Genomic DNA, 45,510 nt, shown 5'->3' on the forward strand with positions numbered 1-45,510 from the left:
CGCCGCCGAGCACCTCGAGGGCGCGCTCTCGTCCGAGCTCGCCGCCGAGGTCAAGCTGCACGCCTCGGAGACCGAGGGGCTGGTGGTCGATGCCTGCCTGCAGCTGCACGGGGGTGCCGGCTTCATGGAGGAGGTCGAGATCGCCCGGATGTTCACCGCGGCCCGGGTCAGCCGGATCTACGCCGGATCGTCGGAGATCATGAAGGAGATCATCGGCCGCGGGCTCGGGCTCGACGACCGGCCGAAGCGCGACGCCGCGCAGGGGGAGGACCGCGCATGAAGCACCCGTCGCACTTCGCCAGGGTCACGCCCGACAAGGTCGCCTACCGCATGGCGCGCTCGGGCGAGGTCATGACCTATGCCGAGCTCGATGCCCGATCGAACCGCAACGCCCATGCGCTACGGGCGCTGGGCGTCGGCCAGGGCGGCACCGTCGCGCTCCTGTTCGAGAACCGCCTGGACTTCCTCGCCCTGGCCTGGGCCTGCCAGCGCAGCGGCATCTTCTACACGGCGATCAATACCAACCTGACGGCGGCGGAGACCGCCTACATCGTCGGCGACTGCGAGGCCACTGTGGCGATCGTCTCGGACACGTTCGCCCCCTGCCTGGACGCGCTCGCCGCGGCCTGCCCCGGGGCGCGCTTCTTCGTCTGCGGCGGGGCTGCCCCGCTCGCGCGCGACTGGAACGCCCTGGCGGCGGCGCAGCCGGCGACGCCGGTCGCCGACGAGGCGGCCGGCGCCGACCTCCTGTACTCCTCGGGCACCACCGGGCGCCCGAAGGGCATCGTCCGCCGCTTCGCGCGCCAGCCCATCGACACCGTGATCCCGGCCCTGATGACGAGCCTGTGCGAGACGATGGGGCGGATGGGACCCGACACCGTGCTGGTCTCCCCGGCCCCGCTCTACCACGCCGCGCCGCTGCGCTTCACCATGATGACGGCCATGCTCGGCGGCACGGCCCTGGTCACGGAGAAATTCGACGCCGAGGAGGTGCTGCAGCAGATCGAGACCTGGGGCGTCACCCACGGCCAGTTCGTGCCGACGCATTTCGTGCGCATGCTCAAGCTGCCCGAGAAGACCCGGGCCCGCTACGGGCACGACAGCTTGCGGGTCGTCTACCACGCCGCCGCCCCCTGCCCGCGCGACGTCAAGGCCGCGATGATCGCCTGGTGGGGGCCGATCCTGCTGGAATACTACGCCAGCTCCGAGGCGAACGGCGTCACGCTCAGCACCTCGCAGGAGTGGCAGCGCTTCCCCGGGACGGTCGGACGCTCCCTGACCGGGCCGATCGTGATCGCCGACGAGGCCGGCAACGAGCTGCCTCGCGGCGAGATCGGCGCCGTCTACTTCGACAGCGGCGTGCAGTTCGAGTACCGAAACGATCCGGAGAAGACCGCCGCCGCCTATCTCAGGCCCGGCTGCGCGACCTTCGGCGATATCGGCCACGTGAACGACGAGGGCTTCCTCTTCCTGGCCGACCGCAAGTCGTACATGATCATCTCCGGCGGGGTGAACATCTACCCGCAGGAGACCGAGGACCTTCTCGTCTCGCATCCCGATGTCGAGGACGTGGCCGTGTTCGGCGTGCCGAACGAGGAGATGGGCGAGGAGGTCAAGGCCGTGGTCCAGCTGCGCCCAGGGGTCGAGGGCACGCCGGAGACAGCGCAGGAGATCATCGCCTGGTGCCGCGCGCGCCTGTCCCACTACAAGGTGCCGCGCAGCGTCGACTTCCGCAGCGAGCTGCCGCGCACGCCGACGGGGAAGCTTCTCAAGCGTCTCCTGCGTGAGCCGTACTGGGCCGGGCCTTCTTCCTGAGGCGCGCAGTGATCCGATCTGCGCCTTCGCAGGACAAGAATCGTCGCGAGCGTTCTTCGGCGATGCCCCGGGGATCGCACGAATCCGAGCCGCGACGCGGCATCGCCCTGCGTTCGGCTCGCCCCCCGCTATCCTCCCCGAGCCTGCCCGACGGCACCGGGATTCATACCCTCGCACCTTCGCATCGCCGTGTCGATGCGAAGGCGACCGGCGCATCGGCGCCGGCGCCCGTTCGGGCTTGCCTGGCACCTTCGAACGCGTCCGTTCGAAGGCGCGGCGGTATCAGCCGGGCTTCGGTGCGAGTGCCTGCAGGTAGCGCTCCGCCTCGTCCCACCTCGCGGCCGACAAGCCGACGTAGCCGTCCGGCCGGACGATGACGAGGAACCGGCCATCCGGCGGCCTGCGCGGATCGGGCTCCAGCAGCGTGGGGAACCGGGCCGCAAGCGCGGCTCCGCGGGTCATGTCGGCGGCGTAGAGCACGAAGCGCGGCGCAGGCCCGCTACCCGGCGGCGGGCCTGCATCGGCGTGCGGATCCCACCGCTCGCCGGCCTCCGGGCCCCGGGAGAGCGGGCTGCCGGCATAGGCGATCTCGATCTCGCTCATCGTCGTCGCCATCCGGTCGCGCACGGCGTGGAGGCCGAGCAGGAAGCGGAGCGCGAGGTTGCGCGCGGCCTGCGCGGCCGGGTTCGACAGCGTCGCCATGTCGGTGAGCCGGCCGGCATTGCGCAGCACCAGGTCCCCGACCGCGCTCCGCTCCGGGCTGTAGCTGTCGAGCAGGGGCGCGCCGGCCTCGCCCCGGACCACCATCGCCAGCTTCCAGGCGAGGTTCACCGCGTCCTGCATGCCGGTATTCATGCCCTGGCCGCCGGCGGGGCTGTGGATGTGCGCCGCGTCGCCGGCGAGAAAGACGCGCCCGCGCCGGTACTCGGCGACCTTGCGCTCGTTGATGCGGAAATGCGTCAGCCAGACCGGATCGGACACGCGGAACCCGCCGCCGGCACGCCGGTCGACGAGGGCCTGCACGTCGTCGAGGGTGGGATCGGGCCGCTCGTGCATCGCATCCGTCCTGCCGACCGTGGCGACGACGCGGGCGCGCCGGCCCGGGATCGGGAAGATCACGAAGGGACCGTCGCGGTGCAGGTAGGTCGCGATCTCGTCCGGCGGCGGCGTCCCCGCACCGTCGAGGCGCACATCGGCGAGGAGCCAGTCGTCGCCCTGGGCCGACCCCTCGAAGGCGAGCCCGAGCCCGTGCCGCACCGCGCTGTGGGCCCCGTCGCAGCCGATCAGCCACGGCGTCCGCACGATCTCCTCGCGTCCGTCGACGTGCCTCAGCCGCGCCGCGATGCCGTCCGCCGCCTCGGTGAATCCGATCAGCTCCACCTGCCTCTCGACCGCGACGCCGAAGGATCGCAGATGCGCGGCGAGGAGGCGCTCGGTGTCCCGCTGCGGGATCATCAGGGCGAAGTTGTAGGCGCTCGCGATGTCCGCGAAGCGCGGAGCGCCGAGAACCTGTCCGCCGCTGCGAATCGAGGCGCCGGGGGCACGCAGCCCGGCATCCAGGAAGGCCTGGGTGCAGCCCATGCGGTCCATGAGTTCGAGCGTGCGCGACCAGACGACGAGCGCCTTCGAGGTCTCGGTGGCGTGCGGGGAGCGGTCGATCAGGCGGACCGCGACCCCGTAGCGGGCGAGCTCGGCGGCCATCGTCAGGCCGACCGGCCCGGCGCCGACGATGAGAATCTCCGTCATGTGGCCTCCTCTCGCGCTGCGCGGGTGTTGCATGTCGGGTGCCCGGGAGCTTCGTCCGGGCTCGGCTGGCCGACCGATCGTCCGCCTCCGCGGAAGGCGCCTCAGGCGGCCGGGAACAACCTCCGGAGATGATCTTGAAGGCCGGCCTCCCGCCAGGAGCGGCCACGCCAGCCGAGATGACCGTCGGGTCGGACGAGGTAACTCATCTCCCGTCGTCCATAGGCCTCGGCGAACGACCCCGCTCTGTCTTCGAGAAGCTCCGCTCCCGGAAGTGCATGGCCGGCCACGTCGCTCGCGACGACGACGACGCGCAAATGGCCACACAGCAGATGCGGCCGGCGCTGCATCCAGCGCGAGAGGTCCTGCACCGTCTCGCGCTCCAGAGCTCGGGTCAGGTGGACGATCAGGACGTGCTCCGTGCCGCGCAGGACGTCGAAAAGGCGCAGCGGGAAGCCGAGACCCTGCCGCACGAGACCGTTCGCGTCCGGCGCGCGGTCCCCGGCCGCGGGGCCGGCACCGCCCGCCGCGTCGTCGACGAAGCCCGTCCCTCGATAGGAGATCGTGACCTGCGCATCGGCGGCCCGGTCGGGTGCACCGCCCCGCTCGCGGCCGTAGCTCTCGCTCGCCTTGCGGGTCCGCGCGACCACGTCGGCCCCGACCGGGCGGCGCTCCGCCTCGTAGCTGTCGAGAAGGCTCGCGGGGCTCACGCCGCGCAGGACAAGCGCGAGCTTCCAGGCCAGGTTGTAGGCATCCTGGATGCCAGTATTCATGCCCTGCCCGCCGGTCGGCGGGTGGATGTGGGCGGCGTCGCCCGCGATGAAGCAGCGGCCCTCGCGGTAGGAGGCGGCCAGGCGCATGCTGATGCGGTAGACGGAGGACCAGCGCAGCTCCGACAGCGGCGCCCTCGCCGGCAGCAGATCGTCGGCTACCGCCTGGAGATCGGCGAGCGAGGGCCCCTGGATCTCGGCCTGGATGCCATGATCGGTACCGGACCAAGCCGCCAGACGAGCCGGGGCGAGCATCGAGACGCGGTAGCGGCCCGGCTCCGGCAGCGGGATGGCGATGAACATGTCGGGCGGGCCGCCGTCCACCATCCGCAGGGCGCGCAACGCACGGCCATAGGGCAGGTCCCAGTCGATCCGGACGTCGCCGAGCATGAACGGCCAGGGATAGGCCTCTCCCTCGAAGGCGATCCCGAGGAGCCGCCGGACTGCGCTGTGCGCCCCGTCGCAGCCGACCACGTAGGCCAGGCGGACCTCCTCCGCGGATCCATCGGCGCGCGCGATGCGTGCAGTGACGCCCGCAGCGTCTTCCTCGGCATCCTGGCGCAGGGCGGAGAGGACCGCGCCCCGCTCGATCGCGATGCCGAAGCGGGCGAGATGCCGGGTGAGGACACGCTCCGTCTCGTCTTGCGGCAGGCCGAGCGACGCGTAGGGCAGGCCCATGTCGGGCGGGCTCATGTCGGGCAGGCCCTTGTCGGATTCTGGTGCGTCGACCGTCGGCCGACCGTGGACGATGGAGCGCAGGCCCGTGAGCCACAGGCCGGCGTCGATCATCTCCCGGGCGACGCCCATGTCGTCCCAGATCTCCAGTGTCCGCGGCGTGACGCCGATGGCGCGGCACGTGGTCGAGGCCTGCGGCGCGCGGTCGATGATCCGGCAGCGCACCCCGTGCCGGGCCAGCTCGCAGGCAACCGTCAGACCGACCGGGCCGGCTCCGACGATCAGGACTTCCGCCATCGGCTCCTCCTCGAGATCAGGGGTCCAGGCGCGGGCACGACGGGCAGCGCCTGGGCGAGCGCGGGGAACAGCGTGGAGACGACGAGACCGGTCGACGGGGCTGCGATTGCGCCCCTCATGCCGCCTCCGGAACGCATCGAGATGAAGCACCGAACTGTCAGGTTTGGCAATCAGTGTCCCGCCCCGGCCCGGCGGAGGCCCAGCCGGTGACGAGGCCGAGGAGCGCGAGCAGGCCGGCGCCGAGGCGGACCGCGGCGGCGATCCAGGGATGGAACAGCGCGCAGACGGCGACGTAGACCGGCATCCAGGGCAGATCGAAGAGGGTCGGGACGGCCGGCCCGGCGAGAAAGCCCTGCCGGATCAGGCACGTGCCGAGCCGCTCGGCGGTCAGGCGGCCGAACCGGGCCAGGATGCGGGCCCGCAGGAGCTCGAGCACCGCCTGGATCACGAACAGGGTCAAGGCGCTCCCGGCGAGCCCGATCAGGGTGACGATGCTGCGGCTCGGCAGGACCCGGTTGTAGACCTGCAGCATGAACAGGGGGTGCCGTCAGCATCAGGAGGTTGATGAGGGTGCGGACGGCGATCGTGGCAGGGCGTCAGTCAAATCGGATTGCCCGAAGCCAAGTTTCAACCGGAGGGCGAGTCATGTGGCTGAGTTTCACATCTATCGGCGGGTTTATCGTCTGAGATTGACAAATTTTTAGTTTAAAATTCGCAATAAAAATCCATATAACTCATGAAAATCGTCATCTATATGTCGAGACAGCTATGTGGCAAATTTTGTCGGCTAGTTTTATCGCCTGTTTCATGGATTTGCCGTGAAATATGTAGACTCGTGATGAGTTTTTTACTCTATAACACATGTTTCCATAGATCACCCTGCCAGTTCCCGGGAGCCATTACGGCGGCATAAGAGCTCCAAAACTATTTACTAACTGCGCCATCCAGATACATGAAGCTGCACTTAAGCGATAAATCAAACACAGGTTGTTATCAAGGTGCAACCTGGAGGCGTAGATGCAGAACTTCCGCGTCAGCCGGGTTCCGGTCGTTTGGTGTGATCCGGATCGTCCCGAAGATGGCGTGCAACGAATCGAGTCCGTCATCGACGCCTATGATGACATGCACAGAAATATAGCATTGCAGAAGTGCCGCCTTTCGGCTCCGGATCTGTGGGTTCGGGCGGAGCACCTGATCGATCTCGCGCTCATCAACCGACATCGGAGAACATCGAGGCGGCCGAGCAGGCCTTGACCGCCCTCGTCAAGCGCACGGCACCGATCCCCCCGCCGTGAGACGGCAGGTCGCCCCCGAGACTTGCGGTGAGCCGCTATCCCTCGTTCGATCCGCGCTGCGCCTGAGCTGGCCGAGACGGATCGTCGACGAAGTCTTCCGCTCGAGCAGCCGGACGGTGCCGTGATCGCCCCCGCTCTCGGTCGGCGACCGGACGGGCATGGGGCAGCAGACGTCGAGATGCTCGGTCCAGGATCGCGACGGTGTGGGTCGTGAGCCGCGTCCGAGGCGTCAGCGCTCGGGCGCCGCGATGCCGTACACCCGCCGCGCCGTGCCGATGAAGAACGCCTCCTGCTCCGAAGGACCCAGAGGTGCGACGATGGTCTTGAAGCCGTCGATCATCGGGGCGAGGTCCGCGCACAGGCTGTCGACCGGAAAGTTCGAGCCGAACATCACCCGGTCCGCCCCGAACAGGTCGACCAGGGTCCGCACCACTGGCCCGTTCAGCTCCGGCGCCCAGGCCTGGCCCGGCTGGCCGAGGCCCGAGGCCTTGACGGCGACGTTCGGGCAAGCTGCGAAGCGGGCCATCGCACCGCGCCAGAGCTCGAGGCTGTCGGGATCGCGGCGCGAGGGCAGGCCGGCGTGGTTGAGGATGATCGTGGTGTCGGGGAAGTCGAGAGCGAGATCGACGGCCTCGTCGAGGTTCCACCACGGCGTCTGCAGGTCGAAGCGCAGGCCGTGACCGCGCAGGAGCGCGTAGCCGGCCCGCCAGCGCTCGTCCGACATCAGGGTCCGGCACCGCCCGACCTCGTCGGGCGATCCCGGCTCGCCCGGCTTGTGGCGCACGCTGCGCACCAGCGGGCAGGCCGCCTGCCCCGCCAGCACCGCCGCGACGTCGTCGCGGTCGAGCCAGGCCTGCGCCACGATCGCGTTGGGCAGGCCCCACTCGACTGCGAGCCCCGCGGCGTAGGCGGTCTCGCCGAGCGGGTCGCCCGGGTTCCACTCGGTCTCCACGTAGACGCTGGCGACGATGTCGTGCGGGCCGGCGTCGCGGCGGTAATCGTCCGGCAGATAGCGCCGCTTGATCGCCTCGTAGTCCCCGTAGCGGAACGGGATCCGCACGCCGGGCGCGAGCCAGGGATGCGGGTTGCGGTCGGGCTCCCAGAAATGCTGGTGGGCGTCGAGGATCGGGCCGTCGTAGCGGGACATCGGCGCCTCCTTCAGACCCGTGACGCCGGGTAGGCGATCAGCATCGTGCCGGCGACGTAGACGAGGGCGCAGACCGCGAAGAACATCAGCACCGCGAGGTAGGCGCCGGTGGCCTGCAGGATCAGCCCCGTCAAGATCGGCACCGCGATGCCGCTGGCCGAGCCCGCGAAGTTCATGATTCCGCCGACGAGCCCGACCTTGTCCTTGGGGGCCAGGAGCGGCGGCAGGCTCCAGTAGAGGCTGCCCCAGTAGAGGAAGAACAGGGTCACGGAGAGCAGGGCTACCGCGCCGACGGGGTTCGCGACCTGCGGCAGGGCCACGAAGGTCGCGAAGATGGCGATGCCTGAGAAGCCCAGCATGCCGCGATAGACCGTCGCCCGCGACCAGCCGCGGGAGAACAGGGCATCGGCGGTGAAGCCGGCGAACAGCGAGCCGGTCATGCCGGCGAGGAAGATCACGAAGGTCGCCGAGCCCATCTGCTTCAGGTCGAAGCCGCGGGCCTGGGCGAGGTAGCTCGGGCCCCAGGTCAGCAGGCCGAAATTGATCATCGCCCAGGCCATCCGGCCGAGCATCAGGCCAGCGAGCGAGCGGGCCGCGATCCGGGGCGGCGCCTCGGCAGCGTCGCGCTGGCCATCCGGAACGGCCCGGATGGCGGCGAGCTCGGCGGCGTTGACCTGCGGGTGCGTCGCGGGATCGTCGCGCAGGGTGCGCCAGGCGAGCGCCCCGAGCGCGATGGTGCCGAGGCCGGCGGCCAGGAAGGCGAGGCGCCACGAATCGAGGGCGAGGATCAGGAACGAGATGATGACGCCGCCGAAGGCAGCCCCGAGCGGCGAGCCCGAATCCATCAGCACCGCGCCCCGGCCCCGCTCCTGCGGCGACAGCCAGATCGCGTTCAGCTTGGCGCCAGCGGGAAACAGCGGGGCTTCCGCCGCGCCGAGGCCGAGCCGGGTCAGGAGGAGCGAGAGCCCGCCCGTCGCGAAGGCCGCGAGGGACTGGAACAGCCCCCAGGCGATGGTAGCCCCCGCCATCAGGCGGCGCGGGCCGTAGCGGTCGATGAGCCACCCGCCCGGCACCTGCAGCAGCGCGTAGGTCCAGAAGAAGGACGAGAGGATCACACCCTGCATCGTCGGCGAGAGGTCGAATTCGCGGGCGATGGTCGGCATCGCGATCGACAGGGCGGTCCGGTCGATGAGGTTGATGACGACGAGCGCGAACACGACCGCGAAGATGCGCCAGCGCACCCGTGTGGCTGCGGCGGTCGCGAGCGCGCCGGGTCTGGCGATGGTGGCGTCCATGGCATTCTCCTCCGATGGGTCGCCCGGGGCTCTCACGGCCCCTGGGCGGACGAGGTGGCGCGGCGCCGGCCCGGCCTTTCGAAGCCGGAGCGGGCGACGACTCTCAGCGGTTCACCAGCCGGGCCGGGATGGGGCGCGGCACGATGCGCGCCGTCGCCTTCCTGCAGGCCGAGGCCCGGACGGGGAGGCCGGCGCTCACGGCCCGGGAATGGCGACGGAGCGTGCGAAGGCTGTCGAGAGCGCCGGTCGGGCGGTCACGCCGCCTGCCGCAGCGTCCCCCTCCCCGCCATCCGGGCCGCGAGCAGGAGAGCCGCTCGGCTGGCGCCCGGATTGGCGATGCCCTGGCCGGCGATGTCGTAGGCCGAGCCGTGGGCGGGGGTGCAGATCGGGAAGGGGAAGCCGCCGAGCAGGGTCACGCCGCGGTCGAAGCCGATGAGCTTCATGGCGATCTGGCCCTGGTCGTGGTACATCGTCAGCACTGCGTCGAAGGCGCCCTTGGTGGCGCGCAGGAAGACGGTGTCGGGCGGGAACGGCCCCTGCGCGTCGATGCCCTCCTGCCGGCCGGCCTCGACGGCGGGGGCGATGATCGCGTCGTCCTCGTGGCCGAAATTGCCCCCGTCGCCGGCATGCGGGTTGAGACCCGCCACCGCGATGCGCGGCGCGGCGAATCCGCTGTCCTGCAGCGAGCGGTGCGTGAGCCGCAGGCCCTCCAGCACCGCGTCGTAGGTGATGAGCGAAGCCACCGCCGAGAGCGGCACGTGCGAGGTGATGCGGGCGTTCCACAGCCCGTCGAGGATGTTGAACTCCTTGGCCGGCACGTCGGTCAGGCCCAGCACCTCGGCGGTGTAGCCGATCTCGTCGTCGTAGGGCGGGTGGGCTAGGCGCATCGCCGCCTTGTTGAACGGCGTGAAGCAGACCGCGCCCGCCACGCCGGCGGCGGCGAGGCCGATCGCCTCGCGGAAATTGCGCAGCGCGAAGGCGCCGCCCTCCCGCTGCACCGCGCCGAGGGTGATCGCGTCGGGGTCGAGATGGCCGAGATCGAGCAGCACCGGGCGCTCGCCGGGCGTGAGGTCGGCCCCCTCGCGCCGCACCTCGACGTCGAGGGACAGGCCGGCCTGCTCCGCGCCGCGCTCCAGCACCCGGGCATCGCCGACGATCACCAGGCGCGCGGCAGAGCGGATCTCCGGATCGGCCGCGACCTTGGCGGCGAGCTCGGGCCCGATCCCCGCCGGATCGCCGATGGCAACGGCGAGCACGGGACGCAGCGGGTCGGCGGGCATGTCGGACATGGGAGACACCTGGCGCTTCCTCGGATTGCGCCTCCTATAGACCCGGGATGCCCTACACGCAAGAATGCTGTATGCAGGATGATAGGATCCCACAATGCGACGGTGGCTTTGTTCCCTGGCCGGTCGCGAGTGGCAGGGAGACGAGCCCCCATGCTAGGAGAGCTGGCGGTTGAGAGGCGGGGGATGGACGTGAGCAACGAGGGGGCGTCGACCCTCGACCAGGTGGTGCCGGTCAGCCGGCGGACGCTCCACGACGAGCTCGTCGGGCGCATTCGCGATCTCATCATCGAGGGCCATCTGGCGCCGGAGAGCCGCATCCACGAGGGTCAGCTCGGGCAGGCCCTCGGGGTCTCGCGCACCCCGTTGCGCGAGGCGCTGAAGTTCCTGGCGAGCGAGGGCCTGATCGAGCTGGTGCCCGGGCGCGGCGCGGTGGTGCGCCGCCTCACGCCCCGCGACGTGCGCGACATGCTGGACGTGCTGGCCGCCCTGGAGACGACCGCGGCCCGCCTCGCCTGCCAGCGGGCGAGCGACGCGGAGATCGCGTCCTTACGCCGGCTGCACGACGAGATGATGGGCTACTACGCGGTCCGCGCCCGGCTCGAATACTTCAAGCGCAACCAGGCCTTCCATGCCGGCTTGGCGACCCTGTCGGGCAACGCGTTCCTCGCCGCCACCCACGAGGGGATCCAGTCGCGGCTGCGCCGGATCCGCTTCGTCGGCAGCGATGCGCCGGCGAAATGGGCCGGCGCCGTGGCCGAGCACGAGGAGATGGTGCTGGCCCTCGAGGCCCGCGACGCCGAGCGGCTCGCCGCGGTGATCGCGCGACACCTCGAAGCGACCTGGGTGCGGGTGCAGGACGTGATCTGAGCCGGCTTCGGGTCGGGCGCGCGACCCGAACCGTCGACCGCTCGCCCGTGCCGAGGCAGGGCGGATGCGCGATCGGGGCGAGGCTCAGGCGCAGCCCTCTGCGGCGTCCGACCCCTCGAATCCGGCGGCCTCCCGCAACCAATGCGCCGCGATGGCGTCGCGGCGGGCGAACCACGTACCCTCGCGGGCGGCCGCGTGGGCGAGAAAGCGCTCGAGCCCGCCGATGCGGCCGGGCCGGCCGATGATGCGCAGGTGCAGGCCCACCGACAGCATCCGCGGCGCGTTCCCCCCCTCAGCGTAGAGACGGTCGAAGGCGTCGATGCAGTAGCGGGCGAAGTCGTCGCCGAACACGAAGCCGCCGCCGCGCTGGAAACGCATGTCGTTGGTGTCGAAGGCGTAGGGCAGCACGACGTGGGGGCGGTCCCCACGCCCCGGGACGAGGTAGGGCAGGTCGTCATTGTAGGCGTTCGAGTCGTACAGGAAGCCGCCCTGGTCCAGGAGCAGCCGGCGGGTGTTGACCGAGGTCGCCGAGCGGGTGTGCCAGCCGACCGGTGCGCGCCCGGTCGCGTCGCGGATCGCCGCGACCGCCCGGGCGATCGTGTCCCGCTCCTCGGTCTCGCCCATCCCGGCATGGCGTTCCCAGCGCCAGCCATGGGCCGCGACCTCGTGCCCGTCGGCAGCCGCCTCCCGGGCCAGCCACGGCGAGAGCGCGACGGCGCGGCCATTGGCGTTGAGAGTCGCGGAGACGCCGTAGGCCGACAGCAAGGCCCGGATGCGCGGCCAGCCGGCCCGGGTGCCGTACTCGAAATGCGATTCCATGCAGAGGTCGCGGGACCCGACGACCTCCTCCACCACCTCGTAGACGGATTCGTTGCGCTCGTCGCCCATCCCGAGGGAGAGCTCCGCTCCCTCCTCGACGTTGACGACGACCGAGACGGCGAGGCGGGCGCCGCGGGGCCAGGCGATGGCCGGCGGGTGGCCACCATAGCCGCGGAAATCGCGATCGTGCTCCATCGCTTAAACCTCCGCCAGGCGGCGCAAGCCGACGAGGCGGTCGCCGAGGATCAGCACCGCGACGGCGAGCAGGATCAGCAGCGTCGAGACCGCCGCGACGGTGGGATCGGGACGCTCCTCGACGAGTTGCAGCATCTGGATCGGCAAGGTCTTGGTCCAGGCGTCGGTGAAGAAGATCGAGATCGGGTAATTGTCCATCGAGGCGAGGAACGCGAACAGGCCGGAGGTCAGGAAGGCCGGCGCCAGGCCCGGCACCAGCACCCGCAGGACGGCCGCCGGGTAGGACAGGCCGAGGGTGCGGGCGGCGTCGATCAGCGTGAAGTCGAACAGCGACAGCGCCGCCACGACGGTGCGCACGACATAGGGTAGCGTGATCACCCCGTGGGCGATGAGCAGGCTCAATCCCACGTCGCGCAGGCCCGCGGCGCGAAAACCCTGCAGCATGGCGATGCCGACCACGAGCCCGGGGAGCATCAGGGGCGAGATCAGGAAGGTGACGAGGGCCTCGCGCCCGGGGAAGCGGCCGCGTACCACCGCGATGGCGCAGAGCGTGCCGAGGACGAGCGCCAGGGCGGTCGCCAGGACCGCTACGCGCAGCGAGGTCCAGACGGCCGGCCAGAGGTCGCGCGAGGTCCAGAGCCGCTCGTACCAGCGCGTCGACCAGGAGGGCGGCGGCAGGGTGAAGACCGCGCTCGATCCGAAGGAGACCGCCACCGTCACCACGAGCGGCGCCATCAGGAAGAGGGCGGAGGCCGCCGCCAGAATCCAGACCAGGGCGAGGGCCGTGCGCTCGGTCGCGGTCATGACTGTCCTCCTCCACCGAGCCGGCGGGCGAGCGCCGTCGATCCCACCACGACCGCGACCGCGACGGCCAGCAGAAGCACCGCGGTGGTCGAGCCGAGCTGCTCGTCGCGCATGAACAGGAAGGCGCGGCCGGTGAGGGTCGCGAGGGTCTGGAAGCGGTCGCCGATGACGAGGCTCGGCACGACGTACATCGACACGGCGAGGGAGAACACGAAGGCGATGCCGGAGACGATCCCCGGCAGGGTCAGCGGCAGGGTCACGCCGAGGAAGCGGCGCAAGGGGCTCGCCCCCAGGGTCGCGGCGGCCTCAGCGAGGCGCGGATCGATCTGGCGGATCACCGCGTAGATCGGCAGGATCATGAACGGCAGGAAGACGTTGGCGGCGCCGATGACGAGCCCGGTCTCGGTGAACAGCAGCCGCTGCGGCGCGTCCCAGATGCCGAGGCCGACGAGGAGCCCCGACACCACCCCGTCCCGGCGCAGCACGATCTGCCACGCATAGGCCTTGACCACGACCCCGACCGAGAGCGGCAGGATGACGGACAGGAGCAGGAGCCCCTGCACCGCGCCGCGGGCCCGCGCCAGGGCGACCGCCGCCGGGTAACCGGCGAGGAGGCAGACCAGGGTGACGAGAAGCGCGGTCCGCACCGTGTTGCCGATGACCCGCCAGCTGAACGGATCGGACAGGAACTGCGCGAGCGGCGTCAGGCTGATCCCCTGCGGGCCCGAGAGGCTGCGCCCGAGCAGGACCAGCAGCGGCCAGCCATAGGCCGCCGCGAGGTAGGCGAAGGCCGGGAGCGCCAGCAGCGCCACAGGATCCGGCCGGACGGAGAGCGACCGGCGGGCCGGGACCCGGCCGGTGAGGGGGGCGGCCGGTGCGCTCATGCGGCGTCCCGCTGCGCGGGCTCGGCCGGAAAGACCAGCGTGTCCTCGATCGCCCACGACAGGCGCAGGCGCGCCCCGGGCCTGGCGCCCGCCGGGATCTCGGGGGCCTCCGCCAGCAGGGCTCGCTCCCCGTCCGGGCCGGCGAAGAACAGGTGGGCGCGGGCGCCCTGGAACGCGACCTCGACGAGGGTGGCCTCGATCGCGTTCGGCCCGTCCGCTCCGATCCGGATCCGCTCCGGCCGCACCCCGAGGAGCACCGGGCTGCCCGGCCGGAACCGGCCCGGCGCCCGCACCGTCCCGAGCGCCGTCTCGACCCGGAGCACCCCGTCGCCCTCCTCCCGCACGGTGCCGTGAAGCCGGCTCGACAGGCCGACGAAACCGAGCGCGAAGGCGGTGGCGGGCCGGCGGTAGAGCGTCACTGGATCGGCGAGCTGCTCGATCGCGCCGCGGTTCATCACGGCGATCCGGTCGGACATGGTCAGGGCCTCGTCCTGGTCGTGGGTGACGAACAGGGCGGTGATGCCGAGCTCGCGCAGCAGGCGCTTGAGGTCGATCTGCATCGCCTCCCGGAGCTTGCGGTCGAGGGCCGAGAACGGCTCGTCGAGGAGCAGGAGCTTCGGCCGCACGGCGAGCGCCCGGGCCACCGCCACCCGCTGCTGCTGCCCGCCCGAGAGCGCCTGCGCCCGGCGGTCGGCGAAGGGCGCCATCTGGACGAGGTCGAGGAAGCGCGCCACCACGGCCGGGATCTCGGCGCGGGGATGCCCCTTGGCCTTGAGCCCGAACGCCACGTTCTCGGCGACCGTGAGATGGGGGAACAGGGCGTAGTTCTGAAACACCACTCCGACGTCGCGCCGGTGCGGCGGGGTGCGGGTGACGTCGCGGCCGTCGAGGACGACCCGGCCGCGATCCGCCGCGACGAGGCCGGCGACGATGCGCAGGAGCGTCGTCTTCCCGCAGCCGGAGGGGCCGAGCAGCGAGACGAACTCGCCGCCTGCGACCGCGAGATCGACGCCGCCGAGCACCGTGCTCGCGCCGAAGCGCTTCTCGGCCCCCACGATGGTGAGGAAGCCGGGATCGGATGGGGCGGAGGCAGGCGGGGTTGGGGCAGACGGGGTTGGGGCAGGCATGGCGCGGCTCAGATCGCCATCTCGCGGTCCCAGCGCTTGATCCAGCCGTCGCGCTCGCGGGCGACGTTGGCCCAGTCGATCTGATGCACGACCAGGTCGGCGGGCAGGCCCGCCGGACGCGGAACCGCGCGGTTGGTGGGTAGCGAGAAGGTCGGGCCGACGAGGCGCTGCTGCAATTCCGCTCCGAGCAGCATGTCGACATAGGCGAAGGCAAGGTCGGGAAGCGGACAACCCTTCACCACCGCGATGCCCGACGGCATCGCGAACACGCCCTCCTTCGGGGCCGCGAGGGCGATCGGGGCGCCGGCGGCCTTGCGCTCGAGGGCGTAGGACGACATCGCGGACGAGATCATCCAGGCCTCGCCCTGCTCCAGCAGGTTATAGGCCTGGGGCTGCTGCGTGTAGACCGTGAGCAGGTTCGGCTTGAGCGCGGCGAGCTTGCGAAAGCCCGGTTCGGCGTCACCCTGCGCCGCATCGAGGGACTTGCCGGTCTCGAGGGCGGCGGCCGCGAAGATGTTGGGCAGACCTTCGGTGTTCTGCAGCGAGGGGACGATGATCCGGCCCTTGTACCTGGGGTCGTAAGGGTCGGCCCAGGAGGTCGGGGCTTGGCGCATCGCCTCGGTGTTGTAGGCGATGCCAAGCCAGGGCTGCAGGTAGTTCGCCCACATCCCGTCCATATGGACGGTGCCGGGGACGAGGGCGCCGAGATTCGGCACGCGCGCGGGGGTCAGCGGATCGAGGAGCCCTTCCTTCACCGCCAGGATCATCACCGGATCGTCCATCTGGACCACCGACAGGTAGGGCCGGTCCCGGTTCTTCTGCATCTTCTCGAGGTTCACGAGCGAGCGCGTGCCCTCGAAGATCACCTTCGCGCCATGCTTCCGCTCGAAGGCCGGGACCACGATCTCCTCGACCCAGGCCTTGTGGCCGGCGGCCCCGCCGACGACGAGCTCGCGGGCCTGCGCCCGCAGGATGCCGGGCGCCGCCACGAGGGCGCCGAGAGCCGCAGCCCCGCGCAGCACCGAACGACGATCGGGAGAGGTGGACGGCATGGCGGGAAACCCTCCGGACGGAGCGGATGACACCGAAGGGATACGTCTGCCCGCCCCGTCAATGAAGCACAAAGTCATCGCAATTGTGCACAATCTTGGAGCGACAGGCGGTGCGAACGGGCTTGGGCGGCGGACCGTCCGGGCTTATCTCGGGGCGGGCCGATGCGGACCGGGAGGGACATGATGGACCGGAAGGCCGTGCGTGCCGTCCCGTCGGACGGCGAGACGGCGCAGACCGGCATGCTCGACGAGACGGCGGTCCACGCCGGCATGCTCGACGAGACGGCGGTCCACGCCGTCCTGGCGCGGGTGCTGCTCGACGGGCGGGTTCCGGCCGGGACGAAGCTCGGCGAGCACTTCCTCGCCGAGATCTTCGGGGTGAGCCGCGAGCGCGTGCGCAAGGTGCTGCACCGGCTCGGCCACGAGCGGCTGATCACCGTCGAGAAGAACCGCGGCGCCTTCGCGATCGCGCCGGATCTCGGCGAGGCGCGCACGGTCTACGAGGCGCGGCGCATCCTCGAGGGCGGCATCGTCGGGCACCTCGCGACGGCGCTCGACGAGGCCGGCGAAGCGCGGCTCGCCGCCCACGTGGCGGCGGAGGATGCCGCGATGGCGGCGGGCGACCGCTTCACCTCGATCCGCCTCTCGGCGGAGTTCCATACCATCCTGGCCGATCTCACCGGCAACGTGCTGATCCGGCGCCAGATGCAGGAACTCGTCGCCCGCACGATGATGCTGGTGGCGTTCTTCGAGCCCGACTCGTCGGTCGCCTGCCAGTGCGCCGAGCACCGGGCGGTGTTCCGGGCGCTCAGCGGGCGCGCCCGGGCGCAGGCGGTGCGGGCGATGACCACCCACCTGTCCCTGGTGGAGACGCGGCTGCGCCCGCGGGTCTGCGAGGCGGTCCCCCCTCCCCTCGAGGAGGTGCTGCGCGACGCGCTCGCCAGACGGCAGACCGCGAAGGGGCTGAACGATAACAGGTAGGCCGGATCGGCGAGGCGCCTGCCGGCATCGTCGTCGTCCGGCTCAGGTCCGAGGCCGGGCAGCGCCTCGGACCTGCGCGTCATCGCGTGGTGCGGGCGCGCTATCGCACCGGCAGCGCACGGCGCAAGACTCCATGCGCCGCCATGCCGGCGAGCATTGCGGCGACGAACACGACGACCGGCAATGCCCCGCCGGAGAGGGCCGCCACCGCCGGCCCGGGGCAGAAGCCCGACAGGCCCCAGCCGATGCCGAACAGGACGGCACCGAGGATCAGGGGCGGATCGATCCGGGTCCGGGTCGGCCAGTCGAACCGCTCCGCCAGGACGGGCCGGTGCAGGCGGCGCGCCAGCGCCGTGCCGAGGCCCGACGCGGTGACGGCGCCGGCGAGGACGAAGGCGAGGGTCGGGTCCCAGGCGCCGGTCACGTCGAGGAAGCCGCGCACCCGGGCTGGGTCGAGCATGCCGGACAGCGCGAGCCCGCCCCCGAACAGCAGGCCGGACAGGACAGCGGCGGCGAGGCGCAAGGCCGGCATCACGGCAGTACCCGCCCGGCGGCGACCGTCAGCATCCCGCTCGCCAGGAACGCGACGACCGCCACCGCCGAGCGCGGCGACAGGCGGGCGAGGCCGCAGACCCCGTGGCCGGAGGTGCAGCCCGAGCCGAGCCGCGTGCCGAAGCCGACGAGCAGCCCGGCCAGCGCCAGCACCGGCAGGCTCGCCTCGATCCGCATCGCCGGCCAGCCGCCCGCGAGGAGCGCGAAGACCGGCGGCCCGAGGACGAGCCCGGCGAGGAAGGCGGCGCCGATGCGCCAGGCCGGCCCGGCCGGACGGGCGAGACCGGCGACGAGGCCGCTGATCCCGGCGATGCGGCCGTCGAGGAGGAGGAACAGGGCGGCCGAGAGGCCGATCAGGAGGCCGCCGGCGAAGGCGCTGGGCAGGGTAGTCATGACGATCCCGGGACGCGAGGGCGCCACCGGTCGGCCGGCGACGCGACCCGCTGCGTACCGAAAGGGAAAGCGCGGAACAAGGCTTGCGGCGCGCGGTTGTTTCGTAGATTATCGAGCAAGTACAACAGATTAGCGAAGCAAATGCTCTCGTCCGCCCAACTCGCGACTACACCCTTCTCCCCTCACGCCGGAATCGAGGGAAGTTCTTCCCGCCCGCAGGGTCGGGTCGCCAGGCGGGGACACCCGCGGGAGCATCTGGAGAATGATGTCATGGCTTCAGCGACGATGACGCGCGGCGACGAGGTCGTGTTCGACCGGCTCGACCTCGCGGACGCCTTGGGGATCTGGCGCAACGCCAAGGGGAGGATCGTCGGCATCCATGGCCAGGGCAGCCGCACTCCCACCGTCGACGTCAAGTTCGACGGTCACGAGACCCTGCAGCGCTACCTGCCGGACCTCTTCCGGCGCGTGCAGTAACGCCCGTGAGAGATGCCATCGGATTGGACCTGGTCAGCATGGATCTGGCATCCCCGGCCGCACCGGCGACGGTTCTTCGCGTGAGCACCGCCGCCCTGCGTCAGCCTCCCTTACGCGCGACGAGCCACAGCACGGCAGAGGCCGATGTCTGGGCGGAGCTGCGCGCCGAGGCGGAGGCGGCGCTGATCGAGGAGCCGCTCTATGCCGGGATCATCCAGGCGACGATCCTCGACCAGCGCAGCCTGGCCCAGGCCCTCGCCTACCGCCTCGCGCACCGGCTCGGCGACGGCGACCTCGCCCGGCTATCGATGCGCGACCTCTGCCTCGCCGCCTTCGAGGCGGATCCCCATGCCGGCGCCCACGCGGTGCGCGACCTGATCGCCATCCGCGAGCGCGACCCGACCTGCCGGCGCTACCTCGATCCTTTCCTGTTCTACAAGGGACTGGCCGCCCTCGAGGGCTACCGGGTCGCCCACTGGCTCTGGCACCAGGGCCGGATGACGCTGGCCCTCCACGTGCAGAGCCGGATCTCGGAGGTGTTCGGCTGCGACATCCACCCGGCGGCACGGATCGGCTCGGGGGTGTTCATCGACCACGCCACCGGCGTCGTGATCGGTGAGACCACGGTGGTCGCCGACGACGTGTCGATCCTGCAATCCGTGACGCTGGGCGGCAACGGCAAGGACAGCGGCGACCGCCACCCCAAGATCGAGCGCGGGGTGCTGCTGAGCGTCGGGGCCAAGGTGCTCGGCAACATCCGGGTCGGCGAGGGCGCGAAGGTCGCCGCCGCCGCGGTGGTGCTGCACGACGTGCCGCCCCACACCACCGTGGCGGGCGTGCCGGCCCGGGTGGTCTCGCGCATCCCGCGCTCGGAGGAACCAGCCCTGACCATGGACCAGTTCTTCGGCGAGGGCATCTGACGGCAGCCGAAAAATCTCTTTCGGAGATGGTTCATCGCAGGATCGCGGTACGATCGCGATCTTGTAGGAAATTTTTTTATGAAAACCGTAATAATTAGACATTTTTTGTACGCATCGGCTCGAAGAAAGAAAATTCTAGACGTAACGGGCCGATAAACGAAAAAACATTCTATTGACCCTTGCCGCCGATCGCCGGTATCGCTGCGGCAGCGGGAGGCAGGACGGTCAGTATTGTGAAATGACCGCCACCCTCGCGGATATCGAGACGCCAGGACAGCCAAGATGATCGGCTCGGGATCATCCGCCATGACTTGTCGTTCCGCGTGAACGGTGAGGGCTCCTGGCGTCGGACACGCAGAATGCCGGGCCGAGACCGGCCTGCAACGGCTACACGGAGACGAACCTCGATGAGCGGACCGGGTTTGAGCGTCAGCGCTTCAGCCGCACGCAACCTCGCCACCGCGACCGTCACCTCGGTCCAGAACGCGGCCAACACGCCGCGCTTCCTCTTGCGGCTCCTGCCCTTCGTCGACGTGCCGGGCGGCGTCTACCGGGTCAACCGCCGCGCCGTCGTGCTGGCCAAGCCCGGCCGCATCGACCTCGCGGCCGAGGGCGAGGGCCGCACGGTCCGCGCCGGCTCCTTGCGCGCCGTGCCGCTGTTCAGCCGCCTCGGCGACGCCGAGCTGGCGGCACTGGCGGGCAAGTTCACCGAGAGCCGGCACCAGGCCGGCGAGGTCATCGCCGAGGAGGGCTCGACCGGGCGTAGCCTCGTGGTGGTCGCCGACGGCACCGTCGAGCTGACCCTGTCGGGCCCCTATAAGGGCCGCCTGCGCCAGGGCCTGGCCACCCGCGGCGACTATTTCGGCGCCGGCGACCTCGTCGGCGAGGCAGGCCCCGCCCCGGCCGTCAAGGCGCTCTCGGCAGTAACGCTGCTCACCCTCGACCCCGCCGCGATCGAGGACGAGGCCATCGCCTCCCGCATCGCCCAGCACCGCGAGGAGCGCGACCGGCTCAAGGGCCACACCAATTCCCACGGCGAGCAGGGCATCGAGCTGCTGGCGGTCCATGCCGGGGAGCCGCGCCTGCCGACCACCTTCGTCGATTACGAGATCGATCCGCGCGAGTACCACCTCTCGACGATCCAGACGATCCTCAACACCCATACCCGCGTTACCGACCTCTACTCCAACGAGATCGACCAGCTGCGCGAGCAGATCCGCCTCACGGTCGATGCCGTGAAGGAGCGCGAGGAGTGGGAACTCCTCAACAACTCCCAGTTCGGCCTCCTCAACGAGGTGGCACCGCGCCAGCGCATCCCGACCCGCGGCGGTCCGCCGACCCCGGACGATCTCGACGAGCTCCTGACCCTGGTGTGGAAGAAGCCCGCCTTCTTCGTCGCCCACCCACGCGCCATCGCGGCCTTCGGCCGGGAGGCGACCCGCCGCGGCGTGCCGCCGGTGGTGGTGCACCTGTTCGGGGCGCCGTTCATCACCTGGCGCGGCGTGCCGCTCGTCCCCAGCGACAAGCTGCCGATCGACATCGACCCGGTGACCGGCGCCCAGACCACCTCGATCCTGCTCCTGCGCGTCGGCGAGGGCGAGCAGGGCGTGGTCGGCCTGCACAAGTCGGGCGTGACGGGCGAGATCGAGCCCGGCCTGTCGGTGCGCTACATGGGCACCAACGACCACTCGATCGCCTCGCACCTCGTGACCCGCTACTTCTCGGCGGCGGTGCTGGTCGAGGACGCGATCGCCCGCCTCGATAACGTGCTGCTCGGCAACTACCATGACTACGCCTGAGGTCGGCCTCCCCTCCGGGACGCCGGCCGAGCTCGCCCACGCGGATCTCGTCGGGCGCCTCGCCCGCGAGATCTACGGGCAGGGCCAGGCTGCGAGCGCCCCCTTCGCCCCGACGCTGCCGGCGGGCCCTCAGGCTTCGCAGGCACTCGACGTGGTCCCCCCGGCTCCGGCCGGGGTCACCCCCTCGGGGGTCGAGCCCGGCCTCGCCGCGCTCGGCGCCCGGTCCTTCGGTGCACCGCCGGTCGGCCTGCCGGGACTGACCGGGCCCTCGGCCACCAAGCCGCTCGGTGCCAACCCGGCGCCGGGAAGCGCGACCATCCTCGATCTCGGCGCGATCGCCCCGGTGCATCCGCTCGCGGACCCGCTCGGAGGGCAGCGACTGCCCGAGTTCTTCGTGCCGAGCCTCCCCGAGGTGGCGGCCGGCCTGCCCGGCGGCACGGACCTCGACCGGCAGATCGCCGCGGACCATCCGCGCGCCCACGCCTTCGCGCAGGCGGTGGCGTCGGCGCTCGCCCCGGCGGTTCCCTCCCGCCACGGCGGGGACGTGGCGCAGGAGCACGTCCGACGCACCGGCCGCCTGTCCGAGCAGCCTTCCGGGCCCTCGGCCGAGGCCAACTACTACTTCCTGAACCCGTCACCTACCCCGGCCCGCCGCGGTGGCCGTCCGGCGGCCCGGCCGCGGGTCGAGCCAGCCCGCCATGACGGCCCGGCCCCTCGGGCCCTCGCCCTCGGTGCGAGCCCGGCCGCGGCGCCCTTCGACGTCGAGCGCGTGCGCCGGGACTTCCCGGCCCTGCTTCAGAGCGTCAACGGCCACCGGCTGGTCTGGCTCGACAACGCCGCCACCACCCACAAGCCGCAGAGCGTCATCGACGCGACGAGCGACTTCTACGGCCGTCACAACTCGAACATCCACCGGGCCGCGCATACCCTGGCGGCGCGCGCGACCGACCTGTTCGAGGGCGGCCGCGAGAAGACACGCCGCTTCCTCAACGCGCCGAGCAAGGACGACATCGTCTTCCTGCGCGGCACGACGGAGGCGATCAACCTCGTCGCCAATTCCTACGGCCGCGCCCATATCGGCCCGGGCGACGAGATCATCGTCTCGACCATCGAGCACCACGCCAACATCGTGCCCTGGCAGCTCCTGGCCCAGGCCACCGGCGCGACGATCCGGGTGATCCCGGTCAACGACCGCGGCGAGATCATCTTCGAGCAATACGCCGCCCTGCTGTCGGGCCGCACCAAGATCGTCTCGGTGACCCATGTCGCCAACGCGCTCGGCACGGTGAACCCGATCGGTGAGATCATCGCGCTCGCCCACGCCTACGGCGTGCCGGTGCTGGTCGATGCCGCCCAGTCGACCCCGCACATCCCCATCGACGTGCAGGCGCTCGACGCCGACTTCCTGGTCTTCTCCGGCCACAAGGTATTCGGGCCGACCGGGATCGGTGCGCTCTACGGCAAGAGCCACCTGCTCGAGGCGATGCCGCCCTGGCAGGGCGGCGGCCACATGATCGAGGACGTCACCTTCGCGCGGACCGTCTACAAGGGCGTGCCGGAGAAGTTCGAGGCCGGCACCCCGGACATCGCGGGTGCGGTGGGGCTCGGGGCTGCCCTCGACTACCTGGAGGGCGTCGGCCTTCCCGGCATCGCCGCCTACGAGCACGACCTGCTCGACTACGCGCAGGCCGGGCTTGCCGAGGTGAAGGGCCTGCGGTTGATCGGGACGGCGCGCGAGAAGGCGAGCGTGATGTCGTTCGTGATCGACGGTTACGAGAACGAGACGGTCGCCCACCACCTCGACCGGCACGGCATCGCGGTGCGCTCGGGCCATCACTGCGCCCTGCCGGCCCTGCGCCGCTTCGGCGTCGACCAATCGATCCGCGCCTCGCTCGCCTTCTACAACACCCGCGAGGACGTCGACGTGTTCCTCAAGGCGCTGCACACCCTGCCGCGGCGCTGATCCCCGCGAGGCCGTCCGGTCGCCGTCCGGTCGGTGCCCGAGTGGCGCCGACCGGACCATTCCGGCGAGGGACGCCGCTTCAGGATCCCGCCACCGCGACGAGCCAGGCGCAGAACGCGCGCACGGCCGGGTCCTCGGCGCGCGTCTCGGGGACGAAGGCATGATAGCTGCGTGCCGGCAGCGACGGACCGGCGAAGGGCAGCGCGAGGCGGCCGGCCGCCACGTCGTCGGCGATCAGCCGCGCCGGGCCCATCGCCACGCCGAGGCCGTCGAGGGCGGCCTGGAGCGTCAGGTAGAAATGCTCGAGCGTCACCGAGGCCTGCGGCTGCAGGTCCGGCACGCCGGCGGCGCGCAGCCATTGCGGCCAGACCTGCGGCAGCGTCGCGGAATGCAGCAAGGTGTGGTGGCGCAGCTCTGCCGGCTCGGAAAGGGGAAGGCGCCGCAGCAGGCCCGGGCTGCAGACCGGGATGCGTGTCTCGGGCAGGAAAAGCTGCCCGGCATGGCCCGGTCGCGCATCCGGTCCGCCCCGGATGGCGACGTCGAACGGCTCGGCGATCTGCGCGAGGGGAACGTTCGAGGTCGTCAGCCGGACTTCGACCGCGGGATTGGCGAGCTGAAAGGCGGAGAGGCGCGGGATCAGCCAGCGTAAGGAGAAGGTCGCGAGCGCGTTCACCCGCAGCAGGCGGGGTCGCCCGCGCTCCACCTCGCGCGCGGTCGCGAGCGCGACGCGGTCGAGGGCGGCGCCGATCTCCGTCAGGTAGCGACGTCCGACCTCGGTGAGGACCACGCGACGGTTGTGCCGCTCGAACAGGGGTACCTGCAGCCACGCTTCGAGGGCCTGCACCTGCCGGCTCACCGCGCCGTGAGTGACGCCGAGCTCGGAGGCGGCGAGCGTGAAGCTCGCGTGGCGGCCGGCGGCCTCGAAGGCGCGCAGAGCGTTCAGGGGCGGCAGGCGCCGGTGCATTCGGGTCAGGTTTCCTCACGCGAGCGTCAGGATAAGACGTTTGTCAGGGCTGCGCGAGGACGCGATCCTGCGGGGGAAACGACAGCGAACAACCCGATGTCCCTCGCCCCCGATCTCGCCTCGCCCTCGCTTACCGTGCCGGACCGCGATCCGCGGCGGACCTTGGTGGCCGCCGGCCTCAACCACGCCCTGCACGACGGCTACACCGATCTGATCTACGTGCTGCTGCCGGTCTGGCAGGCGGAGTTCGGCCTCGGCTACGCCGCCCTCGCGCTGCTGCGCACTCTCTGCACCGGGACGCTCGCGGCTCTCCAGATCCCGTCGAGCCATCTGGCGCGGCGATGGGGGGCGCGCACCGTGCTGGTGCTCGGCACGCTGCTGAGCGCGGGCGGCTACGCCCTCGCGGGCCTGTCCGGTGGTCTCGTCGGCCTCTGCGCCGCCCTGGTCCTCGTCGGCGCCGGCTGCAGCACGCAGCACCCGCTCGCCTCGGCAGTGATCGCCCGGGCCTATGGCCGCGCGGCCCGCGGACCGCTCGGGACCTATAACTTCGCGGGCGACCTGGGGAAGGCCGCCGTGCCGCCCGTCGTGAGCCTGCTGATGACCCTCGCGGACTGGCGCGCGGCGCTCTGGCTGGCGGCGGGCGCCGGCGCCGCGGTCGCGCTTGCCATCGGCCTGCTTCTGCCCCGCGATCCGGTCGCGCCGGATGCGGAGCCGGATGAATCGCCGCCGGCCGCTCGCCGGGGCGACGCCGGCGCCGGTCGGGCCGGGTTCGGACTCCTCGTCGGGATCGGCATGCTCGACAACGCCGCGCGCCCGGCCTTCCTGCTCTACCTGCCGTTCCTGCTCGGACAGAAGGGGGCGGGGCTGACCCTCGTGGGTCTCGCGCTCTCCGGGGTGTTCGTCGGTGGCGCGCTCGGCAAGGCGATCTGCGGGCGCCTCGGGCAACGGCTCGGCGTCACCCGGACCGTGATCCTCACCGAGGCGGGCACCGCGGTGGCGATCCTGGCGGTGATCGGATTGCCGCTCTGGCCCGCCCTCGCCGTGCTGCCGGTGCTGGGCCTGCTCCTGAACGGCACCTCGTCGGTCTTGTACGGCACGGTGCCGGAGCTCGCGCCGGGGGGGCGGGTCGAGCAGGCCTTCGCGGTGTTCTACACCTGCACCCTCGGGGGCAGCGCGCTCGCGGCGCCCCTCGTCTACGGGCGCCTCGGCGACCTCGCCGGCCCGCGCTGGGCGGCCGTGGCGGCGGCCGCGACCGCGCTCGCGGTCGTACCGCTCATGCTCGCCCTCTCGCGCCATCTCGGTGGCACCGCGCCGGGCCCGGCCCCTCGTCATCGATGAGCCCGGGACACCCGCGGCTCCGGTACGGCGAGGCTCAGGCCACCAGGGCCGTCAGGGCATAGGCGCCGGCGCCGATCAGGGCCGCGGCCGGCAGGGTCAGCACCCAGGCGACCACGATGTCGCTCGCCACGCCCCAGCGCACCGCCGAGGTGCGCCGCGCCGCGCCCACCCCGACGATCGCCCCGGTGATGGTGTGCGTGGTCGAGACCGGCACCCCGAGCCAGGTCGCCCCGAACAGGGTGAGCGCCCCGCCGGTCTCGGCGCAGAAGCCCTGCATCGGCGTGAGCCGGGTGATGCGCGAGCCCATCGTGTGCACGATCCGCCAGCCGCCGAGCAGCGTGCCCGCCGCCATCGCCGCCTGGCACGACAGCACGACCCAGAGCGGCACGTGGAACGCGGGTCCGAGATGGCCCTGGCTGAACAGCAGGACCGCGATGATGCCCATCGTCTTCTGCGCGTCGTTACCGCCATGGCCGAGGGAGTAGAGCGAGGCCGAGACGAATTGCAGGAAGCGGAAGCGGCGGTCGACCGCGAAGGGCGTGGAGCGCACGCAGAGCCACGAGACGACCAGGACGAGGAGCAGGGCGAGGACGAAGCCGAGCAGCGGCGAGAGCACGATGGCCGCCGCGGTCTTGCCGAGCCCGCCCCAGACCACCGCCTGCCAGCCGGCCTTGGCAAGGCCCGCTCCGACGAGGCCGCCGACCAGCGCGTGCGAGCTGCTCGACGGGATGCCGAGCACCCAGGTCAGGACGTTCCAGGCGATGGCGCCCGCGAGCGCGCCAAAGATCACCCGCGCGTCGACCAGGCTCGCCTCGACGATACCGGTGCCGAGCGTCTGGGCGACGTGCAGCCCGAAGAACAGGAAGGCGATGAAGTTGAAGAACGCGGCCCAGATCACCGCGTATTGCGGCCGGAGCACCCGCGTCGAGACGATGGTGGCGATCGAGTTGGCCGCATCGTGCAGGCCGTTGAGGAAGTCGAACAGCAGCGCGACGGCGATCAGACCGGCGAGCACCGGCAGCGAGAGGGCGGCCTCCACAGCGGGCTCCTACACGTTCTCGATGACGATGGCGCTGATCTCGTTGGCGACGTCCTCGAAGCGGTCGACCACGTCTTCCAGGTGGCCGAGGATCTCGCTGCCGATGATGTAGGCCATGGGGTCGCTGCGCCCATGCGCGTGGTAGAGGGCCTTGAGACCCTGCTCGTGCAAAGCGTCGGAGCGTCCCTCGACCCTGATCACCCGCTCGGTGAGTTCGGACAGACGGCCGGACTGCTTGCCGACGGCGTTGAGGAGCGGCACCGCCTCGGCGGTGAGCCGGGCGGCCTCCAGGACCGTGCCGCCCATCTCCCGCATGACCGGGTCGAAGGTCCTGACCTCGAACAGCGTGATGGTCTTGGCGGTGCGGTTCATCTGGTCGATGGCGTCGTCCATCGACTGGATCAGATCCTTGATGTCGCCGCGGTCGAAGGGCGTGATGAAGCTGCGGCGCACCGCCTCCAGCACCTCGCGGGCGATGTCGTCGGCCTCCTGCTCGCGCTCGGCGATGAGCCTGCACCAGCGCGGCACCTCATCGCCGCCTTGAAGCAGCGCCTCCAGCGCCTCGGCGCCGGCGACCAGCGTGCGGGCATGCCGCTCGAACAGGTCGAAGAAGCGATCTTCCCGCGGCATCAACGCCCGGAACCAGCCCAGCATGCCCGATCGCCCCACTCGTCGCGACTGTATGCGGGGATCTGGAAGCCGGCTAAGTTCCTGCAAGGGGGTCGCGGCGCCAATCTCGTCCGCGCGGACGAAGGCGGGCGGATCTGCCGGTGTCTGGTAGCGGAACGCTGGTGGGATGCGGCACGAGCGGGCACACCGCTTCTCCTCCCGGAGGACGCGCTGATGCATGCGATCCAGCGCAATGCCCGCGCCGTGGTCAGCCCGCCCCGGATTTCCCGTCGAAGTCGCCGCCGCTCAGCATCCCGGCCGTCGCGAAGCCGACGATCTCGTCCAGCAGCTCGGCCGAGTCGGTCTCGATGCCGGGTTCGATCTCATCGAGGCGATGGGTATCCGAGAAGGCGTAGAGATAGGCGCCGATGACCAGCGTCAGCCGCCAGGAGATCGTCTTGCGCGACAGGTGCGGCATCGCGCGCGCGAGGGCGTCGGCATAGGCCCGGGTCGAGGCGTCGTAGGCGTGGCGCCGCAACGGGTAGGAGATCTCCGGCGGCTCGGTGTGGAGGCGCGCCTGCAGCCGCAGGAACATCCGGCCGCCGGGCGTCGCGCGCATCTCCAGCGTCGGCGCGAGGAAGGCCGCGATGATCTGCCGGACGGTCGGCGCCGCGGCGCCGGCCGACAGCGCCTCCAGCCGGGTGCTGCGCTCGTCCGAGATGGTGACCGCGCGCCGCAGGAAGACGGCCTCGTACAGGCCGAGCTTCGAGCGGAAATAGTAGTTGATCAGCGCCTGGTTCACGCCGACCTTCTCGGAGATCTCGCGCAGGGTCGTCCCGGTGAAACCGTTCGTCGCGAACTGCTCCTCCGCGGCGTCGAGGATCGCCGTGCGGTAATCCTCGTTGCCGACGGGCCGGCCGGGGCCCCCCTGGGGACCGCGCTTCTTCTCCTTCACCCCCAGGATCGTGGTGGACACGCGCATCCCTTTCCGCACCGGCATTCGATCTTGACCGCACCCTAGAGCCCTGCCCGATCGCCGTGCAATCGAGCGAAGCGCCGGGCTCCCGTAGCCACAGGCTCCTCCACACCGGGCTGGCCCTTCCCTCGGCGTGAGGCGCCCCGGCCGCGCTCCGTCCGGACCGGCTTGTGCGATCGCTCGGGTCGCCTGCTGCCCAGCGACTGCGCATCTGACGAAATTTTGCATCGCACAATCTTCGATCTTGCATAAAAATTCCGCATTCCAGGGGCTGGCGCGGGCTGCCATCGCTGTTACGCTCTAATTAATGATACGTTTAATTAACACGCGTGTCGCGGCCTTTCTGGCCACCGCGGATCTTTACGACGAACCAATCAGGAGACCGGGAATGGGGCAGAAGCGTTTGCTGCTCGCGGCCGCCGCGAGCGCCTGCATGGCCGGCGCCGCCGGGGCGGCGGAGCCGATCAAGGTCGGCCTCATCGAGCCGCTCTCCGGCTCGGTCGCCTATAACGGCCAGTCGGTCGTCGAGGGGGCCAAGCTGGCCGCGAAGGAGATCAACGACCGGGGCGGCATCGACGGCCGGCCCCTGGAGCTGATCGTCGAGGACGGCCAGTGCGCGCCGGCCAACACCGTCAACGCAGCGGAGAAGCTGATCCAGAACGACCGCGTCTCGGTCCTGATCGGGGCGTTCTGCAGCTCGGCGACGGCCGCGATCATGCCGGTGGCGGACAAGTACAAGCTGCCGCTCGTGACCGGCGTCTCCTCGAAGGCCGATCTGACCGAGCAGGGCAACCGCTACTTCTTCCGCGCCGCCGAGACCGACGCGCTCCTGGCCCGCGCCTTCGCCAAGATCATGGCGCGCGACCTCAAGCTGAAGAGCGTCGCCTATATCGGCGTCAACGACGATTGGGGGCGCGGCGGCGTCGCCGAGTTCTCCCGCGACCTCACCGAGCTGGGCGTCAAGAGCACCCTGGTCGATTACTTCGATCACGGCTCGACCGACTTCTACACCCTGCTGACGCGGATCCGGGCGGCCGAGCCGGACGGCGTGTTCGTGGCGGCCGAGACTCAGGACGGCTCGATCCTGCTCAAGCAGGCCAAGGAGATGGGCCTCGAGGCGAAGATCTTCGGCGTCGGCTCCTGGGCCACGGAGGATTTCATCAAGCTCACTGGCGAGGCCGCGGAGGGGATCTACGCCGCGGTTCCCTACGCCTCGACGATCCCCGGCGACACCAACCGCAAGTTCGTCGAGAGCTACGCCAAGGCCTACCGCAAGCAGCCCGGGAAGTACGGTGCGGCCGGGTACAACGCCGTCAACATCGTGGCTCAGGCGATCGACCGGGCCGATTCGACCAAGGCCGAGGCGATCCGCGAGGCGCTGGCGAAGACCGACTACGAGGCGCCGAACGGGCATTACCGCTTCACCCCGAAGGGACAGGCCTACGGGTTCTCGGCCGTGCTCGTGCAGTTGCAGGGGGCGAAGCCCGTCGTCGTCGCGACCTCGCCGGTCGAGGCCGGCCAATAGGCGAGCGAGGGAGAGGCGGCTGATGAACCTCGCGCTGCAATTCCTGGCCAACGGCCTGGTGACCGGAGCGTTCTACGCCCTGTCCGCCCTCGGCCTGACGCTCATCTTCGGCCTGATGCGGGTCGTGAACTTCGCCCATGGCGAGTTCTTCATGCTCGGCGGGGTGCTGGGCTGGGTCGCGACCGCGGTGCTCGGCCTCGACTTCGCCACCGCCTTCGTCCTGGTGGTGGCGGCGATGGGCGTCCTCGGCTGGCTCGTGGACCGCTTCATGATCGAGCGGGTGCGCGGGCACGGCGAGGAATCGACGATCCTCCTGACCATCGGCCTGTCGATCTTCCTGGCCAACGCCACCCTGTACCTCGCCGGCCCGGCGCCGATGAAGGTGCCGGCGCCGCTCACCGGCAAGCCGCTCTTCCTCGGTCCGGTCGTGCTGACGAAGTCCCGGCTGGCGGCGGTCGCGGTCAGCGTGGTCCTGGTCCTCGGCGCCTATCTCGTCATCCACCGCACCCGGATCGGGCGGGCGATGCGGGCGACCTTCCAGGACGCGATGGCGGCCAAGCTGTCGGGCATCCGCACGGAGCGGATCTTCGCCGCGACCTTCGCCCTCGGCACGATGCTCGCCGCCTCGGCGGGGATGCTGCTGGCCTCGATCTACTCGGCCCAGGCCTCCGTCGGCGGCCTCGTCAGCCTCAAGGCCTTCGTCGTCGTGATCCTGGGCGGGATGGGGAGCTTTCCCGGCGCCATCGCGGGCGGGCTGATCCTCGGCCTCTCCGAGGCCTTCTGGGGCGGCTACGTCTCGACCGGGACCGTCGACATCGTCGGCTTCGTGATGGTCATCCTCATCCTGCTCTTCCGGCCCCGCGGCCTGTTCTCGCTCAACGCGCAAAGGGCATGACATGACTGGCGAACGCTCGTCGCTCCTCTTCGTCCTGGTCCTGGCCGCGGTCTTCCCGTTCGCGGTCCAGAATCCCTACATCCTGCACCTCGCGGTCATCGCCGGCATCTACGTCGTCCTGGCCACCAGCCTGAACCTGATCGTCGGCTATGTCGGCGAGTTCTCGCTCGGCCACACCGCCTTCTTCGGCATCGGGGCCTACGCCGCCGCCCTCCTGTCCACCGCCGCGGGGCTGCCGATCTGGCTCACCGTGCCCCTCGCCGGGCTCCTGGCGGGCCTGTTCGGAATCGTCATCGGGGCGATCACCCTGCGGTTGCAGGGGCCTTACTTCGTGATCGTCACGCTCGCCTTCGCGGAGGTGCTGCGCATCGTGGCGACCAACTGGATCGGCCTCACCAACGGGCCGATGGGGATCGCCGGCGTGCCGCAGCCGGCAAGCGTCGCCGCGGCCGGCATCGTCGGCGGCAAGCAGATCTACTACTTCATGGCCGCCGGCATGGTGGCGGTCTCGCTGTATCTCGCCTGGCGCCTCGTGCGCTCGAATTCCGGCCGGGCCGCCGTGGCGGTGCGGGAGAACCGCTTCGTCGCCCAGTCGATCGGCGTCGATCCCTTCCTCACCGCGATGCACGTCTTCACCCTCAGCGCGGTGCTCGCGGGCTTCGCCGGCGGCTTCTACGCCCACTACGTCTCGTTCGTCGGGCCCGAGGTCTTCCGCTTCTCGTTCATGGCCTCGATGATCATCATGGTCCTGATGGGCGGCAAGGGCACGCTGCTCGGCCCGGTCCTCGGTGCCGTGATCGTCGTCGGGCTGGAGGAGTACCTCCGGCAGGCGCAGGAGCTGCGACTGACGCTGTTCGGCCTCATCGTGATGGCCGTGGTGCTGTTCGCCCCCAACGGCCTGATGGGACTGCTGGCGCGCCGCCCGGCCTGGCTCGCCCGGCGCGCCGCCCCGGCCCTCGTCTCGAACCAGGGAGAGCCGGCATGAGACCTGAGACGACGGCGTCCCCGGCCGCGCCGCTGCTCCGCGCCGAGCGCCTCTCGATCACGTTCGGCGGGATCAAGGCGGTCACCGATTTCGACCTCACCGTCGGCGACGGCGAGATCGTCAGCCTGATCGGCCCGAACGGCGCCGGCAAGACCACCTGCTTCAACATGCTGACCGGCTTCTACCGGCCGACCGGCGGCACCGCGCAGTTCCGCGGCCAGGTGATCACCGGCCTGAAGCCGCACGCCATCGCCCGCAGGGGCCTGGTGCGCAGCTTCCAGAAGACCAGCGTCATGAAGAACCTGACCGTCTTCGAGAACGTCGTGACGGGCCACTATCTCCAGACGCGCCAGAGCCTGATGCAGACGTTCCTGTTCGAGGGGGCGTCGAAGCGCGCGGCGGAGGCCGCCCGGCAGCGCTCGGCCGAGATCGTGCAGCTCCTGGGGCTCGGCACGCGGAGCGAGACGCCGGCGCATCACCTGTCCTGCGGCGACCTGCGCCTGCTCGAGGTCGGCGTGGCGCTCGCCGCCCGGCCGACGCTCCTGATGCTCGACGAGCCCGCGGCCGGCCTGAACACCGCCGAGGCGAACGCCTTCGGCGAGGTGCTGCGCACGATCGTGGCGACGCAGGTCCGCTCGCTGCTCCTCGTCGAGCACAATATGGGGTTGGTGATGGGCGTCTCGGACCGCATCGTGGTGATGAATTTCGGCCGCAAGCTGATCGAGGGCACCCCCGCGGAGATCCTGGGCAGCGACGAGGTCCGGGAGGCGTATCTGGGCAAGGGAGCGGCGGGCAAGGGAGCGGCGGGCAAGGGAGCCGGCCGATGAGCGCCCGCACGGTCCTGGCGGTCTCCGACCTCACCGCGGCCTACGGCAACGCCACGGCCCTCCACGGCGTGTCGCTCGAGGTGCGCGAAGGCGAGACCGTCGCCCTGATCGGCGCCAACGGCGCCGGCAAGAGCACGACGCTGCGCACGATCTCCGGGCTGCTCGCCGCCCGCTCCGGACGGATCGCCTGGGAGGGCAAGGACATCACCAACTGGCCGGCGGACCGTGTGGTCGCGGCGGGGCTCTCGCACTGCCCCGAGGAGCGGCACGTCTGGCCCGAGATGACGGTCGAGGAGAACCTCCGGCTCGGAGGCTACCTGTGCGGGTCGCGACGCGAGGTCGACCGGCGCGCCGCCCTCGCCTTCGGGCGCTTCCCGCGCCTGCAGGAGCGCGCCGGCCAGCTCGCCGGGACCCTCAGCGGCGGCGAGCAGCAGATGCTCGCGATCGCCCGCGCCCTGATGTCGGAGCCCCGGCTCCTGATGCTCGACGAGCCGAGCCTCGGCCTCAGCCCGAAGATGGCCGAGGACGTGTTCGCGGTCGTGCGCGACATCAACCGGCACGGCGTCACGGTGCTCTTGGTGGAGCAGAACGTCCACAATGCCCTGTCGGTCGCGAGCCGCGCCTACGTGCTCGAGACCGGACGGGTGACCGCCGAGCGGAACGCCGGGGACCTGCGCGACGACCCGGACCTGCTGCGGACCTATCTCGGCGGTTGACGGAACCGGGCGGCAGGCGCGTCGTACCCTCTAAATAATTAACTGATTAATTACCCCGTGGCGGCCTCGCCTGGCCTGGCTCCCGGGACGGACGGGTGAGGAGTTGCATCGATGAGGATCGGCATTATCGGCGGCGGGATCGGCGGCACCGCGACGGCCTACGCGCTGCTGCGCCAGGGCTTCGACGTCACCATCTTCGAGCAGGCGGCGGCCTTCGGCGAGGTCGGCGCCGGGGTTCAGATGACCCCGAACGCCGTCAAGGCGATCAAGGGGCTCGGCCTCTCCGACAAGCTCCTGCGCGCGGCCTTCTACCCGAAGGCGATCGTCGGCCGGAACTGGCAGAGCGGGCGCGAGAACTTCCGCATCGACCTCGGCGACGAGTTCCGCCGGCACTACGACGCCCCCTTCATCCACATCCACCGAGCCGACCTGCTCGACGTCTTCGCGACCGAGCTGCCGTCGGAGATCTGCCGCTTCGGCCGCCGCTGCGTCGGGGTGGTGCAGACGGAGACCGGCGCGCGGGCCGAGTTCGAGGGCGGCGAGACCTTCTCGGCCGACCTGATCATCGGCGCGGACGGGGTGCGCTCGGCAGTGCGGGGCGCGCTGTTCGAGGCGGGCGACCTGCGCTGGACCGGCCACCAATGTTACCGGGCGCTGGTGCCGACGGACGGCGTCGTCGATGACGTCAACCCGGACAGCACCTTCTGGATGGGACCGAACGCCCACGTGGTGACCTACTACGTCAAGGGCGGCCGGATGGTGAACATCGTGGCGGTGACCGAGGCGTCGGAGTGGGTGGCCGAGAGCTGGAGCACCCGCGCCTCCCGCGACCAGATGCTGGCCGACTTCGCGGGCTGGCAGCCGACCCTGCAGACGCTCTTCGCCCGCGTCGACGAGGTCTACAACTGGGGCCTGTTCGACCGCGACCCGATGCAGACTTGGTCGAAGGGCGCGGTGACGCTGCTCGGCGACGCCTGCCACCCGATGCTGCCGTTCCTGTCACAGGGCGCCGCGATGGCGATCGAGGACGCCTACGTGCTCGCCACCGCCCTGGCGCTGCATCGCCGGGATCTCGGCGCGGCGCTCCAGGCCTACGAGGGCGAGCGGCTGCCGCGCACCGCCCGGGTCCAGCTCGAGGCGCGGGAGCGCGGCCGGACCTACCACCTGCCGAGCGAGGAAGAGATGGCGGCCCGCGACGCGGATTATGCCCGCCGCGCCAAGGAGGACCCGCGCACGACCGGCATCAACACCGACTGGGTCTACGACTACGACCCGCGCGCCTTCGCCCGCGCCCTCGCCGCCTGACCGGCCGTGCCGCACCGACGGGCCGTTCTTCAGGTCCGTGATCGGGCTCGACCTCGTCGACACCCGCATCGCGGGCGGCGGCACGCTGCTCTCGGGCCTCTACTGAGCCGGCGCGAGCGAGGAGGAACGGTCATTAAGGAGGAATGGACTTGGCTCTTGACGACTCGGCTCTCGACGACTCGGCTCTCGACAACTTGCCGCTCGGCTACAACGTTCACGCCAACGGCATCCGCCACCACCTGATCCACCATCCCGGCCACGGGCCGACGCTGCTGCTGATCCCGGGCATCACCTCGCCGGCGGTCACCTGGGGCTTCGTCGCCGAGCGCCTGAGCGCGGCGTTCGACGTCCACGTCCTCGACGTCCGCGGCCGCGGGCTCAGCCAGGCGGGCGACCTCGACTACTCCCTCGACGCGATGGCGGACGACGCGATCGCCCTCGCCGCCGGGCTCGGCCGGCCGATCGTGCTCGGCCACTCGATGGGCGCGCGCACGGCGATCCGGGCGGCGCGGCGGGCTCCGGACGCGGCCTCGGGGCTGATCCTCGTCGATCCGCCGGTGAGCGGGCCGGGGCGCCGGGCCTACCCCTCGCCCTGGTCCTGGTACGAGGAGTCGATCCGCCTGGCGCAAGCGGGCTGCTCGGCCGAGGACATGAAGCCGTTCTGCCCGACCTGGACCGAGGCGCAGCGGGCGCTGCGGGCCGAGTGGCTGCACACCTGCCAGCTCGACGCAGTCGCGACGACCTATGCGGGCTTCCACACCGACGACATCCACCAGGACCTGCCGCACCTCGCGACGCCGGCCCGCCTCGTCGTCGCCGGCGGTGCGCCGGTGATCCAGGACGAGGACGTCGCCGAGATCCGGCGCCTCGCCCCGGCGATGGAGGTGCGGGTCGTTCCGGGCGCTGGCCACATGATCCCGTGGGACGACCTCGAGGGCTTCCTGGCGGCAGTGATGGATTTCCGGGCGGGCTGATGCGCCCGCCTGCACGACCCCGAAGAGGAAGGACTGAGCGAGATGGATCACTTCAGCTTCACCGAGATCTGCCTGCACCAGCTGACGATGTCCGGCGTGCGCGAGGGCGAGCGGCTCGTGGTGCTCACGCAAGGCAACCAGCGTCTCGACTACGCCGATGCGTTCATGGCTGCCGGCCAGCGGCTCGGGGCGCGGATGTACCACATGCGCCTGCCCGCGACGCCGCCGGCCGGCGCCTGGGCCGTCGGCCAGACCGGGCTCGCGGCGATGCCCGAGGCGGTGGAGGCGCTGAAGGCCGCCGACATGCTGATCGACTGCATCTTCCTGCTGTTCTCGCCCGAGCAGATGGCGATCCAGGCGGCGGGCACCCGCATCCTGACCGCGGTGGAGCCGCCGGAGCTGCTGGCCCGGATGCTGCCGAGCAAAGAGCTGCGCGAGAAGGTCGAGATCGGCGCCGAGTACCTGGCGAAGGCGAAGGTGATGCGCATCACCTCACCGCACGGCACCGACGTCACCTACACGCTCGACACCTACCCGACCGTCGCGGAATACGCCTGCACCGACCAGCCGGGCCGCTGGGACCACTGGCCGTCGGGCTTCGTCTTCACCGGCGGCGACGACGACGGCGTCGACGGCACGATCGTGGTGGCGCCGGGCGACATCCTCCTGCCGCAGAACATGTACGTGCGCGAGCCGATCACCTACACGATCGAGAAGGGCTGGATCACCGACATCCGCGGCGGCCTCGAGGCCGAGCTGGTCAAGTCCTACATGGCCGGCTTCGACGACCCGCGCGGCAGGGGCATGAGCCATGTCGGCTGGGGCATGAACCCCAAGGCCCGCTGGCACGGCATGGTGCCGGGCGAGTTCCCGGGCGGCATGGGCATGGAGCCGCGCTCGTACTACGGCAACGTGATGTTCTCGACCGGCCCGAACAACGAGCTCGGCGGCCCGAACGACACCGCATGCCATCTCGACATCCCGATGCGCGGCTGCTCGCTGTTCCTCGACGGCGAGCCGATCGTCCTTCACGGCGACCTCGTCGTGAAGGACATGCAGATGAGCCGCGCCTGACGCCGACGGCCACCCGATGCCCGCCGCCACGGTCCCGGCCCGGGACCGTGGCCCACCGACCCCGCGAGGCTCCCATGTCCCAGCACATCGCCGCCCAGGACACCGTCTATGCCGGGGCCGGCTTCGGCGCGCCCGTCCCGCGCGGCACCCGGCCGGCCTTGCTGGTCGTCGACTTCAGCTACGGCTTCACCGACACGCGCTACCCGACCGCCTCGGACATGAGCGCCGAGATCACCCGGACCCGGCTTCTGACGGAGGCGGCCCGCACGGCCGGCATGCCGGTCGTCTACACGACGATCGCCTACACGCCGCTGGAGCGCGACAGCCTGCCGTGGCTGAAGAAGGCGAAGGGCATGGCCGACCTGATGGCCGGCTCGCGCCTCGTCGCGATCGACGAGCGCTGCGGCATGACACCGGGCGACGCCCTGATCGTCAAGCACGGCGCCTCGGCCTTCTTCGGCACCAACCTCGCGGCACTTCTGACGGGTGCGCAAGTCGACACCGTCGTGGTGACCGGCGCGACCACCTCGGGCTGCGTGCGCGCGACCGTCGTCGACGCGGTGCAGTCCGGCTTCAACGTCCTCGTGCCGCGGGATTGCTGCGGCGACCGGGCGAAGGGCCCGCACGAGGCCAACCTCTACGACATGCACCAGAAATACGCCGACGTGACGGATTCGGCCGAGATCCTGGCCTGGATCGGCCAAGTCGCCGCCACGCGGCGGCCGTAGCGGCCGCCCGAGACCCACGCCACCGAACTCGGGACCAAACAGCACGAGGATCGCACCCCGTCCTGGTGGCAGGACGCGGTCCTCGACCCGGCCAGCGGACCTCATCAGAATTCGACGCCGAAGCGGACGCGCAGGTTGTGACGCGAGAACTGGGCCAGGTTGAACGCCCGGTCGGAGAAGTCCGGGTCGCGGTCGTGCCCGAACACCTGCGTCGAGTAGGCCAGGGTGAGAAAGCCCTTCTCCATGACCTGATAGTGCAGCACCGGGCCGATGAAGACGGCGTGGCCCTCGAAGCGGTTCAGGAACGCCCCGTCATACGCGCGCAGGTACCTTGCCTCCGGTCCCACGAAGAGGCTGCCCGCCACCTTCGCCATCAACGTGCCCGAGAGCGAGAGCGTCGAGGACCGGTCGACCGCCCCGGCGCCCTTCAGCCGCGACACCTGGGGGTCGTAGATCAGGTTGAGGCCGGCCCACAGCGCGTCCGGCACCAACCGCATGTCGGCGATGAGGCGGTTCTCGACGCTGAACACGTCCGCGCCCTGGCCCTCGACGGGCGTGATCCGGGCGTATTGCGGTTCGGCCTGAAGCGCCACGCTGAACGGCCGATCCTCGGTGCGCTTGAAGAACTGATACTTCAACTCGACCGAACCGCCGTTGAAGGTGCCGAAAGACTTGTCCGGTACCCCCGCGATGTTGCGGCTGTCGCGGGCGTCGAACCAGAGGCCCGGCTCGATGCTGAAGTTGTCGGTCGGGTCGTACTGGTAGCTGATGAGAGGCTGTGCCGCGCTGTAGCCTGACCGGCCGGGCCCGTCCCGGCGCTTGCCGAAGCGGCCGACGGTGTCGACCAGCACTTCCTGCTGGCCCTTCTTGCCGGTGTCGGTCCCCTCGGTGAACCCGAAGAGGTTCTCGGTATCGACCTCGTCGGGCACGTCGCCCGTCTCGGCCGCCTGCGCCTTGTTGGCCGCCTGCACCTTGCGCCCGTTGCCGCCCGCTGGGGTATCGCCGGCTCGGGCGGGCGCGGCAACGGCCAGCAGCCCCACGAGGAGGAGCGCCACACGGCAGTGCAGGTCGAGCATGAGAGGAACGATGGGCATGACCGGCTCCGGAACCGGTGCCTTCTATATCGAGGATGCCCGTCCTGGATGCGGCTGTTTCGCGACACCCGGGGATAACCGAGCCGAGGAACGGGTTGATCGCGGGTTCGAACAGCCGGGCTGGAGACACGCTCGGGCTTCGAACGCGCTCCACACCCTGTCCCGGTGGCCGGTGCAGACCGACGAGGACGAATTCGTCGTCCGCTGGCTGTTCGAGCACGCCACCGGGCGTCAGGCCGACGGCTCAGCTGTCCTGCGTCGCCGGCGAGCGCGAGGGCAGCACCCAGTTCGGCCTGACGAAGTGACAGGTGTAGCCGCCGGGTCGGCGTTCCAGGTAATCCTGGTGCTCCGGCTCGGCCTCCCAGAACGGGCCGGCGGGCGCCAGCTCGGTCACGACCTTCCCGGGCCACAGACCGGAGGCGTCGACGTCGGCGATGGTGTCCTCCGCGACGCGGCGCTGGTCGTCGTCGGCGTAGAAGATGGCCGAGCGATAGCTCGGCCCCCTGTCGTTGCCCTGCCGGTTCGGCGTCGTGGGGTCGTGGATCTGGAAGAAGAACTCCAGCATGCGCCGGAAGCTGGTCCGGGCCGGATCGTAGATGATCTCGATGGCCTCGGCATGGGTGCCATGGTTGCGGTAGGTGGCGTTGGCCACGTCGCCGCCCGTGTAGCCGACGCGGGTCGACACGACGCCGTCCTGGCGCCTGATGAGATCCTGCATGCCCCAGAAGCACCCGCCCGCCAGCACCGCTCTCTCGGTTCGCATCGTCGTCTCCCGTCAATCGCCTCGCAGGTCCGACCTATATGGGGTTGAGGGTGAGGCTTTTCCCCCGGCCGTCATCGGGAGTGCTGGTCACGGACCGGCTCGGGCACTCTCCCTCCCGGCCGAGCCAGGTATGGACGGGCGGCACCCGGCGCGCATCGGTCGCCCGGTCGCTGGATGAGGGAACGCGCGTCGCTTCCCGCCCGACCGAACCGTCTGCCTGAGCGGCGAGACGGACGAAACTCGCTACCTGCTGGGCGAGAAGGACGGGATCGTCGGCGTCCCCGGCTACGCCGTCCGGCCGCCGGTCCGACGTGAGAAGCCGCGTGTGTCGGCCCTCACCGGTACGGACATTCCCGAGATTCTGCCCGAGATCCAACCCAAGATCCTGCCCGAGATCCTGGCGCTCGCACCCGACCCGGATCTCGCCCTCTCGGATGCCGACGGAGGCACGCGCGCAGGTCGAATGCCATGAGCCGCCCGGCCGGCGGTGTCCCGCCTCGACGACGCCTGCCCGGGTCCCGACAGTCCAGCTCGTGGAGTTGTGGATCGGTCGGCGACCGACCGGCAACTTCCGCGTTGTCTTCCGCGACCGAGGGTGGGACATGACGATGGCAGGCGACAAGAACACCGACGACCTCCCCCCAGTCACGGAGGATATCGGCCTGCCGACGCCGCCCAGTCCCGGCCGCGTGCCTCCGCCGCATTTGCCGCCTCCCGGACAGGGCCAGGGGGAGACCGGCAACGATCGTCCGGAGCCTGCGCCGCCCGGGGACGAGGCGTGACAGGCCGTCCGATTGCGTGGCCCGTCGCCGTGGGCGATAGGCGCCGCATGCAGGCCCGCCCCTCGGTTCCCCTTCCACTGGGTTCGTGCGAAGCCCCAGACCTCTGTCCGCCACGCTCCACGGAGCATGCCGGCCGCACCGTGATTGCGAGGACCGATCCGGCGTGAGCGACCCGTTCTCGTTCCTTCCGTCAGGCGGCGTGACGGGCGCCGAGATCCGCGCGCGCGACTGGTCCGGCACCTCTCTCGGCCCGCCCGAGGCGTGGTCGCCGATCCTGAAGAGCACGCTCGGGCTGATGCTCGCCTGCCCCACGGCGATGTTCCTCGCCTGGGGCCCCGACCTGCTCTGCTTCTACAACGACGCCTACCGCCCGATCCTCGGCTACCGCCTGGAGGCGGCCCTGGGGCGGCCGTTCCGGGAGGTCTGGGCCAGCATCTGGGACGAGATCGGGCCGCTCGTCGACGCGACGCTCGCCGGCGACAGCACCACCGTCACCGACATGCCCCTCGACCTCTCGCGCGACGGCAGGCCCGAGCGGGGGTGGTGGTCCTTCAGCTACTCGCCGGCCATCGACGAGGCCGGCAGGGTCGCCGGCCTGTTCTGCGTGACCGCCGAGACCACCGCCCGCGTCCTCGGCGAGGCGCGCTTACGCGAGAGCGAGGACCATTACCGGCACACGGTCGAGCTGAACCCGCAGGTGCCCTGGACCTGCGACCCGCAAGGGAACATCACCTCGTTCTCGAACCGCTGGCTGACGCTGACCGGCCAGGGACCTCGCGATCCGTACGGGTCCGGCTGGATCAAGGCCCTGCATCCCGAGGACGTCCCGTCCACTGTCACGATCTTCACGGCCTGCCTCGCCTCGGGCGACCCCGTCGACGTCGACTACCGCATCCGCGTGGCCGCGACGGGCGAGTACCGCTGGATGCGCGCCCGCGCCCAGCCCCGCCGCGATGCGACGGGCGCCATCGTCGCCTGGTACGGCGTCGTGGAGGACATCCACGACCGCAAGCTCGCCGAGCGGGACCTGCGCGCGCTGAACGCGACCCTGGAGCGCCGCATCGAGGAGGCGCTCGCCCAACGCAAGCTCTGGGCCGACGTCTTCGAGATCACCGATGCCCTCGTCTGCGCCCTCGGCCCCGACTTCCGGCTGCTCGCCATCAATCGCGCCTACGCGGACGAGTTCGAGGCCATCTACGGAATCCGTCCCCGCGTCGGCGACGACCTGATCGGCCTCCTGGCCCACGTCCCCGAGCAGCAGGCCCAGGCGCGGGCGATCTGGACACGGGCGCTGTCGGGCGAGGCGTTCACGCTGATCGAGGAGTTCGGCGATCCCGACCGCAAGCGGCCCTCCTACGAGCTGGCCTTCACTCCGCTGCGCGACGCCGAGGGGCGCCGGATCGGCGCCTTCCAGTACGCGACCGACGTGACCCAGCGGCTGCGCGACCAGGAGCAGCTCGCGAAGGCCGAGGAGGCCCTGCGCCAGGCCCAGAAGATGGAGGCCGTCGGGCAGTTGACCGGGGGCGTAGCGCACGACTTCAACAACCTGCTCACCATCATCCGCTCGTCGGTCGATCTGCTGCGCAAGCCGGACCTGCCGGAGGAGCGCCGGCGGCGGTACATGGATGCGGTCTCGGACACGGTGGATCGCGCCGCCAAGCTGACGGGCCAGCTCCTCGCCTTCGCCCGCCGCCAGCCGCTGAGACCCGAGGTCTTCGACGTCGGTGGACGGATCGCCTCCACCGCGGACATGCTGGCCTCGGTCACGGGCGCCCGCATCCGGGTCGTGGTCGAGGCGCCGACGACGGCCTGCCACGTCCTCGCGGATCCCTCGCAATTCGATACCGCGCTCATCAACATGGCGGTCAACGCCCGCGACGCGATGGAGGGCGAGGGCACGCTCATCCTGAGGCTCGAATGCCGTCGCGGCCTGCCGGCGATCCGCGGACATGCCGGCACGAGCGGACCGTTCGTGGCAATCTCCGTCATCGACCAGGGCACGGGCATCGCCCCTGCGGAGCTTCCGCACATCTTCGAGCCCTTCTTCACGACCAAGGAGGTGGGCAAGGGCACGGGGCTGGGCCTCAGCCAAGTCATCGGGTTCGCCAAGCAATCCGGCGGCGACGTCGACGTGGCAAGCGAGCTCGGCCGAGGAACGACCTTCACCCTCTACCTGCCCCAGGCCGAGCCGCCCGCGGCGGAGGTTGCGCACCAGCCGCGGGCGGCGCTCGACGGGCAGGCGCTGTGCATCCTCGTCGTCGAGGACAACCTCGACGTCGGGCGGTTCTGCACCCAGATCCTGGAGGAACTCGGGCACGGCACCGTCTGGGCCAGGAACGGCGAGGAGGCCCTCGCCGAGATCGAGCGGGACCCGGACCGGTTCGACGCGGTGTTCTCCGACGTGGTGATGCCCGGCATGGGCGGGATCGCGCTCGCGAGACGCCTCCGGGCGCTCCTGCCCGACCTGCCGATCATCCTCACGTCCGGCTACAGCGACGTTCTGGCGCGCGAGGGCACGCACGGCTTCGACCTCGTGCGCAAGCCCTACTCCGCCGCCCAGGTCGCCGAGGCGTTCCGGGCCGTCCCGGGGCGGCGGCGGACGGCCAGGGCGACCTGAGGGCGAAACCCGGTCGGCCCGACCGCGTGGAGGGCTGCCGAGGGTGACGGGCCGTCCTTGGACGATCGCCCGAAAGCCGACATTCGGGTTCGCGCCCGGCCCGGTCGTTCCGGCCCGTGGATCGCCCGGTCCAACGCGAAGGAGGGACCGGCACGTGAGACGAGGTCCGGACGATTCCTTCCGGACTTCGTCTCAGCAGCCCGCGCGGCGCCTGAGCGAAGCCGATTTCCGCATGGCGAGGCAATCGGGCGGACATCGTGCGACGACCGGCCCGGGTCGGAGGCCGCCATGAGGACGCCCGTTCATCAGGCGCGCGGAGCCGTCACTTCCTCAGCGGCACGCCCTTCGTGGTGAACCGCTGCCCGCCGCCCGCGTGGCGCACGGGTCGCGGCTGGCCGCGCCCCTTGCCCGCGCCGGAACCCGTGCCCGGCGGCTGCGAGAACGGCACGAGCTGGTCCGGCCTCGGCCCGATGAGATCGGCGCGGCCCATCTCTCTCAGCGCCTCGCGCAGCAGGGGCCAGTTCTCGGGGTCGTGGTAGCGCAGGAACGCCTTGTGCAGCCGGCGCTGCCGCAACCCCTTGATCGCCTCGACCTGCTCGCTCGCGCCGCGCCGCACGCCCCGCAGCGGATTGATCTCGGTGTGATACATCGCCGTGGCGGTCGCCATGGGAGACGGCAGGAACGTCTGGACCTGGTCGGCGCGATAGTCGTTCTTCTTGAGCCAGAGCGCGAGGTGCATCATGTCCTCGTCGGTCGTGCCCGGATGCGCCGCGATGAAGTACGGGATCAGGTAGTATTTCTTGCCCGCCTGCTTGGCGGCAGCCTCGAACATCTCCTTGAAGCGATCGTACGTGCCGATCCCCGGCTTCATCATCTTGTCGAGGGGGCCGCGCTCGGTGTGCTCGGGCGCGATCTTCAGGCGGCCACCGACGTGATGGGTCACGAGCTCCTTGACGTATTCGGGGCTCCTGACCGCGAGGTCGTAGCGCACGCCGGAGGCGACCATCACCTTCTTGACGCCCTTCACTTCGCGGACCTTGCGATAGAGCCGGATCAGGTCGTCGTGCGAGGTGTTCAGGTTGGGGCAGATGTCCGGGAACACGCAGGACGGCAGCCGGCACGCCGCCTCGATCTTCGGATCCTTGCAGGCCATCCGGTACATGTTCGCGGTCGGCCCGCCGACATCCGAGATCACGCCGGTGAAGCCCGGCGTCTTGTCGCGGATCCGCTCGATCTCGCGCAGGATCGAGCCCTCCGAGCGGTTCTGGATGACGCGGCCCTCGTGCTCGGTGATGGAGCAGAAGGTGCAGCCGCCGAAGCAGCCACGCATGATCGTCACCGAGAACTTGATCATGTCCCAGGCGGGGATCTTCGCGTCGCCGTAGGACGGATGGGGGGCGCGGGCGTAGGGCAGATCGTAGACCGCGTCCATCTCGTCGCTGGTCAGCGGGATCGGCGGCGGGTTCAGCCACAGGTCCCGGTCGCCGTGGCGCTGGACGAGCGGGCGCGCATTGCCGGGGTTGGCCTCCCGGTGCAGCACCCGCGAGGCGCGGGCATAGGCCTCCTTGTCGTCCTTGACGTCGTCGTAGGCGGGGAGCCGGATCACGGTGTCGCCGGCTTTTCGCGCCGCGGCCTCATCGGCGGAATCGAGATCGTCGGCGGGCAGCTCGGTGTAGTGCTCGGGCACCCGGCGGAACAGGGCGACGCCGCGCACGGAGTCGATCTCGTGCGGCGCCTCGCCGGCGGCCATGCGCTTCGCCACCTCGACGACGGCGCGCTCGGCATTGCCGTAGATGAGCAGGTCGGCCTTGGCGTCCGCCAGGATCGAGCGGCGCACCTTGTCGGACCAGTAATCGTAGTGAGCGATGCGGCGCAGCGACGCCTCGATGCCGCCGAGCACGACCGGCACGTCCTTGTAGGCCTCGCGGCAGCGCTGCGTGTAGACGATGGTGCAGCGGTCCGGGCGCTTTCCGCCCTCCCCGCCGGCCGTGTAGGCGTCGTCGTGGCGCAGGCGGCGATCCGCCGTGTAGCGGTTCACCATCGAATCGAGGTTGCCGCCGGTGACGCCGAAGAACAGGGTCGGCTTGCCCAGGACCTTGAACGGCTCCGCCGAATGCCAGTCGGGCTGCGCGATGATGCCGACCCGGAATCCCTGCGCCTCGAGCAACCGGCCGATGATGGCCATGCCGAAGCTGGGATGATCCACGTAGGCGTCGCCCGTCACCAGCACGATGTCGCAGGCATCCCACCCGAGCGCCGCCATCTCGGCGCGGCTCATCGGCAGGAACGGCGCCGCCTTTCCGTCAGGCGGCGATGTGCAGGCCAAGGGGGCCAGGGATCGTTCGGCGGAAGCGAGGAGTTGCATAGGGTCGATGCATAGGCCGCCGAGACCGCGAGATCAACGAATGGCAGGGCGTGGCCCCTGTATCGAGGCGGCCGAGCCTCGCTTCCAGCCTGCGTGAACCGCCCCGGGTTTCTCGGAGGTGTTGTCTTGTGTCAGGCGGCCAGGGCCTGGTCGCCGACGTGTGCATGACAGTGCGCTTCGGCCTCGGCGGGAGGGACGTTGCTGATCCGTGCGAGCGGGCAACGATGGTTGGACCAGCCGACCTACTCCAGGGTTGGCGCACTCGACCGCCTCGAAGGAGCGCCAGGGGCCGCACCAGTGGATCACCCCGGATCAAGTCCAAGCCAAGTTCTTCCGCACGCCGTAGACGTGGAAGTTCGCCTCGAACACGCGCTGGATCTCCATCATCAATGCGGCGTCGCCGCGCGCTCGCACGGGCAGCAGGGCACGCGCCCGCGAGCACCCCGCGACCGGCGCTACAACGTGGACCTCCAGCGAGCGACGGGGGCTGTTTCAACCGCCGTGAACCGGCACCACCGAGCCCCGGTACTTCTCGCGGATGAACGTCGCGACCTCGGGCGAGGCGAGGAGCACCGAGAGGCGCTGCACCCGCGGGTCCTTCGCAAGGGCCTGCGTGGTGACGAAGATGTTGGCATAGGGGTTGTTCTCCGCCTTCTCGAGCGCCAGCGCGTCCTTCGCCGGGGTCAGGCCGGCCTCGAGCGCGTAGTTGCCGTTGATGATCGAGGCTGTGTGAAAACGCCCCGATCTGCTAAGCTTGCACCGATCTGAGGAGGTC

General features: G+C 70.7%; 40 protein-coding genes and 1 pseudogene (1 of these 41 cut by a window edge). 20 read left to right on the forward strand and 21 right to left on the reverse strand.

Features of this window, described 5'->3' with window-relative positions; translation table 11 throughout:
• Window positions 1-280: the final stretch of an acyl-CoA dehydrogenase family protein gene (locus tag MFF64_RS23155; protein ID WP_238192538.1), read on the forward strand. 902 nt of this gene lie to the left of the window's left edge; the window shows 280 of its 1,182 coding nt (coding positions 903-1,182); the start codon falls outside the window, past its left edge; it ends in the stop codon at window positions 278-280.
• Window positions 277-1,815, forward strand: a complete 1,539-nt coding sequence (locus MFF64_RS23160) for an acyl-CoA synthetase (protein ID WP_238192539.1) — start codon at window positions 277-279, stop codon at window positions 1,813-1,815. Before MFF64_RS23155 ends, MFF64_RS23160 begins: the two co-directional genes overlap by 4 nt.
• Window positions 1,816-2,097: 282 nt before the next feature.
• Here MFF64_RS23160 and MFF64_RS23165 read toward each other — a convergent pair whose 3' ends face one another.
• From MFF64_RS23165 to MFF64_RS23190, 6 genes are all read right to left on the reverse strand, one after another.
• Window positions 2,098-3,561 (reverse strand): FAD-dependent monooxygenase, encoded by a 1,464-nt coding sequence (locus MFF64_RS23165; RefSeq protein ID WP_238192540.1) that lies wholly within the window; start codon window positions 3,559-3,561, stop codon window positions 2,098-2,100.
• Window positions 3,562-3,662: 101 nt separating this feature from the next.
• Window positions 3,663-5,300 carry an FAD-dependent monooxygenase gene (locus MFF64_RS23170; RefSeq protein ID WP_238192541.1) on the reverse strand — a complete coding sequence of 546 codons (1,638 nt, stop codon included), beginning with the start codon at window positions 5,298-5,300 and terminating at the stop codon, window positions 3,663-3,665.
• Between the two features lie 157 nt (window positions 5,301-5,457).
• Window positions 5,458-5,832 carry a hypothetical protein gene (locus tag MFF64_RS23175; protein ID WP_238192542.1) on the reverse strand — a complete coding sequence of 125 codons (375 nt, stop codon included), beginning with the start codon at window positions 5,830-5,832 and terminating at the stop codon, window positions 5,458-5,460.
• Between the two features lie 992 nt (window positions 5,833-6,824).
• Window positions 6,825-7,742 (reverse strand): amidohydrolase family protein, encoded by a 918-nt coding sequence (locus MFF64_RS23180; protein ID WP_099900187.1) that lies wholly within the window; start codon window positions 7,740-7,742, stop codon window positions 6,825-6,827.
• An 11-nt stretch (window positions 7,743-7,753) separates the two neighbouring features.
• Window positions 7,754-9,037, reverse strand: coding sequence for an MFS transporter (locus tag MFF64_RS23185; RefSeq protein WP_207767885.1), 1,284 nt, complete (start codon window positions 9,035-9,037; stop codon window positions 7,754-7,756).
• 254 nt (window positions 9,038-9,291) lie between these two features.
• Window positions 9,292-10,326 carry a 4-hydroxythreonine-4-phosphate dehydrogenase PdxA gene (locus MFF64_RS23190; RefSeq protein ID WP_207767884.1) on the reverse strand — a complete coding sequence of 345 codons (1,035 nt, stop codon included), beginning with the start codon at window positions 10,324-10,326 and terminating at the stop codon, window positions 9,292-9,294.
• A 183-nt stretch (window positions 10,327-10,509) separates the two neighbouring features.
• On the opposite strand from MFF64_RS23190, the gene MFF64_RS23195 reads away from it, so the two are divergent.
• Window positions 10,510-11,193 (forward strand): GntR family transcriptional regulator, encoded by a 684-nt coding sequence (locus MFF64_RS23195; protein ID WP_238192543.1) that lies wholly within the window; start codon window positions 10,510-10,512, stop codon window positions 11,191-11,193.
• 84 nt (window positions 11,194-11,277) lie between these two features.
• Here the strand turns inward: MFF64_RS23195 and MFF64_RS23200 are convergent, their stop codons facing one another.
• Genes MFF64_RS23200 through MFF64_RS23220 form a run of 5 tightly spaced genes read right to left on the reverse strand, consistent with a single transcriptional unit; the run spans window position 11,278 to window position 16,074 of the window.
• On the reverse strand, window positions 11,278-12,207 hold the full coding sequence (locus tag MFF64_RS23200) for a polysaccharide deacetylase family protein (RefSeq protein ID WP_238192544.1): 930 nt from the start codon (window positions 12,205-12,207) through the stop codon (window positions 11,278-11,280).
• A 3-nt stretch (window positions 12,208-12,210) separates the two neighbouring features.
• Window positions 12,211-13,011, reverse strand: coding sequence for an ABC transporter permease (locus MFF64_RS23205; RefSeq protein WP_238192545.1), 801 nt, complete (start codon window positions 13,009-13,011; stop codon window positions 12,211-12,213).
• Window positions 13,008-13,895: an ABC transporter permease gene (locus MFF64_RS23210; RefSeq protein WP_238192546.1), complete on the reverse strand. Its 888-nt coding sequence runs from the start codon at window positions 13,893-13,895 to the stop codon at window positions 13,008-13,010. Before MFF64_RS23210 ends, MFF64_RS23205 begins: the two co-directional genes overlap by 4 nt.
• On the reverse strand, window positions 13,892-15,022 hold the full coding sequence (locus MFF64_RS23215) for an ABC transporter ATP-binding protein (RefSeq protein ID WP_099900473.1): 1,131 nt from the start codon (window positions 15,020-15,022) through the stop codon (window positions 13,892-13,894). The genes MFF64_RS23210 and MFF64_RS23215 overlap by 4 nt, the downstream gene beginning before the upstream one ends.
• A gap of 8 nt (window positions 15,023-15,030) precedes the next feature.
• Entirely contained in the window at window positions 15,031-16,074 is a 1,044-nt protein-coding gene (locus tag MFF64_RS23220) for an extracellular solute-binding protein (RefSeq protein WP_238192547.1), read from the reverse strand.
• Between the two features lie 180 nt (window positions 16,075-16,254).
• Here MFF64_RS23220 and MFF64_RS23225 point away from each other — a divergent pair, with 180 nt between their 5' ends.
• A complete protein-coding gene (locus MFF64_RS23225; protein WP_238192548.1) occupies window positions 16,255-17,055 on the forward strand; it encodes a GntR family transcriptional regulator in 801 nt (266 codons plus the stop codon).
• 100 nt (window positions 17,056-17,155) lie between these two features.
• Here MFF64_RS23225 and MFF64_RS23230 read toward each other — a convergent pair whose 3' ends face one another.
• Both MFF64_RS23230 and MFF64_RS23235 read right to left on the reverse strand, forming a co-directional pair.
• Window positions 17,156-17,587 carry a YeeE/YedE family protein gene (locus tag MFF64_RS23230; protein ID WP_099902018.1) on the reverse strand — a complete coding sequence of 144 codons (432 nt, stop codon included), beginning with the start codon at window positions 17,585-17,587 and terminating at the stop codon, window positions 17,156-17,158.
• A complete protein-coding gene (locus tag MFF64_RS23235) occupies window positions 17,587-18,000 on the reverse strand; it encodes a YeeE/YedE family protein (RefSeq protein WP_099902021.1) in 414 nt (137 codons plus the stop codon). The genes MFF64_RS23230 and MFF64_RS23235 overlap by 1 nt, the downstream gene beginning before the upstream one ends.
• Before the next feature lie 270 nt (window positions 18,001-18,270).
• On the opposite strand from MFF64_RS23235, the gene MFF64_RS23240 reads away from it, so the two are divergent.
• From MFF64_RS23240 to MFF64_RS23260, 4 genes are all read left to right on the forward strand, one after another.
• Window positions 18,271-18,477: a hypothetical protein gene (locus tag MFF64_RS23240; protein WP_238192549.1), complete on the forward strand. Its 207-nt coding sequence runs from the start codon at window positions 18,271-18,273 to the stop codon at window positions 18,475-18,477.
• A 38-nt stretch (window positions 18,478-18,515) separates the two neighbouring features.
• Complete coding sequence (gene cysE / locus MFF64_RS23245) at window positions 18,516-19,397, forward strand: serine O-acetyltransferase (protein WP_099900801.1); 882 nt, start codon at window positions 18,516-18,518, stop codon at window positions 19,395-19,397.
• Window positions 19,398-19,804: 407 nt separating this feature from the next.
• On the forward strand, window positions 19,805-21,196 hold the full coding sequence (locus MFF64_RS37880) for a family 2B encapsulin nanocompartment shell protein (protein ID WP_273557169.1): 1,392 nt from the start codon (window positions 19,805-19,807) through the stop codon (window positions 21,194-21,196).
• Entirely contained in the window at window positions 21,183-23,159 is a 1,977-nt protein-coding gene (locus tag MFF64_RS23260; RefSeq protein WP_238192550.1) for a family 2A encapsulin nanocompartment cargo protein cysteine desulfurase, read from the forward strand. The genes MFF64_RS37880 and MFF64_RS23260 overlap by 14 nt, the downstream gene beginning before the upstream one ends.
• Window positions 23,160-23,238: 79 nt before the next feature.
• Here MFF64_RS23260 and gcvA read toward each other — a convergent pair whose 3' ends face one another.
• Window positions 23,239-24,123 (reverse strand): transcriptional regulator GcvA, encoded by an 885-nt coding sequence (gene gcvA, locus MFF64_RS23265; RefSeq protein ID WP_238192551.1) that lies wholly within the window; start codon window positions 24,121-24,123, stop codon window positions 23,239-23,241.
• 96 nt (window positions 24,124-24,219) lie between these two features.
• Here gcvA and MFF64_RS23270 point away from each other — a divergent pair, with 96 nt between their 5' ends.
• Window positions 24,220-25,461 (forward strand): MFS transporter, encoded by a 1,242-nt coding sequence (locus tag MFF64_RS23270; RefSeq protein WP_099904013.1) that lies wholly within the window; start codon window positions 24,220-24,222, stop codon window positions 25,459-25,461.
• 34 nt (window positions 25,462-25,495) lie between these two features.
• On the opposite strand, the gene MFF64_RS23275 is transcribed toward MFF64_RS23270, so the two are convergent.
• The 3 genes from MFF64_RS23275 to MFF64_RS23285 form a co-directional block, all read right to left on the reverse strand.
• Entirely contained in the window at window positions 25,496-26,500 is a 1,005-nt protein-coding gene (locus tag MFF64_RS23275; RefSeq protein ID WP_099904011.1) for an inorganic phosphate transporter, read from the reverse strand.
• A gap of 9 nt (window positions 26,501-26,509) precedes the next feature.
• Window positions 26,510-27,154 (reverse strand): DUF47 domain-containing protein, encoded by a 645-nt coding sequence (locus tag MFF64_RS23280; RefSeq protein ID WP_099904009.1) that lies wholly within the window; start codon window positions 27,152-27,154, stop codon window positions 26,510-26,512.
• A gap of 223 nt (window positions 27,155-27,377) precedes the next feature.
• Entirely contained in the window at window positions 27,378-28,085 is a 708-nt protein-coding gene (locus MFF64_RS23285; protein ID WP_207768137.1) for a TetR/AcrR family transcriptional regulator, read from the reverse strand.
• A 388-nt stretch (window positions 28,086-28,473) separates the two neighbouring features.
• On the opposite strand from MFF64_RS23285, the gene MFF64_RS23290 reads away from it, so the two are divergent.
• From MFF64_RS23290 to MFF64_RS23330, 9 genes are all read left to right on the forward strand, one after another.
• On the forward strand, window positions 28,474-29,610 hold the full coding sequence (locus MFF64_RS23290) for an ABC transporter substrate-binding protein (protein ID WP_238192552.1): 1,137 nt from the start codon (window positions 28,474-28,476) through the stop codon (window positions 29,608-29,610).
• A 22-nt stretch (window positions 29,611-29,632) separates the two neighbouring features.
• Window positions 29,633-30,505 carry a branched-chain amino acid ABC transporter permease gene (locus MFF64_RS23295; protein ID WP_238192553.1) on the forward strand — a complete coding sequence of 291 codons (873 nt, stop codon included), beginning with the start codon at window positions 29,633-29,635 and terminating at the stop codon, window positions 30,503-30,505.
• A gap of 1 nt (window position 30,506) precedes the next feature.
• On the forward strand, window positions 30,507-31,490 hold the full coding sequence (locus MFF64_RS23300) for a branched-chain amino acid ABC transporter permease (RefSeq protein ID WP_238192554.1): 984 nt from the start codon (window positions 30,507-30,509) through the stop codon (window positions 31,488-31,490).
• Window positions 31,487-32,317: an ABC transporter ATP-binding protein gene (locus MFF64_RS23305; RefSeq protein ID WP_099903367.1), complete on the forward strand. Its 831-nt coding sequence runs from the start codon at window positions 31,487-31,489 to the stop codon at window positions 32,315-32,317. Before MFF64_RS23300 ends, MFF64_RS23305 begins: the two co-directional genes overlap by 4 nt.
• The gene (locus MFF64_RS23310; RefSeq protein WP_099903365.1) at window positions 32,314-33,033 is read left to right on the forward strand and encodes an ABC transporter ATP-binding protein; all 720 of its coding nucleotides are present in this window, start codon (window positions 32,314-32,316) and stop codon (window positions 33,031-33,033) included. The genes MFF64_RS23305 and MFF64_RS23310 overlap by 4 nt, the downstream gene beginning before the upstream one ends.
• 111 nt (window positions 33,034-33,144) lie before the next feature.
• Window positions 33,145-34,338 (forward strand): FAD-dependent oxidoreductase, encoded by a 1,194-nt coding sequence (locus MFF64_RS23315; protein WP_238192555.1) that lies wholly within the window; start codon window positions 33,145-33,147, stop codon window positions 34,336-34,338.
• Between the two features lie 194 nt (window positions 34,339-34,532).
• The gene (locus MFF64_RS23320; RefSeq protein ID WP_238192563.1) at window positions 34,533-35,312 is read left to right on the forward strand and encodes an alpha/beta fold hydrolase; all 780 of its coding nucleotides are present in this window, start codon (window positions 34,533-34,535) and stop codon (window positions 35,310-35,312) included.
• A 42-nt stretch (window positions 35,313-35,354) separates the two neighbouring features.
• Window positions 35,355-36,386: a 2,5-dihydroxypyridine 5,6-dioxygenase NicX family protein gene (locus tag MFF64_RS23325; RefSeq protein WP_238192556.1), complete on the forward strand. Its 1,032-nt coding sequence runs from the start codon at window positions 35,355-35,357 to the stop codon at window positions 36,384-36,386.
• A 74-nt stretch (window positions 36,387-36,460) separates the two neighbouring features.
• On the forward strand, window positions 36,461-37,114 hold the full coding sequence (locus tag MFF64_RS23330) for an isochorismatase family protein (RefSeq protein ID WP_238192557.1): 654 nt from the start codon (window positions 36,461-36,463) through the stop codon (window positions 37,112-37,114).
• Between the two features lie 104 nt (window positions 37,115-37,218).
• Here MFF64_RS23330 and MFF64_RS23335 read toward each other — a convergent pair whose 3' ends face one another.
• Both MFF64_RS23335 and msrA read right to left on the reverse strand, forming a co-directional pair.
• The gene (locus MFF64_RS23335; RefSeq protein ID WP_238192558.1) at window positions 37,219-38,208 is read right to left on the reverse strand and encodes a DUF6662 family protein; all 990 of its coding nucleotides are present in this window, start codon (window positions 38,206-38,208) and stop codon (window positions 37,219-37,221) included.
• 244 nt (window positions 38,209-38,452) lie between these two features.
• Window positions 38,453-38,971, reverse strand: coding sequence for a peptide-methionine (S)-S-oxide reductase MsrA (gene msrA, locus MFF64_RS23340; RefSeq protein WP_238192559.1), 519 nt, complete (start codon window positions 38,969-38,971; stop codon window positions 38,453-38,455).
• 217 nt (window positions 38,972-39,188) lie between these two features.
• Here msrA and MFF64_RS23345 point away from each other — a divergent pair.
• Window positions 39,189-39,407: pseudogene (locus MFF64_RS23345) on the forward strand (hypothetical protein); the annotation flags it as partial.
• Between the two features lie 509 nt (window positions 39,408-39,916).
• On the forward strand, window positions 39,917-42,370 hold the full coding sequence (locus MFF64_RS23350) for a PAS domain-containing protein (protein ID WP_238192560.1): 2,454 nt from the start codon (window positions 39,917-39,919) through the stop codon (window positions 42,368-42,370).
• Between the two features lie 322 nt (window positions 42,371-42,692).
• Here the strand turns inward: MFF64_RS23350 and MFF64_RS23355 are convergent, their stop codons facing one another.
• Window positions 42,693-44,735: a YgiQ family radical SAM protein gene (locus MFF64_RS23355; RefSeq protein ID WP_099904743.1), complete on the reverse strand. Its 2,043-nt coding sequence runs from the start codon at window positions 44,733-44,735 to the stop codon at window positions 42,693-42,695.
• Window positions 44,736-45,227: 492 nt separating this feature from the next.
• Window positions 45,228-45,510: MetQ/NlpA family ABC transporter substrate-binding protein (locus MFF64_RS23365; protein WP_238192561.1), on the reverse strand; the 283-nt coding region annotated here is incomplete at its 5' end.

It is taken from the genome of Methylobacterium frigidaeris (assembly GCF_022179185.1).
In the GTDB taxonomy this organism is placed as follows: domain Bacteria; phylum Pseudomonadota; class Alphaproteobacteria; order Rhizobiales; family Beijerinckiaceae; genus Methylobacterium; species Methylobacterium frigidaeris.

Bases quoted from the DNA above. Each gene is read 5' to 3' on its own strand.
- MFF64_RS23160 (WP_238192539.1), top strand. From the start codon at position 277: ATGAAGCACCCGTCGCACTTCGCCAGGGTCACGCCCGACAAGGTCGCC.
- MFF64_RS23165 (WP_238192540.1), bottom strand. From the start codon at position 3,561: ATGACGGAGATTCTCATCGTCGGCGCCGGGCCGGTCGGCCTGACGATG.
- MFF64_RS23170 (WP_238192541.1), bottom strand. From the start codon at position 5,300: ATGGCGGAAGTCCTGATCGTCGGAGCCGGCCCGGTCGGTCTGACGGTT.
- MFF64_RS23175 (WP_238192542.1), bottom strand. From the start codon at position 5,832: ATGCTGCAGGTCTACAACCGGGTCCTGCCGAGCCGCAGCATCGTCACC.
- MFF64_RS23180 (WP_099900187.1), bottom strand. From the start codon at position 7,742: ATGTCCCGCTACGACGGCCCGATCCTCGACGCCCACCAGCATTTCTGG.
- MFF64_RS23185 (WP_207767885.1), bottom strand. From the start codon at position 9,037: ATGGACGCCACCATCGCCAGACCCGGCGCGCTCGCGACCGCCGCAGCC.
- MFF64_RS23190 (WP_207767884.1), bottom strand. From the start codon at position 10,326: ATGTCCGACATGCCCGCCGACCCGCTGCGTCCCGTGCTCGCCGTTGCC.
- MFF64_RS23195 (WP_238192543.1), top strand. From the start codon at position 10,510: ATGGACGTGAGCAACGAGGGGGCGTCGACCCTCGACCAGGTGGTGCCG.
- MFF64_RS23200 (WP_238192544.1), bottom strand. From the start codon at position 12,207: ATGGAGCACGATCGCGATTTCCGCGGCTATGGTGGCCACCCGCCGGCC.
- MFF64_RS23205 (WP_238192545.1), bottom strand. From the start codon at position 13,011: ATGACCGCGACCGAGCGCACGGCCCTCGCCCTGGTCTGGATTCTGGCG.
- MFF64_RS23210 (WP_238192546.1), bottom strand. From the start codon at position 13,895: ATGAGCGCACCGGCCGCCCCCCTCACCGGCCGGGTCCCGGCCCGCCGG.
- MFF64_RS23215 (WP_099900473.1), bottom strand. From the start codon at position 15,022: ATGCCTGCCCCAACCCCGTCTGCCCCAACCCCGCCTGCCTCCGCCCCA.
- MFF64_RS23220 (WP_238192547.1), bottom strand. From the start codon at position 16,074: ATGCCGTCCACCTCTCCCGATCGTCGTTCGGTGCTGCGCGGGGCTGCG.
- MFF64_RS23225 (WP_238192548.1), top strand. From the start codon at position 16,255: ATGATGGACCGGAAGGCCGTGCGTGCCGTCCCGTCGGACGGCGAGACG.
- MFF64_RS23230 (WP_099902018.1), bottom strand. From the start codon at position 17,587: ATGCCGGCCTTGCGCCTCGCCGCCGCTGTCCTGTCCGGCCTGCTGTTC.
- MFF64_RS23235 (WP_099902021.1), bottom strand. From the start codon at position 18,000: ATGACTACCCTGCCCAGCGCCTTCGCCGGCGGCCTCCTGATCGGCCTC.
- MFF64_RS23240 (WP_238192549.1), top strand. From the start codon at position 18,271: ATGGCTTCAGCGACGATGACGCGCGGCGACGAGGTCGTGTTCGACCGG.
- cysE (WP_099900801.1), top strand. From the start codon at position 18,516: ATGGATCTGGCATCCCCGGCCGCACCGGCGACGGTTCTTCGCGTGAGC.
- MFF64_RS37880 (WP_273557169.1), top strand. From the start codon at position 19,805: ATGAGCGGACCGGGTTTGAGCGTCAGCGCTTCAGCCGCACGCAACCTC.
- MFF64_RS23260 (WP_238192550.1), top strand. From the start codon at position 21,183: ATGACTACGCCTGAGGTCGGCCTCCCCTCCGGGACGCCGGCCGAGCTC.
- gcvA (WP_238192551.1), bottom strand. From the start codon at position 24,123: ATGCACCGGCGCCTGCCGCCCCTGAACGCTCTGCGCGCCTTCGAGGCC.
- MFF64_RS23270 (WP_099904013.1), top strand. From the start codon at position 24,220: ATGTCCCTCGCCCCCGATCTCGCCTCGCCCTCGCTTACCGTGCCGGAC.
- MFF64_RS23280 (WP_099904009.1), bottom strand. From the start codon at position 27,154: ATGCTGGGCTGGTTCCGGGCGTTGATGCCGCGGGAAGATCGCTTCTTC.
- MFF64_RS23290 (WP_238192552.1), top strand. From the start codon at position 28,474: ATGGGGCAGAAGCGTTTGCTGCTCGCGGCCGCCGCGAGCGCCTGCATG.
- MFF64_RS23295 (WP_238192553.1), top strand. From the start codon at position 29,633: ATGAACCTCGCGCTGCAATTCCTGGCCAACGGCCTGGTGACCGGAGCG.
- MFF64_RS23300 (WP_238192554.1), top strand. From the start codon at position 30,507: ATGACTGGCGAACGCTCGTCGCTCCTCTTCGTCCTGGTCCTGGCCGCG.
- MFF64_RS23305 (WP_099903367.1), top strand. From the start codon at position 31,487: ATGAGACCTGAGACGACGGCGTCCCCGGCCGCGCCGCTGCTCCGCGCC.
- MFF64_RS23310 (WP_099903365.1), top strand. From the start codon at position 32,314: ATGAGCGCCCGCACGGTCCTGGCGGTCTCCGACCTCACCGCGGCCTAC.
- MFF64_RS23315 (WP_238192555.1), top strand. From the start codon at position 33,145: ATGAGGATCGGCATTATCGGCGGCGGGATCGGCGGCACCGCGACGGCC.
- MFF64_RS23325 (WP_238192556.1), top strand. From the start codon at position 35,355: ATGGATCACTTCAGCTTCACCGAGATCTGCCTGCACCAGCTGACGATG.
- MFF64_RS23330 (WP_238192557.1), top strand. From the start codon at position 36,461: ATGTCCCAGCACATCGCCGCCCAGGACACCGTCTATGCCGGGGCCGGC.
- MFF64_RS23335 (WP_238192558.1), bottom strand. From the start codon at position 38,208: ATGCCCATCGTTCCTCTCATGCTCGACCTGCACTGCCGTGTGGCGCTC.
- msrA (WP_238192559.1), bottom strand. From the start codon at position 38,971: ATGCGAACCGAGAGAGCGGTGCTGGCGGGCGGGTGCTTCTGGGGCATG.
- MFF64_RS23355 (WP_099904743.1), bottom strand. From the start codon at position 44,735: ATGCAACTCCTCGCTTCCGCCGAACGATCCCTGGCCCCCTTGGCCTGC.